56 protein-coding genes, 6 tRNA genes and 1 riboswitch (2 of these 63 cut by a window edge) are annotated in these 57,671 nt (G+C 42.8%); of the genes, 25 read left to right on the forward strand and 37 right to left on the reverse strand.

Going from position 1 to position 57,671, the window contains the following annotated elements:
• From lptC to mntP, 11 genes are all read left to right on the forward strand, one after another.
• Window positions 1-95, forward strand: the 3' portion of a protein-coding gene (gene lptC / locus VJY63_RS06120) for an LPS export ABC transporter periplasmic protein LptC (protein WP_324049062.1). The gene continues 493 nt to the left of window position 1, outside the view; the window shows 95 of its 588 coding nt (coding positions 494-588); its start codon lies beyond the left edge, outside the window; its stop codon occupies window positions 93-95.
• Window positions 92-625 carry a lipopolysaccharide transport periplasmic protein LptA gene (lptA, locus tag VJY63_RS06125; protein ID WP_324049064.1) on the forward strand — a complete coding sequence of 178 codons (534 nt, stop codon included), beginning with the start codon at window positions 92-94 and terminating at the stop codon, window positions 623-625. The genes lptC and lptA overlap by 4 nt, the downstream gene beginning before the upstream one ends.
• Complete coding sequence (gene lptB, locus VJY63_RS06130) at window positions 618-1,361, forward strand: LPS export ABC transporter ATP-binding protein (RefSeq protein ID WP_324049066.1); 744 nt, start codon at window positions 618-620, stop codon at window positions 1,359-1,361. Before lptA ends, lptB begins: the two co-directional genes overlap by 8 nt.
• 55 nt (window positions 1,362-1,416) lie before the next feature.
• The gene (locus VJY63_RS06135) at window positions 1,417-2,916 is read left to right on the forward strand and encodes an RNA polymerase factor sigma-54 (protein WP_324049068.1); all 1,500 of its coding nucleotides are present in this window, start codon (window positions 1,417-1,419) and stop codon (window positions 2,914-2,916) included.
• 110 nt (window positions 2,917-3,026) lie between these two features.
• Entirely contained in the window at window positions 3,027-3,332 is a 306-nt protein-coding gene (gene hpf / locus VJY63_RS06140) for a ribosome hibernation promoting factor (protein ID WP_324049070.1), read from the forward strand.
• 19 nt (window positions 3,333-3,351) lie between these two features.
• Complete coding sequence (gene ptsN / locus VJY63_RS06145) at window positions 3,352-3,810, forward strand: PTS IIA-like nitrogen regulatory protein PtsN (RefSeq protein ID WP_324049072.1); 459 nt, start codon at window positions 3,352-3,354, stop codon at window positions 3,808-3,810.
• A gap of 24 nt (window positions 3,811-3,834) precedes the next feature.
• Complete coding sequence (gene rapZ / locus VJY63_RS06150; RefSeq protein ID WP_324049074.1) at window positions 3,835-4,701, forward strand: RNase adapter RapZ; 867 nt, start codon at window positions 3,835-3,837, stop codon at window positions 4,699-4,701.
• Entirely contained in the window at window positions 4,702-4,971 is a 270-nt protein-coding gene (locus tag VJY63_RS06155) for an HPr family phosphocarrier protein (RefSeq protein WP_324049076.1), read from the forward strand. It abuts the gene before it with no gap.
• A 3-nt stretch (window positions 4,972-4,974) separates the two neighbouring features.
• A complete protein-coding gene (gene yjgA / locus VJY63_RS06160; RefSeq protein ID WP_324049078.1) occupies window positions 4,975-5,484 on the forward strand; it encodes a ribosome biogenesis factor YjgA in 510 nt (169 codons plus the stop codon).
• Window positions 5,485-5,630: 146 nt separating this feature from the next.
• The gene (locus tag VJY63_RS06165; RefSeq protein ID WP_324049080.1) at window positions 5,631-7,229 is read left to right on the forward strand and encodes a methyl-accepting chemotaxis protein; all 1,599 of its coding nucleotides are present in this window, start codon (window positions 5,631-5,633) and stop codon (window positions 7,227-7,229) included.
• A gap of 109 nt (window positions 7,230-7,338) precedes the next feature.
• A riboswitch (yybP-ykoY riboswitch) is annotated at window positions 7,339-7,477 on the forward strand.
• Between the two features lie 33 nt (window positions 7,478-7,510).
• A complete protein-coding gene (mntP, locus tag VJY63_RS06170; RefSeq protein WP_324049082.1) occupies window positions 7,511-8,083 on the forward strand; it encodes a manganese efflux pump MntP in 573 nt (190 codons plus the stop codon).
• 147 nt (window positions 8,084-8,230) lie between these two features.
• Here mntP and prpF read toward each other — a convergent pair whose 3' ends face one another.
• The 5 genes from prpF to VJY63_RS06195 all read right to left on the reverse strand — a co-directional run bounded on the left by prpF (window position 8,231) and on the right by VJY63_RS06195 (window position 14,952).
• A complete protein-coding gene (prpF, locus tag VJY63_RS06175; RefSeq protein ID WP_324049084.1) occupies window positions 8,231-9,439 on the reverse strand; it encodes a 2-methylaconitate cis-trans isomerase PrpF in 1,209 nt (402 codons plus the stop codon).
• A gap of 85 nt (window positions 9,440-9,524) precedes the next feature.
• The gene (gene acnD / locus VJY63_RS06180; RefSeq protein ID WP_324049309.1) at window positions 9,525-12,110 is read right to left on the reverse strand and encodes a Fe/S-dependent 2-methylisocitrate dehydratase AcnD; all 2,586 of its coding nucleotides are present in this window, start codon (window positions 12,108-12,110) and stop codon (window positions 9,525-9,527) included.
• A 79-nt stretch (window positions 12,111-12,189) separates the two neighbouring features.
• Entirely contained in the window at window positions 12,190-13,320 is a 1,131-nt protein-coding gene (gene prpC / locus VJY63_RS06185; protein WP_324049086.1) for a bifunctional 2-methylcitrate synthase/citrate synthase, read from the reverse strand.
• A gap of 30 nt (window positions 13,321-13,350) precedes the next feature.
• Entirely contained in the window at window positions 13,351-14,244 is an 894-nt protein-coding gene (gene prpB / locus VJY63_RS06190; protein ID WP_324049088.1) for a methylisocitrate lyase, read from the reverse strand.
• An 18-nt stretch (window positions 14,245-14,262) separates the two neighbouring features.
• Window positions 14,263-14,952 (reverse strand): GntR family transcriptional regulator, encoded by a 690-nt coding sequence (locus VJY63_RS06195; protein WP_324049310.1) that lies wholly within the window; start codon window positions 14,950-14,952, stop codon window positions 14,263-14,265.
• A 246-nt stretch (window positions 14,953-15,198) separates the two neighbouring features.
• Between VJY63_RS06195 and pabB the strand changes: the two genes are divergently transcribed.
• Window positions 15,199-16,572 (forward strand): aminodeoxychorismate synthase component I, encoded by a 1,374-nt coding sequence (gene pabB, locus VJY63_RS06200; protein ID WP_324049090.1) that lies wholly within the window; start codon window positions 15,199-15,201, stop codon window positions 16,570-16,572.
• 42 nt (window positions 16,573-16,614) lie between these two features.
• Here pabB and VJY63_RS06205 read toward each other — a convergent pair whose 3' ends face one another.
• From VJY63_RS06205 to ppc, 7 genes are all read right to left on the reverse strand, one after another.
• A complete protein-coding gene (locus VJY63_RS06205) occupies window positions 16,615-19,488 on the reverse strand; it encodes a response regulator (protein WP_324049092.1) in 2,874 nt (957 codons plus the stop codon).
• A 21-nt stretch (window positions 19,489-19,509) separates the two neighbouring features.
• Window positions 19,510-20,412, reverse strand: coding sequence for a nucleoside triphosphate pyrophosphohydrolase (mazG, locus tag VJY63_RS06210; RefSeq protein WP_324049094.1), 903 nt, complete (start codon window positions 20,410-20,412; stop codon window positions 19,510-19,512).
• 35 nt (window positions 20,413-20,447) lie between these two features.
• Window positions 20,448-22,706 carry a GTP diphosphokinase gene (gene relA, locus VJY63_RS06215; protein WP_324049096.1) on the reverse strand — a complete coding sequence of 753 codons (2,259 nt, stop codon included), beginning with the start codon at window positions 22,704-22,706 and terminating at the stop codon, window positions 20,448-20,450.
• 48 nt (window positions 22,707-22,754) lie between these two features.
• Complete coding sequence (gene cysM / locus VJY63_RS06220) at window positions 22,755-23,702, reverse strand: cysteine synthase CysM (protein ID WP_324049098.1); 948 nt, start codon at window positions 23,700-23,702, stop codon at window positions 22,755-22,757.
• Window positions 23,703-23,732: 30 nt separating this feature from the next.
• Complete coding sequence (locus VJY63_RS06225; protein WP_324049100.1) at window positions 23,733-24,197, reverse strand: YaaR family protein; 465 nt, start codon at window positions 24,195-24,197, stop codon at window positions 23,733-23,735.
• 2 nt (window positions 24,198-24,199) lie between these two features.
• Window positions 24,200-24,730 (reverse strand): DUF2489 domain-containing protein, encoded by a 531-nt coding sequence (locus VJY63_RS06230; protein ID WP_324049102.1) that lies wholly within the window; start codon window positions 24,728-24,730, stop codon window positions 24,200-24,202.
• Window positions 24,731-24,804: 74 nt separating this feature from the next.
• Window positions 24,805-27,453: a phosphoenolpyruvate carboxylase gene (gene ppc / locus VJY63_RS06235; RefSeq protein ID WP_324049104.1), complete on the reverse strand. Its 2,649-nt coding sequence runs from the start codon at window positions 27,451-27,453 to the stop codon at window positions 24,805-24,807.
• Between the two features lie 171 nt (window positions 27,454-27,624).
• Between ppc and VJY63_RS06240 the strand changes: the two genes are divergently transcribed.
• From VJY63_RS06240 to VJY63_RS06250, 3 genes are all read left to right on the forward strand, one after another.
• Window positions 27,625-27,701: transfer RNA gene (locus VJY63_RS06240), tRNA-Met, on the forward strand.
• Window positions 27,702-27,814: 113 nt separating this feature from the next.
• Window positions 27,815-27,890, forward strand: a tRNA-Asn gene (locus VJY63_RS06245).
• 38 nt (window positions 27,891-27,928) lie between these two features.
• Window positions 27,929-28,004 (forward strand) — tRNA-Asn (locus VJY63_RS06250).
• A 156-nt stretch (window positions 28,005-28,160) separates the two neighbouring features.
• Here VJY63_RS06250 and VJY63_RS06255 read toward each other — a convergent pair.
• Genes VJY63_RS06255 through VJY63_RS06280 form a run of 6 tightly spaced genes read right to left on the reverse strand, consistent with a single transcriptional unit; the run spans window position 28,161 to window position 31,557 of the window.
• Complete coding sequence (locus tag VJY63_RS06255; RefSeq protein ID WP_324049105.1) at window positions 28,161-28,634, reverse strand: peroxiredoxin; 474 nt, start codon at window positions 28,632-28,634, stop codon at window positions 28,161-28,163.
• A 48-nt stretch (window positions 28,635-28,682) separates the two neighbouring features.
• Entirely contained in the window at window positions 28,683-29,369 is a 687-nt protein-coding gene (locus VJY63_RS06260; protein ID WP_324049107.1) for a GNA1162 family protein, read from the reverse strand.
• Window positions 29,366-29,758 carry a DUF4810 domain-containing protein gene (locus VJY63_RS06265; protein WP_324049109.1) on the reverse strand — a complete coding sequence of 131 codons (393 nt, stop codon included), beginning with the start codon at window positions 29,756-29,758 and terminating at the stop codon, window positions 29,366-29,368. The genes VJY63_RS06260 and VJY63_RS06265 overlap by 4 nt, the downstream gene beginning before the upstream one ends.
• On the reverse strand, window positions 29,751-30,071 hold the full coding sequence (locus VJY63_RS06270) for a hypothetical protein (RefSeq protein WP_324049111.1): 321 nt from the start codon (window positions 30,069-30,071) through the stop codon (window positions 29,751-29,753). Before VJY63_RS06270 ends, VJY63_RS06265 begins: the two co-directional genes overlap by 8 nt.
• Complete coding sequence (locus tag VJY63_RS06275; protein WP_324049113.1) at window positions 30,071-31,036, reverse strand: CsgG/HfaB family protein; 966 nt, start codon at window positions 31,034-31,036, stop codon at window positions 30,071-30,073. Before VJY63_RS06275 ends, VJY63_RS06270 begins: the two co-directional genes overlap by 1 nt.
• A gap of 44 nt (window positions 31,037-31,080) precedes the next feature.
• Complete coding sequence (locus VJY63_RS06280; protein ID WP_324049312.1) at window positions 31,081-31,557, reverse strand: NYN domain-containing protein; 477 nt, start codon at window positions 31,555-31,557, stop codon at window positions 31,081-31,083.
• A gap of 127 nt (window positions 31,558-31,684) precedes the next feature.
• Between VJY63_RS06280 and VJY63_RS06285 the strand changes: the two genes are divergently transcribed.
• From VJY63_RS06285 to corA, 3 genes are all read left to right on the forward strand, one after another.
• The gene (locus tag VJY63_RS06285) at window positions 31,685-31,987 is read left to right on the forward strand and encodes a DUF6482 family protein (RefSeq protein WP_324049115.1); all 303 of its coding nucleotides are present in this window, start codon (window positions 31,685-31,687) and stop codon (window positions 31,985-31,987) included.
• Between the two features lie 125 nt (window positions 31,988-32,112).
• The gene (gene hemH / locus VJY63_RS06290; protein WP_324049117.1) at window positions 32,113-33,111 is read left to right on the forward strand and encodes a ferrochelatase; all 999 of its coding nucleotides are present in this window, start codon (window positions 32,113-32,115) and stop codon (window positions 33,109-33,111) included.
• Window positions 33,112-33,144: 33 nt separating this feature from the next.
• Window positions 33,145-34,290: a magnesium/cobalt transporter CorA gene (gene corA, locus VJY63_RS06295; RefSeq protein ID WP_324049119.1), complete on the forward strand. Its 1,146-nt coding sequence runs from the start codon at window positions 33,145-33,147 to the stop codon at window positions 34,288-34,290.
• An 8-nt stretch (window positions 34,291-34,298) separates the two neighbouring features.
• Here corA and VJY63_RS06300 read toward each other — a convergent pair whose 3' ends face one another.
• The 8 genes from VJY63_RS06300 to VJY63_RS06335 all read right to left on the reverse strand — a co-directional run bounded on the left by VJY63_RS06300 (window position 34,299) and on the right by VJY63_RS06335 (window position 41,403).
• The gene (locus tag VJY63_RS06300) at window positions 34,299-34,676 is read right to left on the reverse strand and encodes a Na+/H+ antiporter subunit G (RefSeq protein WP_324049121.1); all 378 of its coding nucleotides are present in this window, start codon (window positions 34,674-34,676) and stop codon (window positions 34,299-34,301) included.
• Between the two features lie 8 nt (window positions 34,677-34,684).
• Window positions 34,685-34,954: a K+/H+ antiporter subunit F gene (locus VJY63_RS06305; protein WP_324049123.1), complete on the reverse strand. Its 270-nt coding sequence runs from the start codon at window positions 34,952-34,954 to the stop codon at window positions 34,685-34,687.
• Complete coding sequence (locus tag VJY63_RS06310) at window positions 34,948-35,439, reverse strand: Na+/H+ antiporter subunit E (RefSeq protein WP_324049126.1); 492 nt, start codon at window positions 35,437-35,439, stop codon at window positions 34,948-34,950. The genes VJY63_RS06305 and VJY63_RS06310 overlap by 7 nt, the downstream gene beginning before the upstream one ends.
• Window positions 35,439-36,962, reverse strand: a complete 1,524-nt coding sequence (locus VJY63_RS06315; RefSeq protein ID WP_414674821.1) for a monovalent cation/H+ antiporter subunit D — start codon at window positions 36,960-36,962, stop codon at window positions 35,439-35,441. Before VJY63_RS06315 ends, VJY63_RS06310 begins: the two co-directional genes overlap by 1 nt.
• Window positions 36,962-37,309, reverse strand: coding sequence for a Na+/H+ antiporter subunit C (locus VJY63_RS06320; RefSeq protein WP_324049130.1), 348 nt, complete (start codon window positions 37,307-37,309; stop codon window positions 36,962-36,964). Before VJY63_RS06320 ends, VJY63_RS06315 begins: the two co-directional genes overlap by 1 nt.
• Window positions 37,309-40,104 carry a monovalent cation/H+ antiporter subunit A gene (locus VJY63_RS06325; RefSeq protein ID WP_324049131.1) on the reverse strand — a complete coding sequence of 932 codons (2,796 nt, stop codon included), beginning with the start codon at window positions 40,102-40,104 and terminating at the stop codon, window positions 37,309-37,311. The genes VJY63_RS06320 and VJY63_RS06325 overlap by 1 nt, the downstream gene beginning before the upstream one ends.
• Before the next feature lie 138 nt (window positions 40,105-40,242).
• The gene (locus tag VJY63_RS06330) at window positions 40,243-40,950 is read right to left on the reverse strand and encodes a 16S rRNA (uracil(1498)-N(3))-methyltransferase (protein WP_324049134.1); all 708 of its coding nucleotides are present in this window, start codon (window positions 40,948-40,950) and stop codon (window positions 40,243-40,245) included.
• A gap of 9 nt (window positions 40,951-40,959) precedes the next feature.
• Window positions 40,960-41,403 carry a hypothetical protein gene (locus tag VJY63_RS06335; RefSeq protein WP_324049136.1) on the reverse strand — a complete coding sequence of 148 codons (444 nt, stop codon included), beginning with the start codon at window positions 41,401-41,403 and terminating at the stop codon, window positions 40,960-40,962.
• A 202-nt stretch (window positions 41,404-41,605) separates the two neighbouring features.
• Between VJY63_RS06335 and VJY63_RS06340 the strand changes: the two genes are divergently transcribed.
• Window positions 41,606-42,412, forward strand: coding sequence for a hypothetical protein (locus VJY63_RS06340; RefSeq protein ID WP_324049138.1), 807 nt, complete (start codon window positions 41,606-41,608; stop codon window positions 42,410-42,412).
• Between the two features lie 14 nt (window positions 42,413-42,426).
• Here VJY63_RS06340 and VJY63_RS06345 read toward each other — a convergent pair whose 3' ends face one another.
• A complete protein-coding gene (locus VJY63_RS06345; protein WP_324049140.1) occupies window positions 42,427-42,795 on the reverse strand; it encodes a hypothetical protein in 369 nt (122 codons plus the stop codon).
• Window positions 42,796-42,950: 155 nt separating this feature from the next.
• Here VJY63_RS06345 and phaR point away from each other — a divergent pair, with 155 nt between their 5' ends.
• Window positions 42,951-43,475: a polyhydroxyalkanoate synthesis repressor PhaR gene (phaR, locus tag VJY63_RS06350; RefSeq protein ID WP_324049142.1), complete on the forward strand. Its 525-nt coding sequence runs from the start codon at window positions 42,951-42,953 to the stop codon at window positions 43,473-43,475.
• Window positions 43,476-43,568: 93 nt separating this feature from the next.
• Here phaR and VJY63_RS06355 read toward each other — a convergent pair whose 3' ends face one another.
• On the reverse strand, window positions 43,569-43,943 hold the full coding sequence (locus VJY63_RS06355) for a phasin family protein (protein ID WP_324049144.1): 375 nt from the start codon (window positions 43,941-43,943) through the stop codon (window positions 43,569-43,571).
• 345 nt (window positions 43,944-44,288) lie between these two features.
• Here VJY63_RS06355 and purD point away from each other — a divergent pair, with 345 nt between their 5' ends.
• From purD to VJY63_RS06370, 3 genes are all read left to right on the forward strand, one after another.
• Window positions 44,289-45,581, forward strand: a complete 1,293-nt coding sequence (gene purD / locus VJY63_RS06360; RefSeq protein WP_324049146.1) for a phosphoribosylamine--glycine ligase — start codon at window positions 44,289-44,291, stop codon at window positions 45,579-45,581.
• A 79-nt stretch (window positions 45,582-45,660) separates the two neighbouring features.
• Window positions 45,661-46,101: an acyl-CoA thioesterase gene (locus VJY63_RS06365; protein ID WP_324049148.1), complete on the forward strand. Its 441-nt coding sequence runs from the start codon at window positions 45,661-45,663 to the stop codon at window positions 46,099-46,101.
• Window position 46,102: 1 nt separating this feature from the next.
• Window positions 46,103-46,975, forward strand: coding sequence for a phosphoribulokinase (locus VJY63_RS06370; RefSeq protein ID WP_324049149.1), 873 nt, complete (start codon window positions 46,103-46,105; stop codon window positions 46,973-46,975).
• Window positions 46,976-47,070: 95 nt separating this feature from the next.
• Here VJY63_RS06370 and VJY63_RS06375 read toward each other — a convergent pair.
• From VJY63_RS06375 to VJY63_RS06415, 9 genes are all read right to left on the reverse strand, one after another.
• Window positions 47,071-47,147 (reverse strand) — tRNA-Arg (locus VJY63_RS06375).
• A 40-nt stretch (window positions 47,148-47,187) separates the two neighbouring features.
• Window positions 47,188-47,264 (reverse strand) — tRNA-Arg (locus VJY63_RS06380).
• 11 nt (window positions 47,265-47,275) lie between these two features.
• Window positions 47,276-47,365: transfer RNA gene (locus tag VJY63_RS06385), tRNA-Ser, on the reverse strand.
• Window positions 47,366-47,545: 180 nt separating this feature from the next.
• Window positions 47,546-47,749: a carbon storage regulator CsrA gene (csrA, locus tag VJY63_RS06390; protein ID WP_324049151.1), complete on the reverse strand. Its 204-nt coding sequence runs from the start codon at window positions 47,747-47,749 to the stop codon at window positions 47,546-47,548.
• 276 nt (window positions 47,750-48,025) lie between these two features.
• The gene (locus VJY63_RS06395) at window positions 48,026-49,264 is read right to left on the reverse strand and encodes an aspartate kinase (RefSeq protein WP_324049153.1); all 1,239 of its coding nucleotides are present in this window, start codon (window positions 49,262-49,264) and stop codon (window positions 48,026-48,028) included.
• 44 nt (window positions 49,265-49,308) lie between these two features.
• Entirely contained in the window at window positions 49,309-51,963 is a 2,655-nt protein-coding gene (gene alaS, locus VJY63_RS06400; protein WP_349254593.1) for an alanine--tRNA ligase, read from the reverse strand.
• Between the two features lie 112 nt (window positions 51,964-52,075).
• Window positions 52,076-52,609, reverse strand: a complete 534-nt coding sequence (locus tag VJY63_RS06405) for a regulatory protein RecX (protein ID WP_324049155.1) — start codon at window positions 52,607-52,609, stop codon at window positions 52,076-52,078.
• 18 nt (window positions 52,610-52,627) lie between these two features.
• Entirely contained in the window at window positions 52,628-53,731 is a 1,104-nt protein-coding gene (gene recA, locus VJY63_RS06410; protein ID WP_324049156.1) for a recombinase RecA, read from the reverse strand.
• Window positions 53,732-53,838: 107 nt separating this feature from the next.
• On the reverse strand, window positions 53,839-54,327 hold the full coding sequence (locus VJY63_RS06415; RefSeq protein ID WP_324049158.1) for a CinA family protein: 489 nt from the start codon (window positions 54,325-54,327) through the stop codon (window positions 53,839-53,841).
• 92 nt (window positions 54,328-54,419) lie between these two features.
• Between VJY63_RS06415 and VJY63_RS06420 the strand changes: the two genes are divergently transcribed.
• Both VJY63_RS06420 and mutS read left to right on the forward strand, forming a co-directional pair.
• The gene (locus tag VJY63_RS06420) at window positions 54,420-55,412 is read left to right on the forward strand and encodes a bile acid:sodium symporter family protein (RefSeq protein WP_324049160.1); all 993 of its coding nucleotides are present in this window, start codon (window positions 54,420-54,422) and stop codon (window positions 55,410-55,412) included.
• Window positions 55,413-55,531: 119 nt separating this feature from the next.
• Window positions 55,532-57,671: the 5' portion of a DNA mismatch repair protein MutS gene (mutS, locus tag VJY63_RS06425; RefSeq protein ID WP_324049316.1), read on the forward strand. Its footprint extends 485 nt past the window's final position; only the first 2,140 of its 2,625 coding nucleotides appear in the window; the start codon lies at window positions 55,532-55,534; the stop codon falls past the right edge of the window.

Genomic DNA, 57,671 nt, shown 5'->3' on the forward strand with positions numbered 1-57,671 from the left:
TACAATTAAATACCGGTCTAGCTCACATTTTACAAACAGTGCAAGGTAACTATTTACCACCTAAAGTAAAAGCAATACAGGATAACCAACCATGACCCAACCTGCCTTTTTTTTTAAGCAGCTAGCCTCTGCCTTGTTGCTGTTAGTTTTTAGTAGTCAGGTTTTTTCATTACCAAAAGACCGTGAGCTACCTTTATCAGTTGCCGCACAACAGATGCAATGGAACAACCAACAGCAGCGAGCGATTTACCAAGGTCAAGTTGAGCTTCATCAAGGTGAACTGCTGCTTAAATCAGCGCAGCTTGAAATACAACGCAACGCTGCCGGTGAATTAGAACAAGCCATTGCCACCCAACCCCAAGGTCAAGCCTATCTGCGAGACTTGCCCGACACTGCTAAACCGGAAATTGAAGCTTGGGGTGAAAGCATTGATTACCTACCAGCAAAAAACTTAGTCATTCTAACCGGCAAAGCGCGTTTAACGCAGGGTAACGACAGTTTTACTGGGCATAAGCTAACCTACAACTTAGTCACGCAAGACATTCAAGCTGAACAAAAATCCAGCAGCGATGCCCGTATTGAAATCATTTTAACGCCTGCAACGTCAGGAAAGAAAAATGACTAAATGCTTACAAGTCAAGTCTTTACAAGCCAATCACTTACAAAAAAGTTATAAGGGTCGCCAAGTCGTTAAAGGCATTAGCATCACTATCAATCAAGGTGAGATTGTTGGTTTACTTGGCCCTAACGGTGCAGGAAAAACGACTTCCTTTTACATGGTTGTCGGCTTAGTTAAAGCCGATGCCGGCAGTATTTTTTTAGATGGCCAAGACATCACCCAATTGCCCATGCACGGCCGTGCTAGGGCAGGTTTGGGTTATTTACCACAAGAAGCCTCCATATTTAGAAAACTAAGTGTTGAAGATAACTTATTAGCCATTTTAGAACTGCGCAAAGAGTTGAATAAAGCCCAACGCAATGCCCTGCTTGAAGGACTGTTAAATGAGTTTTCGATTACTCATATTCGTAAAAGCAAAGGCATGAGCTTATCAGGCGGTGAAAGACGACGTGTAGAAATTGCTCGCGCTTTGGCAACCGAACCTGACTTTATATTACTTGACGAACCTTTTGCCGGCGTTGACCCAATTTCTGTGGCTGAAATCATGGGCATTATTCGGCAATTACAAAGTAAACATATTGGTGTATTAATTACCGACCACAACGTCCGTGAAACACTAGAGATTTGTGAAAGGGCTTACATTGTTAGCGAAGGTGCTATTATCGCCCAAGGCAATGCGGAACAAATTTTAAACAACGCTGACGTTAGAAGGGTTTACCTTGGCGAACAATTTAAAATTTAAAATTCACTTTTTAAAAGTCTACTTTTTTTAAAAAGTCTCAATGGGCTAAATTTTTATGGCGATGAAACCCAGCCTTGGGCTGAATATCTCACAAGGTCTAGTGATTACACCTCAGCTACAGCAGGCTATTTACCTGCTCCAGCTTTCTACACTTGATCTACAACAAGAAATAAAGCAAGCCCTAGAGGCCAACCCTTTGCTTGAGCTGGAAGACGATGAGCAACCACTGATTACTGCTGACCCGTTTGATACGTCTACCCGTGAAGCAAAAAAAGCAGAAGAACAACAAGAAGCAGCACCCACCGAAATGAACCAGTGGGAAGAGCAAAATATTCCTGAAGAATTAGCCGTTGATACAGTTTGGGACGATATTTACAGTCAAGATTACAGCACTAGCTTAGGCAGTAGCAGCCATTCAGACGAATACGAAGACTATGCACGTGATACGCCCATTAGCACCTTGTCTGACCACCTCTTGTGGCAACTCAACTTAAATATTCATAACACCACCGATCGGTTAATTGGCGAAACCCTAATCGACAGCATCAATGCAGAAGGTTATTTACGTGATGATTTGGATGCGATTACTGAAGGTTTACAAAGGCAAAATCCTGAATTCATCGAACTAACCACCGCTGAAGTGCATACCGTTCTTAAATTAATCCAGCGTTTTGATCCGCCCGGTGTAGGTGCTAGAGACTTAAAAGAATGCCTTGCCTTGCAGCTAGAACAGTTGCCTGCTGACACACCTTATTTAAGCCAAACGATAAAACTGGTCGATCTTTACTTAGAAATATTAGCCGCCCGTGATTACCGTTTTTTAATACGCCGTTTAAAACTAACCGGTGAAGATCAGTTGCATGAAGTCATTAGCTTAATTCAACAATTAAATCCACGCCCTGGCAATAGCATTGAAAGCGAAGCTTCAAGTTACATCACACCCGACCTATTACTGACCCGCACCGAACACGGCTGGCAAGTTGAACTTAACCCTGAAACTCAGCCCAAGCTGCGCGTGCAATCTAACTACAACGACTTAATTAATCGTGCCGATTCAACCGCAACCAAAGACTATTTAAAAAGCCACCACCGCGACGCACAATGGCTAATTAAAAGCCTACAAAGTCGCAGCGAAACCCTTTTAAAAGTCGGTAGTAAAATTGTTGAACGCCAGCAAGCTTTTTTAGAAAAAGGTGATGAGTTCATGGTGCCAATGGTATTGGCTGACATTGCCGATGCCATTGAAATGCACGAATCAACCATTTCACGCGCCACCACACAAAAATACATTCACACGCCACGCGGTATTTATGAATTAAAATACTTTTTTTCTAGCCACGTTGGTACCAGTACAGGCGGCGAAGCATCTTCAACAGCCATCCGCGCCATGCTTAAAAAACTGATTGCGGATGAACCACCTAGAAAACCGCTTTCAGACAGTAAACTTGCTGACTTACTGGCTAAAACAGGCATACAGATTGCAAGGCGCACTGTTGCTAAGTACCGTGAAGCAATGAACATTTCAGCATCCAGTGAAAGAAAGCGCTTGCGCTAAGCATTAAATGTCAAGTGTTATTTTGCTACAAACAGCAAGCATCAGGGGTTTGCTTTATGACGAAAAGCGTTACAATGAAAATGTAATAATTAAATTCCAAGGAGCGCAACATGCAAATAAATATTACTGGTCATCACGTTGAATTAACGCCAGCATTACGTGAGTTTGTAGAAAATAAATTTTCTAAGTTAGAACGTTTTTTTGACCAAATTACAAGTGTTCAAGTGACTTTGACGGTTGATAAACTGCGTCAAATTGCTGAATCAGATATTAAAGTTGCTGGTGGTGAAGTTCACGCTTCATCTGAAAGCGAAGATATGTATGCCTCTATTGACCAGCTGATCGACAAATTAGAACGCCAGCTCGTTAAACATAAAGAAAAAGCTCAGGCTCGCCAACAGGGCGCCACCCACTAAACGGTCATACCTGTCCAATATGCAGATTAACGAAATCCTGACCCTTGAGCGCACCTTATTTGGTGTGCCTGGGGGCAGCAAAAAACGTGTACTAGAGTACTTCAGTAAATTCATTACCCAACAAAATCCTCAGCTTGATGCTGAAGAGATTTTTTCTAGACTGATTGCTAGGGAACGTTTGGGTAGTACGGGTATTGGTGATGGGGTTGCTTTACCTCATTGCCGTATTAGCAACTGCACTGAAGCTGTAGGTACTTTTATACGCCTTAGGGATAAAATCGACTTTGATGCCATTGACGGACAACCCGTAGATCTAATTTTTTTGCTTCTGGTACCAGAAGAAGCCAATGAAGTCCATTTGCAAACCCTAGCCTTGCTTGCAGAACGCTTTTCAAGTGAAGAGCTACGCAAGGAGCTACGCAAAACAGACCAACCAGAACAGTTTTATCAGCTTATCTGTACACCAACTAGCGCTTAATTAAGCTAAATTAAAGAGGCCTGTATGCAACTTGTCATTATTAGTGGTCGCTCAGGATCTGGGAAAAGTGCTGCACTGCATGCACTGGAGGATCTAGGCTATTACGCCATAGACAATTTGCCTGCAGGCTTACTTATTCCGCTGACTAAGCAATCGGGAGTACAAGATAATCTTAGCCGTGTTGCGGTTAGTATTGATGCACGTAACCTGTCACAAGACTTAAACAACTTCCCTAGTATTATGCAAGCACTCATCGCCGAAGGTGTGGAAGTCTTGGTGGTTTACTTAAATGCCAGCGCTAAAACGTTAATGGAGCGCTTTTCTGCTACGCGCCGCCGTCACCCTTTAGCGCGTGATGGTCAGTTATCCCTAAGCGAAGCCATTGAACATGAACAGCAATTGCTTGACCCGCTGGCTAGTCTAGCGCAGCTTAACCTAGACACCACACGCCTTTCTGTACATGAACTGCGTAATACCATTGCTGAACAAGTTGCCCGTAAACCTCAACAAGCACCAACATTACTGTTTCAATCCTTTGGTTTTAAAAAGGGCGTACCCTTGGATGCGGATTTAATTTACGATGTGCGCTGCTTACCCAACCCTTTTTGGGATATTTCTTTACGAGAAAAAACGGGGCAAGACTCAGCGGTGGTTAATTTTTTAAACCAGCACCCACTGCCAAAACAAATGTTTGAAGATATCAGTCGCTTTGTCGAAAATTGGCTGCCACATTACATAGAAAGTAACCGTAGCTACATTACTGTTGCGATAGGTTGTACCGGCGGCCAACACCGTTCGGTATTTCTTGCCGAACGCTTAGGTCAACACTTTTCGCAACAACAGCCCGATGTACAAATTCGCCATCGAGACTTAAATGCTGGAAAAGCTTGAATGCTGGAAAAAACAGTTACTTTAACCAATAAACGTGGTCTACACGTTCGTGCTGCAACGCGTGTAGTACAAACGTGCCAGCAGTATCAAGCCTTAACTGAAATTTGCCTGAATGAGCGAACTGCTAACGCCCGCAATATTATGCAGCTATTAATGTTGGCTGCACCTTGCGGAACAGCGCTAATGTTACGCACTGAAGGCGAAGATGAACACCAAGCCATGGCCGCCTTAGAAGCCTTGGTACTTAACCGTTTTGATGAAGAAGACTAATTAATGTACGACTACGATGCAGAAGAAGAGCAAGACTTTGGACCCAGTAAAAGCGAATTAAAGCGCCAAATGTTAGCTTTGCAAGAAATAGGTAAAAAGCTTTTAGATTTAACCGCAACGCAACTAAAAACGTTAAAGCTAGACGAAGAACTATTGGATGCTTTGGCTGAGCATAAGCGCATTAAATCCCACGAAGCGCGTCGTCGTCAGTTACAACGTATCGGTAAATTAATGCGTAGCCGTGATAGCGATAACATCAAAGCGGCAATGGATATTTATGACTCCAGCTCAGCTGCCCACAATCAGCATTTTCAAAATCTAGAATACTGGCGTGATAAATTGATTGCTGAAGATGCGGCTTTAGCTGAATTTGTAACACTTTGGCCAGACTGTGAAATACAGTTATTACGCCAACTTATTCGCAATACACGTCAAGAAGCAGCGGCAGAAAAACCACCGGCTAGCTCACGTAAACTCTTTCGTTATTTGCGTAAACTCGCTGATCCTAAATAACACCAACCGCTCTCCCGCATGAAAAAGCCTAACTACTGCTTTGTCATTAGCTAGGCTTTAATCTTCATTTACCATAAAGTCTAAGTATACTCTTGCTAACAGCTAAGCTAAAGTAATAGAAATTACAAAAAAGGAGTTAGTTAATTATGGATTTTATTGCCAATACAATACAATTAATATTGCGTAGCTTAGGTATAAAAAGTTTAAACAAGCAGTTTCTTTTTTCTTATCTTTTAATAACTGCTTTAGTTAGCATTATTTTAATTCAACTTTTTAGTACCTTTAACAGCAATGCTACGGTTATTAATGTTGCTGCTGCTCAACGTATGTTAAGCCAGAAAATGGCTAAAGAGGCATTATTAATAAGTCAAGGCTCATCAGACATTGACCGTCTTAACACTACGCTAAACCAATTTGAATCTAGTCATAATGCATTATTAAAAGGTGATGTCAGTCGCAAAATAGCAGCAGCCAAAGATGCACAAATTATTTATCAGTTAGAATTAGTCCAAGAATTATGGCCAAATTATAAAAATAGTTTATTAGCTTTAACTAAAAACCCTCAAGATACTAATGCCAGAGAATTTATAGCCAAGCAATCTTTGGAAGTTTTAAAAGAAATGAATACTGGCGTTGGCTTAATGGAGGAGTTAAGCAATAAAGAAAGCCGTAATCAAACCATATTCTCAATGTCAGCAACTTTAGCTATTTTTATAATTATATCATTAGGAAGAATATTTGGTATTAATGTACTTATGCATCAAATTGATAGATTAAGGGATCATTTAAGTTACGTTGGTAAAGGTGATTTTTCACGTACTTTAAGAATTGAAACCAATGATAATGAAATAGGTCAAATGTTTATTACTTATAACATAATGGTTAAAGAAACGTGCAAAATTGCATCAGGTGTAATTAATAGTAGCAGCGAAGTGAGTGCTACACTAAATAGCGTTACTAGCTTATTACAAACAACACTTAAAGGCATTAAAGAACAACACACAGAATTAGATCAAGTAGCTACTGCTATGAATCAAATGGTTTCTACAGTACATGAGGTCTCAAAAAATACAACGCTAACCAGCGATTCTGCTTATCAAGCTAGTGATGAGGCGCTTAATGGTCAAAAAATCGTTGGACAAACGATAGCTAGCATTAATAATTTAGCCAAAGAAATTGAAGTATCCGTCGAAGCGATGAATACCTTACAAAAAGATAGTCAAGAAGTTAGCCAAGTTATGAATGTTATTAGTGAGATTGCTGAACAAACTAACTTATTGGCGTTAAATGCTGCTATAGAAGCAGCTAGAGCGGGTGAGCAAGGACGTGGATTTGCTGTTGTAGCCGATGAAGTTCGTAGCTTAGCTCAACGCAGTCAAAGCTCTACCGATGAAATTAGAAGTATTATTGACAGACTACAGAGTCAATCTAAACGCGCAGCTGAAATAATGAATGCTAGCCAAGTGCAAGCAAAAAAGACTGTAGCAACGGCAGAAACAGCAGGCATTGCTTTGAACACAATAGTTGGTGCGGTAGAAACGATTACTAATATGAGTAATCAAATCGCTTCAGCGGCCGAAGAACAAGCCCAAGTAGCTTCAGAAATTGACTCATCTATTATCAATATAACGGGCATTGCAGAAAAAACATCCATAGCAGCGACTAAGACAACCCATAGTTCTAAGGAAATACATGAGAAGATGCAAGAGCTACATCAACTAGTGGCTCACTTTAAAGTGAGTTAATAACCACTTTAATCCATCAAAATAATTCAAAAAAATATCCACCTAAAACTTGACTTACTTTAACTTTAAAAAGACTTGTAGCCGCTCGAAGCTATTGCTAAAGTAGCGGCCTCTTTGGGGAGTAGCCTGCTTCCATTGTTTGGAAGCGTTCGTATCAACATACTTGGCCTTATGCCATGGTGCGAACACCTATCGGTTGGCGAGACCATTGATCTATTCATGCCTTTAGTCGGGCGTGTGGATAGATCATGGACTCAATCTGCCCGACCGGAGTTATTAGTATGAATCCTATCGCACTTATTCTATTGGCTTTTGCCATGTCAACCGATGCCTTTGCCGCAGCGATTGGTAAAGGAGCCAGTCTAAAAAAACCTCAGTTTTCAGAAGCCCTAAGAACAGGGTTAATTTTTGGCAGCATTGAAGCAATAACGCCTTTAATTGGCTGGTTAATAGGTAAATCAGCAGCAGCTTATGTGCAAGCTTGGGCGCATTGGATTGCTTTTTTATTACTACTGGCTTTGGGTTTACATATGATTTATGAGGGGTTAAGGCCTCATTCAGACGAAATAGAGAAGCCTGCTAGACACTCTTTTATTACAATTTCTTTAACTGCCTTGGGTACTAGCATTGATTCAATGGCCGTCGGTATAGGCTTAGCATTTATCAATGTAAATATCTGGATTGCTGCGAGTCTGATTGGTTTAGCAACAACGTTGATGGTAACGCTAGGTGTTATGATCGGCGGAACAGTGAATGCTTTATTGGGGCATCGAGCTGAAGTTTTTGGTGGTCTTACCCTTATAGCCGTTGGTATCTGGATTTTATCAGGTCATATTGCTATCAAATACGTTTAAATTTCTAACGCTATAAATATTCCTAGTCAAAGTACAGTGGCCTAGTGGCTAGTAATAAATACACTGCTGCCATCCTTGGCGGTAGCTGTACCTGCAACGACCGGATGAACAGCCACTAGGCAATATCAAAATTTCAAAAGCTTACAGCTAGAAAGTATCACCAGGAATGCGAACCATGCCTTCCATAATCACACGGGCGCTACGGCTCATCACTGCTTTGGTTGCTGTCCACTGTCCATCGACCAGTGCTGCTGCTGCACCTACGCGCAAGGTGCCTGACGGATGCCCAAAAGTCACGGCATCACGCTCGCCACCACCAGCGGCTAGGTTGACTAATGAACCTGTCACTGCTGCTGCTGTAGCAATGGCAACCGAAGCCGTTCCCATCATTGCATGGTGCAGTTTGCCCATAGAAACCGCTCTTACGCACACATCAATATCACTCGCTGAAATCTGCTTGCCGCTAGATGCTGTGTAGTCTGTGGGTGCAGCTACAAATGCAATTTTAGGCGTGTGCTGACGCGCTGCTGCTTCTGAGATATCCTTGATTAAACCCATCTTTACCGCGCCATAGGCACGTATAGTTTCTAAGCGTTCTAGCGTTGCGGCATCAGTGTTAACGTCTCTTTGTAATTCCGTACCTTTAAAGCCTAAGTCTGCGGCATTAAAAAACATCGTTGGTATACCAGCATTAATCATGGTCACTTTAAACGTCCCAATGTTTGGCACGTCTAGCGTGTCCACAACATTGCCTGTTGGGAACATAGAACCTTCACCATCGGCTGGATCCATGAATTCAATCACAACTTCAGCCGCAGGAAACGTCACACCATCTAATTCAAAATCACCCGTTTCTTGCACTTCACCATTAGTAATTGGCACATGGGCAATAATGGTTTTTTTGATATTTTTCTGCCAAATGCGTACGACACAAATGCCATTTTCTGGCACACGCGCTACATCGACCAAACCTTTGCTAATCGCAAAAGCACCCACCGCAGCGGTTAAGTTGCCGCAATTACCCGACCAATCTACAAAAGCTTTATCAATCGCCACTTGACCAAACAAATAATCAACATCGTGATTTGGCTGTTCGCTTTTAGACAGAATAACCGTTTTAGAGGTGCTAGACGTTGCACCACCCATACCATCTATCTGTTGACCGTAAGGATCGGGGCTACCAATCACACGTTGTAAAATTTTATCGCGTGCTTCACCCGCTACTTGAGCGGCTTCTGGTAAATCAGTTAGGTTAAAAAATACACCTTTACTGGTACCACCACGAATGTAAGTGGCTGGAATTTTAATTTGTGGAACTTTATTGTTGGACACTGGATTGTTAGCAGATTGACTCATAAATCACCTCAAAAGAAACTGGCTTAGAAATAAAAAAGGCAGGCATTAAGCCTGCCTTTATCGACATTAATGAACTAACTAGCTATTAAGCTTTGCCAGCCAAAAAGTCTTGTGCAAAACGCTGTAGAACACCACCGGCTTGGTAAACACTCACTTCAGTCGCCGTGTCTAAACGGCATAGCATAGGTACTTTTACCTGCTCGCCATTTTTACGGTTAATGACTAAAGTCATCTGACCACGCGCTTTTAGATCACCTTCAACGTCGTAGGTTTCAGTACCGTCTAGGCCTAAAGTTTTGCGTGTAGTACCTTCTGCAAACTGTAAAGGTAAAACACCCATACCAATGAGGTTAGTACGGTGAATACGTTCAAAGCCTTCAGCAGCAAGCACTTCAACACCGGCTAGGCGAACACCTTTAGCAGCCCAGTCACGTGAAGAACCTTGACCATAATCAGCGCCAGCCACAATAATTAGCGGCTGCTTGCGATTCATGTAGGTTTCAATCGCTTCCCACATACGCATCACTTTGCCTTCTGGCTCTACACGCGCAAGCGAACCTTGCTTAACTTTGCCATCTACCACAGCCATTTCATTAATTAGCTTAGGATTAGCAAAAGTAGCACGTTGGGCTGTTAGGTGATCGCCACGGTGGGTTGCATAAGAGTTAAAGTCAACTTCAGGCAAGCCCATCTTGTGCAGGTATTCACCCGCTGCTGAGTCCATCATAATCGCGTTAGAAGGCGATAAGTGGTCAGTGGTGATGTTGTCTGGTAGAAGCGCTAAAGGACGCATGCCCTTCATGGTGCGCTCGCCTGCCAAAGCACCTTCCCAATAAGGGGGACGACGAATGTAAGTCGACTTAGGACGCCAGTCGTATAGTGGGCTAATTGCCGCCACGCCTTTGTCTAGGTCAAACATCGGAATGTAAACCTCATTAAACTGCTCAGGCTTAACACTCGATTTAACCAGCGCATCAATCTCTTCATCTGAAGGCCAGATGTCTTTTAGGGTAATCGGATTGCCATCTTTGTCATTACCCAGTGAATCTTTTTCGATATCAAAACGAATCGTACCGGCAATCGCATAAGCAACCACTAGCGGTGGCGAAGCTAGGAAAGCTTGCTTAGCGTAGGGGTGAATACGGCCATCAAAGTTACGGTTACCCGAAAGCACAGCGGTAGCATAAAGGTCACGGTCAATAATTTCTTGCTGAATAACTGGATCTAACGCGCCAGACATACCGTTACAAGTGGTACAAGCATAACCTACGATACCAAAGCCTAGCTGCTCTAGTTCAGGCAAAAGATTGGCTTCTTCTAGGTACAAACGTGCCACTTTAGAACCCGGTGCAAACGAAGTTTTTACCCAAGGCTTACGGGTTAAACCTAGCTCGTTGGCTTTTTTAGCAATTAAGCCAGCCGCTACTACGTTGCGTGGGTTAGAGGTATTAGTACAGCTAGTAATCGCCGCAATAATCACTGCACCATCCGGCATTAGGCCATCTTCTTTAATCCACTCGCCAGCAATGCCTTTGGCGGTTAAATCAGAAGTAGACACACGAGCGTGAGGGTTAGAAGGGCCTGCCATAGTACGAACAACACTGGAAAGGTCAAACTTTAATACGCGTGGGTATTCCGCTTTTTTCAAGCTGTCAGCCCAAAGGCCGGTTGCTTTAGCGTAATTCTCAACCAAAGCCACTTGCTCAGGCTCACGACCGGTTAGCTTTAGGTAATCAATGGTTTGGTCATCAATGTAGAACATACCCGCTGTCGCGCCATATTCTGGTGTCATATTAGAGATAGTGGCACGGTCACCAATAGTTAAACTATCAGCACCTTCACCAAAAAATTCTAAGTAAGCGCCGACTACCCGCTCTTTACGCAAGAATTCAGTAATGGCTAAAACGATATCCGTTGCAGTAATGCCCGGCTGACGTTTGCCTACTAGCTCAACACCAATAATGTCAGGCAGGCGCATCATAGAAGGCAAGCCTAGCATGACGGTTTCAGCTTCCAAACCACCCACACCTATGGCTAAAACACCTAGCGCATCAACGTGAGGCGTGTGCGAGTCAGTACCCACACAGGTGTCAGGGAAAGCAACACCATCACGCGCCTGAATAACCGGCGACATTTTTTCTAGGTTAATCTGGTGCATGATGCCGTTACCGGCAGGAATCACATCAACGTTTTCAAAGGCAGTTTTGGTCCACTCAATAAAGTGGAAACGGTCTTCGTTACGACGGTCTTCAATGGCACGGTTCTTTTCAAAGGCATCAGGATCAAAACCCGGTGCTTCAACCGCCAAAGAGTGGTCAACAATGAGCTGAGTAGGAACCACAGGGTTAACCTTGGCAGGGTCGCCGCCCATATCAGCAATGGCATCACGCAAACCAGCCAAGTCAACCAAAGCCGTTTGACCAAGAATATCGTGACACACCACACGGGCTGGGTACCAAGGAAAGTCTAAATCTTGCTTACGCTCAATTAGCTGTGCTAAAGAAGCGGTCAATTCTTCGGGTTCACAACGGCGCACTAGCTGTTCCGCTAAAATGCGTGATGTGTAAGGCAGGGTTGCATAAGCACCTGGCTTAATCGCTTCAACCGCTGCTTGGGTATCAAAATAATCTAGTTTTGTACCTGGCAGATTTTTACGGTATTCAGTATTCATCATCTAAGTCACACTCGATAGGTCGCTTAAAAAGAATGAAGTCAGCCACAAAGGGCTGACTTAATAAAAGCAAGACTAATTAGTCACGCTCGCTGATGGGTGTTACTGCACGTGGTTCTGGACCGTTATAATCCGCACTAGGGCGAATAATACGGTTATTTGCACGTTGCTCAAATACGTGAGCAGCCCAACCCGTTAGGCGCGAACAAACAAAAATCGGCGTAAATAACTTAGTGGGAATACCCATAAAGTGATACGCACTGGCATGGAAGAAATCAGCATTACAGAATAATTTCTTCTCGCGCCACATAACTGCTTCAACACGTTCAGAAACAGCGTAAAGAACCGTGTCGCCAATGTCGTTAGCTAGCTTGTCAGACCATTCTTTAATAATCGCGTTACGTGGGTCAGAGGTGCTGTAGATGGCGTGACCAAAGCCCATAATTTTATCTTTACGTTCTAGCATACCCATGATTTCGCTTTCAGCTTCGTCTGCTGATTTCCAGTTCTCGATCATGTCCATAGCCGCTTCATTAGCGCCACCATGCAAAGGACCACGTAAAGAACCGATAGCGCCGGTAATGCAGCTGTGTAAATCAGAAAGCGTAGAAGCACACACACGCGCAGTAAAGGTAGAAGCGTTAAACTCATGCTCAGCATAAAGAATTAACGAAACGTTCATAACCTTGCTGTGTAATTCACTGGGCTTTTCACCACGTAGCAGGTGCAAGAAATGAGCGCCAATAGAATCATCATCGGTTTCAGTTTCAATACGCACACCATCGTGAGTAAAACGGTACCAATAGCAAATAATCGAAGGGAAAGCCGCTAACAAACGGTCGGTTGCATCTTGCTGATCAGCAAAAGAAGCTTCTGTTTCAAGGTTACCCAACATAGAACAACCCGTACGCATAACATCCATAGGATGAGCGTCTTTAGGAATTTGCTCTAACACTGTTTTAAGTGCTGCTGGTAAACCACGCAAAGTTTTTAGCTTAGCAATGTAAGCATCTAGCTCGGCTTGGTTAGGTAATTTACCTTTTAATAGTAGGTAAGCAACCTCTTCAAAAGTGGCATTTTCAGATAAATCTTTAACGTCATAACCACGGTAGGTTAAGCCTGAACCAGACTGGCCTACAGTACAAAGTTCTGTTACACCGGCAGACTGACCACGCAGACCAGCACCGGTTAATTTTTTAGCTTCAGCCATATTCTTTTTCTCCTCAATCAAAAAAAGTGCTTACTTGTTTTTACCTTCAGCAAATAGCTGATCTAGCTTCTGCTCAAAATCATGGTAGTTAAGGAAGTCGTATAATTCCATACGTGTCTGCATGGTATCAACCACTGCTTTCTGGTCGCCATCATCTAAAAGGTGCTGGTAAACATTCAATGCAGCCTTGTTAGCGGCACGGAAAGCAGATAAAGGATAAAGAACCATGGTTGCGCCATTGGCTGCTAGTTCTTTAGTGTTGAATAAAGGTGTTGCACCGAATTCAGTAATGTTAGCGAGCAAATGCTTGCCACCAATACCATCAGAGAAGGCTTTGTAATCGTCTAGTGTGTGTACTGCTTCAGCAAAAATACCGTCAGCACCGGCTTCTAAACAGGCTTGAGCACGCTCAACAGCTGAGTTCAAACCTTCCATTTGGAAAGCATCGGTACGCGCCATAATGAAAAAGTCTTCGTCAGTACGCGCATCAACGGCTGCTTTAACACGGTCAGCCATTTCTTGAAGTGAAACAATTTCTTTGTTAGGACGGTGGCCACAACGCTTCTGGGCAACTTGGTCTTCTAAGTGAACCGCGCCAGCACCGGCTTTAATCATTTCCTTAACCGCACGACCAATGTTGAATGCACCACCCCAACCTGTGTCGATATCCACTAGCAAAGGAATTTCAACAGCACTGGTAATACGGCGCACATCTTCTAACACGTCATTCATGCTGGTCATGCCTAAGTCAGGTAGACCATAAGAAGCATTAGCAACACCACCACCGGACAAGTAAACAGCCTGGTGACCGACACGCTCAGCCATCATGGCGTGGTAAGCATTGACTGCACCAACAATTTGCAAAGGATTGTTAGCGGCTAGTGCTTGGCGAAAACGACCGCCTGCAGTTAGTTTTTTAGTCATTTGGGTTTTCCTCGGTTATCAATCTTGGGGGGTTAAAGTAATAGTTTTTTTAGCTTCGGCTTCTTGAAAGCGTTGCTCAACATTATTTCTTGAAGCCCTAATGTGCCGACGCATCAACATCTCGGCAAGTTCTTCATCACGCTGCTCGATGGCATCAACAATGCGATGATGTTCAGTAAAAGCACGTTGTGGGCGACCGCTGGTGGCGCTAAAACGGTAGCGATACATACGCACCAAGTAATACAGCTCACCACACAGCAATTCCATTAATTTCTTATTACCGCTCCCTAACACAAGACGGTAATGAAAATCTAAATCGCCTTCTTTTTGGTAATAAGCAATATTTTCTTGTAACTCGGCCTGCTCTTCATGTTTTTTAAGCAAGGCTTTTAAACTGTCTATTTCATTTTGGGGCATACGCCTTGCAGCTAAACGGCAGGCCATACCTTCCATTGCTTCACGCACCTCATAAAGCTCTAACAGTTCGGCAATGGTTAAAGAAACCACTCGCGCACCCACATGAGGAATGCGTGTAACTAAGTGACGGCCTTCTAAACGGCGCATGGCTTCTCTTAAAGGGCCACGCGAAATACCGTATTGTTTAGCCAAGCCTGGCTCAGTAATTTTAGTACCCGGTGCAATATTGCCAGTAACAATGGCTTCTTGAATGTCTTCAAAGACACGATCAGCCAGTGTTTGCCCATCCATTGACTCAACAGTCCAGCGCTGCTCATTTTCGGCAGAATCGTTTATGATTAGCGGTTGCGGATTTAGGCTCATAAATAAGATTGTCAACAATGTGTAAATTAAACAATACTGTAGACAACTGTTACTAACGGGTCAATTAAAACCTTAGTCTAAAACACTAAGAAAAATACAACTAACTGAATTTAAAGTTTTTTTTAAAAAAAAGCCAATCGACTTATTTTATAATTTTTACAAGGTGTCAACAACTTGAGTTTATTACAGGCTCGCCAACTGCCTTTCTCGAACGGAACACGACTGCTTTTAGCCATTAAACACTGGAATTGGCCTATATTATTGGACAGTGACAGCGCTTTAAATGGCCTGACTGCTACAAAAATAACGGGTCGCTTTTCTATCGCAGCAGCAGCACCCAGTAAAAAGCTAAAAATTTATAATCAACAATCAAAAACCGAGTTATTCGCACTTAGGCAAATGAATAAAACCCTAGTCTTAGACGACGCATTAAATCATCTACCCTTTATAGGCGGCTGGTTAGGTTATTGGAGTTACGATGCAGGCAAGCTCTTTGAAACACTGCCGCAGCAGGCTAAACAAGACTTAGACTTGCCGTTAATTTGCATGGGCTATTACGACTGGGCGCTAGTCACCGATCATCAGCTAGAACAAACTTGGCTGGTTGGTGAATTTACAGAACAATTGGCGACTGAATTAATAGAACGCCTTAGCCAAGCTTACAAACAAGTTAATGCAAACACACCAGCAAATTTTAAGCTTACCCAACCCTTTATTAGCAATTTAAGCTATAACGATTACCAGCAGCGTTTTAACCAAGTACAAGCCTTGCTAAGTAGCGGTGATGTTTATCAAGTGAATTTAGCCCAGCGTTTTTCTGCCCATTATCAAGGTGATCTTTACCAAGCTTGGCAATGGTTACGTGAACAAATTGCTGCGCCTTTTGCTGCTTTTATAGATTTTGATGAAGCCACTATTTTATCTTTATCACCTGAACGTTTTTTACAAGCCACTGCAGCTGGTCTGGTTGAAACCAAGCCCATTAAAGGCACGCGCCCGCGGGGAAAAAATCCACAAGAAGACCAGCAGCTTGCCAATGCATTGTTAAACAGCAACAAAGACCGCGCTGAAAATTTAATGATTGTGGATTTATTAAGAAACGATTTAGGGCGCGTCTGCCAAACAGGTAGCATTCAAGTACCTGATTTATTCACCCTAGAAAGTTTTACCAATGTTCACCATTTAGTCAGCCGAATTATTGGACAGCTAGCAGCAGGCAAAGATAATTTAGATTTATTAACCGCTAGCTTTCCTGGTGGCTCTATTACCGGCGCACCTAAGCTTCGAGCAATGCAAATTATTGATGAACTAGAGCCGCACCAGCGCAGTGTTTATTGTGGATCAATCGGCTATTTAGATAGACGGGGCGGCATGGACTTTAACATTGCCATACGCACTTTTATTGCACATAAAAATCAGCTGCACATTTCAGCCGGAGGTGGCTTAGTCGCTGATTCAAATGGCAAAGAAGAATATCAAGAAACACTGCACAAAGTAGCGCGGCTGATTCGCTGTTTACAACCCAACTTTAGCGGTGATACAAGCTAAGCTGCTGTTAATAAGTTTTGTTGTTAATAATCTTTTAAGCGTTTAACTAAAGGCTCTTTGCTGGTGCCAATCAGGCGTATAGTCTCGGTCATACCAATCTTGCAGCCGATCTATTTCATAAAAAAGCTGCTCTAAACTACTGGCCACCCGCTGCTGTTGACCCGACTTTAATTGGGTTTCTAGCGCTTCAGTGGTTTGGGCTAAATCAGGTACACCACAATAACGGCTCGCACCATGCAAACGATGCACCGCATCCAGCAAAGCTGGATCGTTTTGGTTTTTTAGCGCCAGCTCTATCGCATCACGGCTTTCGTTTAAACTGTCTAAAAGTAAACTTAATAATTCATCCGCCACCGCCGCTTTACCTATCGCTAACTTAACCCCCATTTCATGGTCGACAGGGCAACTTTGCCAAGACTCTTCACTGTGGTTAACGTTCAATAAAGGTGCGCTGGTCAATTCAAGGGTAAAGCGCTCACCTAACCAGCGGTGTAGTAAATCCGTTAGTAGCTTTTCATTAATTGGTTTTATTAAAATATCGTTAATGCCCGCTTGTAACCAGCTTGAACGCTCTTCAACAGCTGCATGAGCAGTGCAAGCAATAATGGGTAAGGTACGGTATTGATGACCCAGCGCACGAATTTTTTTCGTGGCTTCAATGCCTGAAATAACCGGCATTTGAATGTCCATCATAATCAAATCAATTGGATGCTCAGCAACACAATGCACTGCTTGTTCACCATTTATGGCTTGCAAAGTCTCAAACCCCATTTGCTCCAATAAAGTCACCAGCAGCAAAAGGTTAGAAGGCGTATCATCGACCGCTAAAATAACAGCAGGCTTAGTTTTAGGTAATAAGGTCTTACTGGTTTGCCTAACAGTGCTGGGGTCTAATAAACCTTGCAGGGCTTGCTTTAAACGTGGCATGGCTAAAGGCTTGGTTAATAATTGCCCTGCACTTTGACGACGTAAAAATGTATGCGTGTCAGGTTCAGAAGTATTCACCAGCAACATATTAGGTAACTTAGCAACGCGCAACTGGCTTAAACAATCCAGCCAAGACTTTTCCTTAACTTGCCACGCATCCATACCCACCAACACGGCTGTAACATCTTTTAAACACAGTTTATCAGGCATTTTTTCTGGCGAATCCCAAGATTCAACCTGTGCGCCCCAACGTCGTAATTGATGCGACCAAGCTTGGTTCGTTAAGCGGTGGCTTTCTAGCACCCCAAACGTTTGTCCCACCAACCAAGGCGTAGCTTCAGGCGCGGCATTTAAAACCATTAAAGGCAGACTAAACCAAAAAGTAGACCCTTCACCTTCTACGCTTTCTAAATCGATTAACCCACCCATTTGCTGTACTAACTGCTTACAAATAGCCAAGCCTAAGCCCGTACCACCAAATTGGCGTGTTTGTGTGGTGTCGGCTTGCGTAAAAGCACGAAACAGTTTTTGACGCTGATTTTCGCTTAACCCTACGCCAGTATCAGTAACCGCAAATTTAATGTAACTCACTTGCCCTGACTGGGGTGCAATTAGCGCAGCAGAATCAGTTAAATCATCACGATCATCTAACATAATACGCAACACCACATCCCCTTTTAGGGTGCATTTAAGCGCATTACTTAATAAATTAGTGATTAATTGCTTTAACCTTAACGGATCAATGCTGACCTTTAAAGGCACATCGTCATATACTATGCCCAATAAACTAATATTTTGCCGATGACTAATGGGCGCAAACATAGATAAGCAATCATCCAAATGTTGGCGTAAATCCAAGGGCATTTCTTCTAAAACCATCATGCCTGCTTCAATTTTAGAAAAATCTAAAATGTCGTTAATAATGCCTAGCATGGTTTCTGAGGTGCTTAGAATATGATTAATGTATTCTTTTTGGCGCTGATCCATTGAGGTACGTGACAAAAGATTAGAAAAGCCAACAATGCCATTCAATGGCGTGCGAATTTCATGGCTCATATTCGCTAAAAACTCAGACTTAATTCGGCTAGCCTGCAAAGCATCTTTTCGCGCTTGGTCTAGCTCAATATTTTTAATCTCAATCGTTTCTAAGCTACGCAGCGAATCCTCATGCACTTCGTCAATGGATTGTTGATAACTTTCATCCCTTTCTGCCAACTGCTTAGTCATTGCAACCAAACTTTCTTGAAGTCTTTCTAGCTCTAACACACTTGAGTAGCGATAAGTGGATGAATAAGACGATAAAGTAGCATGGGTATATTTACCTTCAGCAACAGCCAATAATAAAGTACGTGCCTGCTCTAAATGCATTTGTAAATAACTAACAAGGTAATGCGTTAATAATAAACTCAGCAAAAACAACCCTGTGATTAAACCACCACTTAATAAGGCTAAACGGTATTTATATAACAACAAAGGCGTAAGGCTAAGCTCTAATTCTGCCCAACCCAGTAGTTGCTGACTACCCAGCAACCGTTGACGGCTAAGGTCTCTTTCGTGACTTAATAATTCAAAAATAGGTTGCACAAAGCGCAGCGTTTCTTCTTCTTTAGCGACTTGTGCTTGTAATTGCCAACGTAAATTAGGATAAAACTGCAAAGGGCGCATACTTGGCCCAGCGTGTAAAAGACTGATTTGGCTTGAATCGTACAGCGAAAAAGCACGTACATCTTGATTCTCCAGCAACTGCTCAGCTAAAAACTTAACATCGTTCAAAGATTCTAGCTTGTTAAGACTTAATGCCAGCCTAGAACTAAGGTTTTTTAGCATTAGCTGACCACGTTCTAATAGCTGCTCATCCAAGGCTTTAAAATGGGTATTTAACAACCAGCCACCCGTTGCTAGCGTTAATAACCACAAGGGCAAAAAACAACCAAAAATAATCCAGTTTTTTAAAGAAAAACGCATCCCTTGCTTTTTATTTTCACCCATGAGCTTATTTTTTCTTATCGCTTAATTGTTTTTTGGTTGGCAGTTACTTTCTTTTAACTGGCTTTCTTTTAACTTGGCAGCTTCCCAATAAACATCTAGCTGTTCTAACGAAAAGCGCTGTTTAGCATCGGCTTGGTTAGCAACCGTTAACGGTTTACCTGTGTCTAAACACAAGGTTTCAATCATTTTAAAACGCTGTTCAAACTTACGGTTAGTGCTGCGTACAGCACTTTCTGGGTCTACTTTTAAATGCCGCGCTAAATTAACGGAGGCAAATATAAAATCCCCCATTTCGGCGGCTACTTCATCTTGATTGCCAGCGGCTAAAGCTTCTCGAATTTCAGCCAGCTCTTCTTCCATTTTGTCCAACACTAATAAAGGGTCGTCCCAATCAAAACCAACCTTAGCGGCTTTCTTTTGTAGTTTCACCGCGCGTGTCATCGCCGGTAAATTAAGTGGCACACCATCTAACAAGGATTCGGCTGGCAACTCGCCTTTTAATTCACGCTCAGCCGCTTTCACCTTTTGCCATAATTGGCTGACTTCTTCAGGCGTTTGTGGCTGTTCACTCACAATACCCGTAGCAACGCCTGAACCGTATAACTCACCATCAGGGAAGATATGTGGATGGCGCGTCACCAGCTTATTAGTCAATACATCCACAATGTCGGCAAAATTGTAGCGCTGCTCTTCGTTAGCAAGCTGGGCATAAAAAATCACTTGCAGCAGCAAATCACCCAGCTCTTCTTTTAGGTGCTCAACGTCATTGGCTTCAATGCATTCCACCACTTCATACACTTCTTCTAATGTGTGAGGTACTAAAGATTGGCGCGTTTGTTTTAAATCCCAAGGACAACCCGTTTCTGGGTCACGCAATCGAGCCATTAAATTCAGCAAATCGTCTAATGCATAAGGTCTTTGCACAATTCATCTCTTTTAATTAATGCTTATTTCAGGCTTTAGCCATTAGGTTTTTGACGAAAGCGCTGTACATCTACCACATTGGGTAGCTGATTAATTTTATTCAACACTTGCCCTAGCGCTTCTAATCCCAACACCTCTAAAGTCACTAAAATATTGGCAAGGTTTTCTTTTTTATTCGTCAAGGTATTTACCGATAAAACATTCGCCTTTTCATTGGCTAAAACCACGATAATATCCCTCAGCAAGCCGGTACGATCCCAAGCTTTAATACGAATATCCACCGGATGCATTTGTAGTTTATTACTGCCCCATTCTACATTCACTAAACGGCGGGGATCTTCAGCACGCAACTGGGTAATGTTAGCGCAATCTTGACGGTGAATTGTGACGCCTCTACCTAGCGTGATGTAACCAATAATATCATCGTCAGGCAAAGGCTGGCAGCACTTAGCCATTTGGGTCATTAAATTGCCAACACCCAAAATGGTAATATCATCTTTGCTGGATGCTTTGCGACTGGAAGGACGTGTTAGTAGTCGGTCGAGTTGGTCAATGTCTTCCGTTTCACCAAACAACTGCTGCGCCATTGATAAAACTTGACCTGAACGTAAATCGCCTGCACCTAAAGCTGCATACAAATCCTCTTCGTTCTGTAGATTGTGTGCTTTAGCTAACGCCGCCATATCTAAACCTTCAAGGCTTAAACGCTTAAACTCTTTTTCAATTAATTGGCGACCACCTTCAACATTTTTATCGCGGTCTTGTAGCTTAAACCAGTTCTGAATTTTAGCTCTGCAACGGGTACTTTGCACATAACCCAAAGCAGGGTTTAACCAATCGCGGCTGGGCGAACCTTCGCCTGCTGCCGTTAGAATTTCGATCTGCTCGCCGGTTTTAAGGGTGTAGTTCAGCGGTACAATGCGCCCACCCACTTTAGCGCCTCGGCAACGATGGCCTATTTCAGTATGAACACGGTAAGCAAAATCGATGGGCGTTGCACCTTGCGGCAAGTCAATAACATGACCGTCAGGGGTAAAAACATAAATACGGTCTTGAGCAATATCACCTTGCAACTCATCACGCAGGCCAGTTAAATCACCAATTTCTTCTTGCCAATCCAATACCTGTCGCAGCCAAGCAATTTTTTCTTCGTAAGCATTACTTTTATTAGCAGCATCTGTGCCTTTATAAAGCCAATGCGCGCACACCCCTAACTCAGCTTCTTCATGCATAGCAAAGGTGCGAATTTGGACCTCTAAGACTTTGCCGCCATCCGTAATAACCGCCGTGTGTAATGAGCGATAACCGTTATCTTTAGGCGTAGCAATGTAATCATCAAACTCATTAGGAATGTGTTTATACATAGAATGCACTATGCCCAACACCGCATAACAATCCCGCACTTCTGGCACTAACACCCTAACAGCACGAATATCGTACACTTGCGAAAAGTCGATTTTCTTATTTTTCATCTTGCGCCAAATCGAATAAATATGTTTGGCACGGCCTTGTAAATCAGCACCTTCAATGCCTTGATCTTTAATCGCAACGCTTAATTCTTGTAACGTTTTTTGAATGTATTCAGCACGGTCCATGCGCTTTTCAGCCAGCAACCTAGCAATGTACTTATAGCTGTCTTCTTCTAAATAACGAAATGATAGGTCTTCTAATTCCCACTTAATGTGCCCAATACCCAAACGGTGGGCTAAAGGGGCGTAAATATCAAACACTTCACGCGCTACTTTTAAGCGTTTTTCATTGGTCGCTGTTTTAATTTGCCGTAAAGCGCAAGTACGCTCGGCTAATTTAATGAGTGCAACTCGCACATCATCAACCATAGCAACCAACATTTTACGCAGTTTTTCTAAAGGGTTTTGCTGTTGACCAAAAGCAGGCGCATCGCTGGTTTTAGTTTGGCTAATACTGGCCATTTGATGCACACCATTCACCAGCCCCGCGACGGTACTGCCAAACTGTTTTTCTATTGCCGTTAAGCTCACCAGCTCTTCACGCACCCCACGGTACAAAATAGCAGCAACTAAGGTGTCATCATCCATGCGTAATTCACCCAGAATATCAGCCATTTCTAAGCCGGTTCTAAGGTTGCTTGCGCCTTCATACCACTGCCTTTTTTCTGTTTCTGCACGTTTTTCTAGTGTTGCAGCCAAATCAGCAGCAGCCCTTATTCGTGCCGGATTAGCTAACGTAACATCCAGTTGTAAGTGATCCAGCCAGCGATCTAAATTAACACTGCCATCTGAATTCAGTGGTTGGTCGTCTCTTACCTTTACCATAGCTTTATCGCCCTAGTGTTTTTCCGCTATCAATGCTGCCTGTTATTGCTAATCAGCGCTAGCCAAGGCGTTGTTAGCAAACACGCCAGTAGAAAGGTAACGATCCCCACGGTCACAAATAATCGCAACCAGTATGGCATTTTCTAATTCAGCCGCCAGCTTCAGCGCACCAGCCACCGCACCACCGGAAGAAACGCCCGCAAAAATGCCTTCTTCAAGTGCTAAACGCCGCATGGTCACTTCAGCTTCTTGCTGGCCAATATCCAACACCTTGTCTACACCTTTGGCATCATAAATGCTGGGCAGGTATTCAATTGGCCAACGGCGAATACCGGGAATATTGGCATTTTCAGCAGGCTGTAAACCAACAATTTGCACTTGAGGATTTTGTGCTTTTAAGTAGCGTCCTGTGCCCATAATTGTGCCAGTCGTGCCCATCGAACTAATAAAATGCGTTACTTGGCCCGCTGTTTGCTGCCAAATCTCTGGGCCAGTGGTCTGGTAATGAGCCAAAGGATTATCCAAGTTACCAAATTGGTTTAATACCTTACCTTTACCCTGCTGCTGCATAGCTAACGCTAGGTCGCGTGCGCCTTCCATACCTTTTTCTTTACTCACTAAAATTAACTCAGCACCATAAGCCTGCATTGCCCATTTACGTTCATCCGATGCCGTTGCTGGCATAATCAAAATCATTTTATAACCCATCACCGCAGCAGCCATAGCAAGAGCAATGCCAGTATTGCCCGACGTTGCTTCAATCAACGTATCACCTTGCTTAATTTCGCCACGCAACTGTGCCTGCTGCAGCATTGAAAAAGCCGGACGGTCTTTAACAGAACCCGCCGGATTATTACCTTCAAGCTTTACCAACAAAGTATTATTCTTACCGGCATTTAAACGCTGCAAACGCACTAATGGCGTATTACCAACTAGATCAGCAATGCTAGGCCAAGCGGATGAAGAACCGTTAGAAACACTTGATATTTTATTCATAATTTTTATGACCTTCTCGTTACCATCTTTTTAAGACACCAGATCAATGACTAAACCTTTAATGCTAACAAGCCTTCTAGCAATCGCAACACGGTCTTTTTGTTCACTCATAATTAAGTTCATTAAATCTTCTGCTTCTTCATCTATGCGACGCACAATTTGGTGTCTATCAGCGGGATGCCAACCAGGACCTACGTTTTCTACTTGGAAACCACCTTTCACCACCTTACCAACAAGATTAGACAGCAGCACTTTAAAAACTTCCAAATTACCAATACTGGGATTACGTTCTAATTCATCACCGGCTTGACCAATTAATTCTTGTAGCTGATTTAATTCTTCTTTAAAGGCAGCACGACCACCCGAGGCAACTTGGTGCATTAGCTGGTCATTAAAGCTTAATGCGTTCTTACTTGCCGTACCGTCAGTTTTAGCTGATCGCGCTTTTTGACGATCGGAACGCAAGTTTTTAAGCATAGTATTAATGGGTAACATTATTATTTACCATCAGCGGTGTTAACAGCAGCAGCATTAACAAAAAGGGGTTCGCCGGTAAACTTACCTTGCTGCTCGCTAAAAAGACGCAGTTGTGTTGCGGCTTTTTGTAGCTCAGCTCGGTATTGTTCTTCAAGGGCAAGGCGAGTTTTATCTTGCTCAACTTTTTCTGTTGAAGAAAGGTTGGTATATTCTTTATGCGTTGCTAGATTTTTGGTTTGTTGATAAAAAGTATCGAACACCACCAAGTCGGCACGTTGCACATAAATACCTTCGTCTAATAAATCTAAAAATACCCGCACCCGTAAGCAACCTTCCGTTAAGCTAACCTGTTGCTCTTCAAGTGCTTTTGCTAATAAAAATAGATTTTCTAAAACATTTTCACGTGCTTTTAAACGCTCTTGTTCATGGGTTTGTTGGGCTAAAGCAACTTGACGTTTAGCTTCATAGTGCAGGTGCGCCGCATAACCGGCGAGGGGGATAATAAGGGCGATAGCCGCAGCTAAAAAAATTGTCGCGTCTTGGGCGCTCATACACAGTTACTCTTGCTGAATAATAGCGCCCAAGGATAGCAGAAAACAAACGTTTAGCGCACTAGCCTGTGTTACTAACCCGTGTTACGCAAACCTGCTGCAATGCCTGCCATAGTTACCATTAACGCCCGTTCAAGCATCTCAGGTTGAGTGCTGCAAATTTGCGCTTGCTCACACGCCCTAACCCTTGCCAATAGCTCCGACTGCAACTGATGTAAGGGAATAATGTAAGGATTACGCACACTAATCGCCTGCTGAGTTAAAGGTACACGCTCTAGCAATTGCGTTTGCTCACGCAAAATTAACAAGCGCTCTACTAGCTGTTTTTCACGCACACGCAATGTTTTACCTAATGGCTTTAAATCATCTTCTACAAGTAAACTCTCATAATCTTCCACCGTTGCTAAATCAACTTTAGCCAAGACCATTTCTAGCATATTCATATTACTAGCAAAAAAAGGCCACCCATCAATCATCTCACGCAATGCTTGTGTTTCGCCGCGCTCGATTGCTTTATCTAAAGCAACATCGCTGCCTAACCAAGCCGGCAGCATTAAACGCACTTGTGTCCAAGCAAAAATCCACGGAATGGCTCTTAGGCTTTCAATGCCACCACCGCCTTTGCGTTTAGCCGGACGACTGCCTAAAGGTAATTTAGACAACTCTTGTTCCGGTGTTAGCTGACGAAAATAACGCACAAAATCGGGGTGATCTTTTACCAAAGCGCGATAACCTTCCACGGCATCATTGGCAATGTTATCCATCAACAAACGCCATTCATCTTTAGGGGCTGGCGGTGGCGCAAGCGTGGCTTCCAATACAGCGCAGGTGTAAACTTCGAGCGCCCGTTCTGCTAAGGCTGGCAAACCAAATTTAAAGCGAATCATTTCACCTTGCTCGGTCACTTTTAAACGCCCCTGCACCGAACCTGGCGGTTGTGCCAAAATAGCCGCTTGCGTAGGGCCGCCACCACGCCCCACCGTACCACCACGACCATGAAACAAGGTAAGGTGAACTTTACGCGCTGCACACACACGAGTCACCGCTTCTTGCGCCCGATATTGCGCCCAACTCGCCGCTAATTGCCCAGCATCTTTTGCAGAGTCAGAATAGCCAATCATCACTTCTTGGCGACCACTGGTATACTGCTGATACCAAGGCAAAGATAATAAGCCATCAATCACTTTAGGTGCCCGTTCTAAATCAGCCAGCGTTTCAAATAACGGTGCTATACGCATGGTGCGCTCTAAGCCTGCTGTTTTTAACAACAAAGCAACGGCTAATACGTCCGATGGCTGCGCTGCCATTGAAATGACGTAAGCACCCAAAGCATCGGCGCGTTCACGCGCAATCACCTTACACGTATCTAATACTTCACGGGTTTCATCGCTGCAAGGCCAATGTTCTGGCAATAAAGGGCGCGGGTTGGTGAGTTCATGCAACAAAAAATCAACCTTGCGCTGCTCATCCCATTCAGCATAATCACCCAAACCTAAATAATTCGCGGCTTCAGCAATCGCCTGTGCATGACGCGGTGCTTCTTGGCGCACATCAAGGCGTAGCAGATTCATACCAAAAGTGGCTAGACGGCGCAGAATATCCAGCAACAAACCATCGGCAATCACTTTCATGCCTTGTTCGCACAAAGACTCATAACACAGCACCAGCGGCTCACGCAGCCCTGCAACTTCAAATAAAATACGCTCATCATCGTAAGGCTTGCCGTCTAACTGTGCCTTTAGCCAATCAAGCGTAGCGCGTAATCTGTCACGCACCTGCCCCAAAATAACACGGTAAGGTTCACGCACTGGGCCAACCCGTTCGGTTAGCGCAGCGCTGGCTTGGTACATAGAAAGCTCGGCACGTAGCTGGTCGATGTCACGGTAATAAAGATCAGCGGCCATCCAACGTGATAACCACAAAACCTCTTGAGTAATACGCGCCGTAACACGTGGATTACCATCACGATCACCGCCCATCCAAGATGCAAAACGAATGGGTGCAGCATCCAGCGGTAAAGATTGACCTGTTAACGTGATGAGCTGCTCATCTAATTGCCGGTAATAAGCAGGCACAGCTTGCCATAACGAGTTTTCAATGACCGCAAAACCCCAACGCGCTTCATCAACTGGCGTTGGGCGCTGGGCACGAATTTCATCGGTATGCCAAGCTTGGGCAATTAACTGTTCAAGGCGATGCAAGACATCTTGACGTGCTTTATCGTTAGGACAGGTTTCGTAATCAGTAAGGCAATCATCTAATAAATCGTATTTTTGAATCAATGTGCGGCGGCTAATTTCGGTAGGATGCGCCGTAAAAACTAACTCAACCCGCTGCTCAGTTAACGACTTATAAATAACTTGAGGTGCTAAACCTGAGTTTTTAAGTTTATCCAACAACAAGGTTAAACCGGGCTGCTCACCTGCACGGTAATCTTCAACCACGCGCTCACGCGCTCGATAATGTTGTTCTGCAGCATTGGCAAGGTTTAAAAACTGATTAAAAGCCCGCGCAACCGGCAAGAGCATTTCATCGTCTAAATCATTCAGCATTTGACTAAGGCATTGCGGCGTTGCTTCGCCTTGATGCACTTGTTTAGAAAGATTACGAATGGATTCAACCAATGCTAAAAATTCTTCGCCGCGTGCTGCACTCATGGTGCGACCCAACCCTTCACCTAAAATACGTACCTGTTCCCTAAGCGATGCATCTAAATTAGTCATTTTGCACTCCTTTAAACAAAGTTAGACATTGCCTCAGCATCAAGAATGGCACGCCTTAGCAAGTGCAACAAGCCGAAAAACCTTAAAAACCTCACTTTTTTACAGTTTTTTAGGATTTTTTAGGAAAAGGGCTTGCTAAAATAAAGTATCTGTATATAATTCGCACCCGTTGGCTATGTAGCTCAGCTGGTTAGAGCACATCACTCATAATGATGGGGTCCCCTGTTCAAATCAGGGCATAGCCACCAAAAAAAGCGTTGTTAAAGGCGAGTATTTAGCAAAAATTTGAAATAAGGCTTGACCTTATAATTATTTCTACTAGAATACAGCCCGTTGTTGAGTAAAGCCTTTTAGGTAACGTTCCCGAATAGCTCAGTCGGTAGAGCAGTAGACTGTTAATCTATTGGTCGTAGGTTCAAGTCCTACTTCGGGAGCCAACTCACTCAATAGCAAATTAGTAAAGAAATGCATACGTTCCCGAATAGCTCAGTCGGTAGAGCAGTAGACTGTTAATCTATTGGTCGTAGGTTCAAGTCCTACTTCGGGAGCCAAGCATTTTCTGCTAAACCCAATTTTAAAGTACTTTTTCTGCTTTAAAATATCCAAATAGAAATAAATTCAAAAATAAACTATTAACCTCAAGTGTTAATGGATTTTTTTGTTGTTTTAATTAAAACAGCAGCAACTGCTGCTGTTATCCAACCGATCTAAAGGCTAGCTAAAACGGCTTCTGCGGTACTGACTTTAAGTTCGTTAGGTGCTTCAACGTTCAGTTGCGTCACTATGCCATTGTCAATAATCATCGCGTAACGTTGCGAACGAATACCACCAAAAGCAGCGGTATCCATGTCTAAACCCAACGCCTTGGCAAAGCTAGCATCGCCATCGCTTAACAGGGTGATTTCTGAAGCATTTTGCGACTCAGCCCAAGCCTTCATAACAAAAGCATCGTTCACCGCCACACAAGCAATTAAGTCGACACCTTTGGCTTTTAATTGATCGGCAAGCACTATAAAACCAGGCAAGTGTGCATCAGAGCAAGCCGGTGTAAAAGCACCTGGTACAGCAAATAAAACCACTTTTTTATTGGCAAATAATTTGGCTGTTGCATGGTTAACCATGCCATCTTTGGTTAACTGACTTAACGTTGCTGCAGGTAAAGCTTGACCTTGCTGTATCATTTTAAGCATCCTCATTTTTTAAAAATTACGTCTTTAACAAAAATTGCATTACAAAACAGGCATAACCTGTTCGTAATACTCAGCATAATAAGGGTGATAAGGGCCTAAAGGAAAGCTTTGTCGATTGCCTTGCGGCGCTAAAAATGCCCGCTTATGCAACGATTGCGTCAAGGGAATGTAATTAGGAACCGAACGCTCAACCGCTGCTTGCACTGCATTGACGACCAAACCTGCCAATCCACCGCCACCATTATTATTGGGCGAATAAACCGCGTTAAGGCGTTGCTGCCACAACAGCGAACCATCCGCAGCCACTAATCTATATTCAAAATCCACCTCAGTGCTGGCAGCAAAAACAACATACTTAGAAGTCCACTGATGAATTGTTACATACAAAATAGCATCGGCTTTAAACAGATTAGCTAATTGCTCAGGCGGCGCAGCAAAGACTTCTGCGGCTTCATAATACCCTTCAAATTCTAATAATGTTTTTACAGTATTGACTGGAAAGACATAAAAACCTTTTTCAGCCAAATAATAAGGTAAAGTAGCTAACACCGATGTTGTAGCCTGCACATCAGTCACTTCATTTAAAGGCGGTACAATTAAAATTGAAGCAGGACGTACACCGTTAAAATTATCAGGAAACGCAACCGTTTGGGTAGCACAGCCAGTCACTAAAATAGTCAGCAGCAGCACTAAACTCATGGATAAAGTAGTTGCTAAGCGCTTCATAACCTAGCCTCTAAATTTTGAATCAACGCACCCAACATGGGGCGGCTTTCTGGCCAAAGTTCGTATTCCATTTTATAAAATACCAGCGCATTTTTATAATTGCCTTGTTCTAACATAAACGTACCTGCTTCAGCACACAGCCCAGGCGCTAACTGTTTTATAGTCTGATTATTTACGCGCTGGTTATTTAAAGCTTGTTGTTGGTTAATAAAGTTGATGTATTGTTGAATGGCTTGTTCTTTATATTCAGGATCATGGTAAACAGTAAACAAAGTTTGTTCGTATTTTCCCCAGTTATACAAGCGTGTGTCGGTTGCACAACCCGTGGTTAAAATAACAATTAGAGCTAGCCCTAATCGTTTTTTATTAGCCCAGTACAGGTTAATCATAATCACCCACTTTTATCATTTTATGAGTACCTGCACCTAGGTAAACTTTTTCGCTAAATACTTTTTTAGTGCCGCTAAATAATTCGAGTGTGTGCGAACCATCAACGATTCTTAAACGCTCTTTACCCGCTTGGTATTGGCTCACTTTGCCGTAAGAAACACCGTCAATTTTTAGTTCATAGGTTTTGGCTGCTGTTGATTGCAACTCAAAAGCAACACTTGGGCGGTCATCAACCACTTGAGTGCTGTGGGTTGGGCTTTGTACACAAGCGGTTAGCGTCAAAAAAAATAAAGCCATTAAAAAGAATCGCATTATTTTTGCTCCTTAATTTGTAGCTGATTAAGTTCATAGCCAACCACTGAACCCTTAGTTAAACTTGCCGCAGCGCCTTGATTCAAAATATCCTCGCCAAACAAGCTGATAACCTTTAACTCGCCTATTTTTTTACCCGGTAAGGTAATCGTTGCACCCGTTGTTTGAGATTTCACTTTATGGCCTTTGGTTTCAATATCAAACACCATACCAGTTTGAACGCCTTGGCTTTTACCGCCACTAATAAAAAGTAGCTCGCCTTCTTGCCCTAGAATATCGGCCGTCCAAGGCTTTTCCATAAATAAACGGGTCATTTTGTCAACGGCAGCGGTGACTGCGGCGGCAATGGCTTGATCGTTTAAACTACCGTCATAACTAGCAGCAGAACCAAAACCCATCGTTCTTGCGTGTTCGGTAGAAGCAATGCCAGAGCCAGTTACTGATTCAAAGGCGCGACCCGTTGTTACATCAACAAGGCGTAGATCAACCGTTGCACTGGCTTGCTGTTTTTTAGAAGACGAAAGAAAACCGCGCTCGCCCGTGGTTGCACGACCAAATTGCGTTAACGAACCAATCACCAGCGTGTCGACTCCAACAATATCCAGGGTTTGACCCGATAGCTCTGCTTCGTTCTTGAGCAAAACAAGGTCTGGGCGTTCAAACACTAAAAAGCGGTTGCTATTAGTTAGCGCCTGCAAAAACATATCGGTAACTTTGCCACCTAGCTGATCTTGTGCATTTTCACGCAGCAAGCTACGACCATAATTAGTTTCGTTAGACAAGCGACCCACCGCTATTTTGCGCTTTAAACGTAGCGATTCTTTTTCGGTCTGCTGCTGAGCTTTTAATTGTGCTTCGCGTTGCTGTGATTCAGTCACTTTAACGTCAGCATCCTTCATCGGGGGTGTTTGTGTCGCACAACCCGCCAGCGTCAGCGCTGCTATGAATGCAAAGGTCTTTTTCATTAGTTATTTCCTTTTACAATTTTAATGGCGTTTCAAAACATCAATCACTTTAACAACAGCGCTGCTGTTATTGGAAAAAACCGGCTAGCAGCTTGCTTGAGTGAATCAGCCGTCAGTGATTCAACACCATAAACCTCGACAGTAGCATTCTTTTTGGTTTTAATGCGGTCGGCTAATAAATCAAAATCACCGTCGCCTGAAACCAAAACAACCGTGTCACTCAATTCGGCATACTCCATCGCATCCAAAGCAATCCCCACATCCCAATCACCTTTAGCAGAACCATCTGAGCGTTGAATAAAAGGCTTTAACTTCACTTCAAAACCAATGGCTTTAAGAATGTTTTGAAACTGTTGTTGTTTTGGATCACCACGGTCAATAGCATAAGCAACGGCTTTAATCACCTGCCTATTTTGAGTCACCTTTGCCCAGAATTGGTTGTAATCAAAATTGCGACCAAACGCTTGTTTAGTCGTGTAATAAACATTTTGCACATCCACTAAAATGGCTATTTTTTGCATTTTAAACTCCGTCATAAATAACACCTTATATTTTTCTGGTAGTTCAATATTGAACTTTTTACCAAACATTGAGTCTTAGGCAGTAGAAAGTATTATTTTAATAACAACACGATAATCAAGGTAGTCTATGCAAATTAAAGAACTAAAAAAACAAATTAAATTAAGTCCAACGCTTCAAGTGTGTGTGATTAGTCATGCCTCCAGTGGTTTTTACCTAGTGCAAATTCGTAATGGTGAAAATATTGACTTATTAACTAACTGGCGTGGACAGCAGCGTGTTTTTCGCAGCCTAAGTGAAGCCACTAATGAATTAAAAAGTCAGGGCATTACACGAGCGGTATTGCTTAGCCATGTAGCCAACGATGAGATGATTGGTCGTCAAACTTATTACCAAGGCTTAAACCCAACGGCCCTAAACCTTAGCTTTTAAGCATCCGATTAATTAATCGCCTAATTAACTGATCCAAGCATTATACAAAACTTATACATAGAGTTGCAGCTTCTGATTTGGTAGGATGGTGTAAACTATCCTTTTGCTAATGATGAGGTTTGCCAGTGTCTTCAACAAAAAAGCCCCCTTTTGCAGTATTACTGGTGAATCTGGGAACGCCAGATGCACCAACACCTTCCGCTGTTAAAAAATACCTAGCTGAATTTTTATGGGACCAGCGTGTGGTGGATGTTGCGCGTCCACTTTGGTGGCTAATTTTGCATGGTATTATTTTACGTTTTCGCCCCAGCCGTGTTGCTAAAAATTATCAGCAAGTTTGGACAGACGACGGCTCGCCACTATTAGCCATTAGCAAGCAGCAACGTGCTGGACTAGAAGCCAAATTAGAAGAAAGCCTTGGTAAAAAAATCCCTGTTTTATTAGCCATGACTTACGGCTCGCCTTCAATGGAAGATGTTGGCCGTGAAATGCGTCAGCTAGGCGTGGAAAAATTGCTTGTACTGCCTATGTACCCACAGTTTTCATCGTCAACCACAGCAGCAGCTTTTGACCGTTTAGCCAGCAGTCTTAAAAAATGCCCACATTGGCCAGAGCTGCGCTTTATTCGTGACTATGCAACGCACCCTGCCTATATTCATGCTTTAGCACAATCGGTTCGCCAATCTTGGCAAGTTCAAGGCAAACAATCAGAACAGCTCATTATGTCTTTTCACGGCATCCCGCAGCGCTACACAAAAAAAGGCGATCCTTACGAAAGGCATTGTGGTGCTACTGCTAATGCACTGGCTAAAGCACTGGGCTTGCAAGAAGAACAATGGAAGTTAACCTTTCAATCACGCTTTGGACGTGAACCTTGGTTACAACCCTACACGGATGAAACCTTGAAAACTTTAGGTGCAAATAAAACTGAAAGTATTTCAGTGATTTGCCCCGGATTTAGTGCTGATTGTTTAGAAACGCTGGAAGAAATTGAAGGTGAAAACCGTGAGTATTACGAAGCAGCAGGTGGCAAAAACTTCACTTACATTCCTGCTCTTAACTCACGCCCTGAACACATTGAAATGATGGAAAAATTAGTTATACAGCACACGCAAGGTTGGTAAAACCTATTTTTTGCACATTAATCGGGGTATAACATGAGCTTAAATCAGCAGGATGAAAATCCTAACCTAGGTTTTCGTAGCTTATTTAATCGGCCTTCTACTGGTTCAGTGCAGCGTAAAAAACCTGGCCAACCACCGGGTACGCTATTACACACGGGTGAACAAAAACTAGATAAAATGCTGATGAAAGTGCATGACTATGATGCAAACCGTTACGATAGTTTTGCGATTGAAGCTTTAGACCCAGCCGCTGCTTATTTACGCCCAAGTAGTAAAACTTGGATTCAAATTCAAGGCTTGCACGACATCACTGAACTACGCAAAGTCATGGATTATTTTGAGCTACACCCGCTGGTTCAAGAAGACATTGTTAGCATTAACCAGCGCCCGAAAGTAGAGCCTTATGGTGAGATTATTTTTGTGGTAGCTCGGATGATTACTACCCGCCAAAAAGGTGAAGAAACAGAGCTTAAATCTGAGCAGGTTAGCTTGGTTTTAGGTAAAAACTTTGTATTGTCTTTTCAAGAAAGTGACGACCCTTTATTTGATCCGGTTATACGTCGTATGTTAGTGGCAAACACACGTTTGCGCCGTCACAGTATCGACTTTTTAGCCTATGCTTTATTAGATAACTTGGTTGACCATTACTTCACCGCATTAGATTTTATTAACGAAACCATTGAGGATATGGAAGAGCGTGTACTAGAAAACCCTGATCCTGCTGATCTACAAAGCATTCATGCTTTGCGCCGTGATTTGATATTTTTTAGAAAATCAGCTTGGTCATTACGTGATGGTGTTAATGGCTTAATTCGTGATGACTCGCCACTTATTAGCGCTGAAATTAAAATTTATTTACGTGACGTTTATGACCATCTAGTGCAAGTTATTGACAGCATAGAAAGCCAACGAGAACTGGTATTTAGTCTTTATGATATGTACACCTCATCGCTTAGTGACCGCATGAATGAAGTAATGAAAGTGCTGACGGTCATTTCTACGCTATTTATTCCGCTTACTTTTATTGTGGGTGTCTATGGAATGAATTTTAATCCAGATAGCAGCGCATGGAATATGCCAGAGCTTAACTGGGCATTTGGCTATCCAGCGGCTTGGGGTTTAATGCTAGTGATTACAGCATCCATGCTCTACTATTTTAAACGCAAAGGTTGGTTTTAAAAGACTGATTATTGATTAGCTAAATCTTTTTTAGGTTTGTTACTGCGCTTGGTCGCTGCTTTTTGAACACTAAAACCTTGAGTACGGGCAAGCGTTTTAGTATTTAAATGCAACGCAGCCTTAGCCATCATGTGGGCGCTTACCGGCGCAGTAATAAATAAGAAAATAGTAATCAGGACCTCATGGATACTAAACATAGAGTTTTTTAGGCTAAAAAAAATCATCGACGCAATCAATAAGCTGCCTACACCCAAAGTCGTTGCTTTAGTTGGTGCGTGTAGGCGCATATAAAAATCAGGCAAGCGAGCCACGCCAATCGAGCCGATCAGCATAAATAAACCACCTAATAACACAAAAAAACTTAAAATTAATTCAATCCAATTCATGGTATTTTCTACTCAATAATATCGCCACGTAGCAAGTATTTACACAATGCAGCGGTACTTACAAAACCGAGCAGTGCAATCAATAACGCAGCTTCAAAATAAAGGGGCGACCCCATGTACATACCTAAAATAATAATTAAAGCAATACTATTAATGTATAAAGTATCCAGCGCCAAAATTCGATCAGCAATGCTAGTACCTCGAATTAATCGCCACAAACTCAATAAAAGTGCCAAAGCGATCATGCCACTAACTAGGAATAGCGCTGTATTTAGCATCCAAAAATCTCCTTTAGCGGTGCTTCATAGCGGGTTTTAATCGAATCAATTAACGCTTGCTCACTGACTAAATTCAGGGCATGAATATACAGCCAACAGTGATCTTCAGAAATATCACAACTTACTGTACCGGGTGTTAAAGACACGGTGCTAGCCAGTAAAGTGATAGGGAGGTTGCCTTTAAGGTCTAATGGCACAGCCACAAACCCTGGGTTCATTTTTCTCAATGGTCCCAAAATAAGTACAGCCACCTGCATATTCGCCATAAAAATATCCATCAACACCAATAAAAAATAACGCACCGCTAAAAAAGGCCGGCGTATAGTCGGTTGTGGGTGTTGTAGGCAATTCACCAATAAAGGAATAACAACAGCAAAAACAGTGGCTAAAAAAATATGACCCGCTGCGATTGTATTGTTCATTAACAACCACACAACAAACAGTAGCGCACTTTGCACAGGCATAGGCAATAAACGGGAGCGCATTATTTATCCCCTTGTTGCAGTATTAAATCTAAAGTTGTTTGAATATCAAATAATTGTTCAGCCGCTAATTGGGTGTATTCAGTAATGCTACCCGCAAAAATAACCATCAACGGTGAACAAGCCAGTAAAAACCAAATACCAGAAAGTTTAAGTAATGGCAGCGGCTTTACTTCTGCTGATATATTGCCTCGATTATTGACTCGCCAAAAAAGGCTAGTGCCTGCTCGGGATAGCGCAATAATTGCAGCAAGGCTACTAATCAAAATGGCAGGCCAAACCCAGCTAGCGATTAGTGATGTCTGACCAGCCGCTTGTAACAACATAAGCTTGCCAATAAAACCAGAGAAAGGCGGCATTCCTGCTACGCTTAACGCGGCAACAAAAAAAGCGGTACCCAATAAAATCGGTTGCTGCACACGGCGTGCTGCCACAAAACGATCACCCGGTTTACCCCGTTGCTCACCAATTGCATCGGCTAATAAAAACAATGCCGCAGCAACCAAAGTGGAATGAACTAAGTAATAAAGCGCGGCACCAATGGCTTGAGGTGTAGCAATGGCAGCAGCAATCAGCAAAGTACCGACTGAAATAATCACCAAATTAGCCGCCAGCATTCTTAAACTGGGGCTGGCTAAAGCACCAACAGCACCAATAGCCAGTGTCAATAAAGACAAAGGCCATAACCAAGGCTGGATTAAGTTAGCTAATTCACCAGCTTCTGGGCCAAAAATAAGCGTATGTACACGTAAAATACTGTAAATACCTACTTTGGTCATAATTGCAAACAAAGCAGCAACGGGTGCGCTAGCAGCAGAATAAGTACGCGGCAACCAGAACTGTAGCGGCAATAAGGCAGATTTTAAGCCAAATACTACCAGCAATAATAAACCACCTGTTTTTACAAGCGCCAACTCATCTGGATTAAGGTGATGAACCCTAGCCGCCATGTCTGCCATATTTAGCGTGCCAAGCGTACCGTACAAGATACCCAAGGCGAACAAAAAGAATGCTGAACCAACCAAGTTAAGCACAACATAATGCATAGCCGCCTGTGTCCGCTGCTTACCACCGCCGTGAATCAGCAATGAATAAGAAGCCATAAGTAGCACTTCAAAGAACACAAAGAGATTAAACAAATCACCGGTTAAAAAAGCACCGTTAACACCTGCCACTTGAAACATAAACAGTGGATAAAAATGCATCCCCGTATTGTCATCACCACCCGTGGCATAAAGCAAAGCACCCAAGGTCAACAAGCTAGTTAACAGCACCATTAATGCTGACGTTCGATCCAATACCAGCAAAATACCAAAAGGCGGTTTCCAATCACCTAAAAAGTAAAGTTGTATACCTTCTAAATGAGCAACTTGAATCATCCAAATGCCCAGCGCAATAATCACTAAGCTAGCCAACAAGGTGACGCTACGCTGCCGCATTAAACTGTTAGCAATCGGTGGCAATAAAAGCAAAGTACCAATGATTAATGGAAAAATAACGGGCAGTAGCGGTAAGTGTTGCTGCATCATTTTTTCTTTTCCTCAGGCTCTATGGGCAAACGGCCATCTACATGGTCGTTGCCTAAATCGGCACGAGAGCGCATGGCAAGAATTAATAAAAACGCGGTCATCGCAAAACCAATAACAATAGCAGTTAATACCAGCGCTTGAGGCACTGGATCGGTATACACTTCAGAAGCACCTAATACAGCAGCGCCATTGATCGTTAATCGACCACTAGAAAAAAGAAACAAGTTCACAGCATAAGAAAGCAGGGTGATTCCTACAGCAACTGGAAAAGTGCGCCCACGTAAGGTAAGAAAAACACCCGAAGCCGTCAGCAAGCCAATACTAAACGCAAACAAGGCCTCCATTAACTATTCTCCTTTATTGCAGGGCTGTGACTGGTGGTTAATTTACCTAAATTCGCCAAAATCATAAGTGTTGCACCAATAACAGTCAGGTAAACGCCTAGATCAAACAACATAGCACTGGCTAATTCAAACTTGCCAAAAATAGGCAAACTAAAATAATCAAACCAAGACGTTAAGAAAGGACGGTCAAAAAACCAACTGCCCATGCCTGTTAAAGTAGCCGTTAATATACCGCAAGCAATTAACCACTGATAATTAATCCGTAGACGGTCTTTTATCCAATCCACACCATGCGCAATGTATTGCTGAATAATAGCAACGGCGGTAATTAAGCCAGCAATAAAGCCACCACCAGGCATATTATGACCGCGTAGAAAAATATAAATAGACACTAATAAGGCAAGGGGTAATAGATTTTGTGAAACGACGCTCAACATCATAGGGTAGCGACCCGTTGCCCAAGGCCGTCCTGTCGAATCACTACTGGGCATATATAAACGCATCCGTACAATCAGCTTAAAAATACCTAAGGCAGCAATACCGAGTACAGAAATCTCACCTAAAGTATCTAGGCCGCGAAAATCAACCAAAATGACGTTGACAACGTTAGTACCACCACCACCAATTTTACTGTTTTCAAGGTAAAACCAAGAAATACTTTCTAGTGGCCGCGTAATCATTGCATAGTTAATCGTACCAATAACGCCACCAACAATGCCCGCCAAACCTAAATCTCTAACCAGGCGACGTGGATGTGATTCTTTAGGCGTATTTTGTGGCAAAAAGAACAGCGCCAGCAACATTAGAATCATCGTAACGACTTCAACTGATAGCTGAGTGAGTGCCAAGTCAGGCGCTGAAAAGCGTGCAAATGCCAAAGAAACAATTAATCCAACTACGGATAAACAAATTAAAGAAACCAGTCTTTTACGATTAAATAAAACTGTCGCAATGGCTGCTATAGCAAGAATAATGGCACCTATTAATGTTAAAGCATCAATAGGAATTTGTGATTTGTGCCCTTCTGTTGTATGAAGGTCAATCATTGGCCCTGCCATTAAGATCATGGATAAAAAGATCAACAAATAAACATAACGCTGCAGCGCATTATTTTCCAGCGTTTGCATGATGTTATGACAGCTATTAACTAAGCGCTGCATCAACCACTCAAAAATTAACTTAGCATCGGGCTCTGGAAATTGGGCTTGAAAACGAAATAAATATTTACGGTTGTAGTAAATAACTAAACCACCCAACATGGCTAAAAAGCTCATTAATAGCGGTAAATTAAAACCATGCCAAATAGCTAAGTTGTACTCTGGCAGCGCCGTACCTAACGTAGCACCTGAAGCTGTTGCTAATAATGGGCCAACAATAAAACTAGGGAAAATACCTACCAACAAACAAAGCGCAACCAATACTTCAACGGGAATACGCATAAAGCGTGGTGCTTCATGTGGCGTTTTTGGTAGGTTGATCGGCTCGCCGTTAAAAAATACGTCATGAATAAAACGCGCCGAATAAGCAACCGAAAAGACCGTACCCAGCGTTGCTAAAACAGGCACCATCCAAGATAAAGAACCTAACGTTACTTGGTGAAGGGTTTCTGCAAAAAACATTTCTTTAGATAAAAAACCATTAAACAAAGGCACGCCCGCCATCGAAGCAGCACCAACCATCGCTAAAGTGGCTGTGTGCGGCATATATTTCCACAAACCATTTAATTGCCGCATATCACGCGTGCCGGTTTCATGGTCAATAATACCTGCCGCCATAAACAATGAAGCCTTAAATACGGCGTGGTTCATAATGTGAAAAATAGCAGCAACCGTAGAAAGCTGGGTATTCATGCCTAATAAAAGCGTAATTAAACCCAAATGGCTGATTGTTGAATAAGCCAGTAACCCTTTAATATCATGCTTAAATAAAGCAACGTAAGCACCTAGCAGTAAAGTAGCCAGACCCGTCATGCTAACGATTAAAAACCACAACTCTGTACCAGACAGCACTGGATAAAAACGCGCCATCAAGAAAATACCGGCCTTGACCATTGTTGCCGAGTGAAGATAGGCACTCACTGGCGTAGGAGCAGACATGGCCTGAGGTAGCCAAAAATGAAAAGGAAATTGAGCAGACTTAGTAAACGCACCCAGTAAAATTAAAACCAATGCAACAGGATAAGCAGCGTGTTCACGAATTAAATCACCGCTGGCAAGTACCAGGCTTAAATCATAACTACCAACAATATCGCCCACTAAAAGCAAACCAGCTAATAAAGCTAATCCTCCGGCACCTGTCACGGTAAGCGCCATACGAGCGCCTTTGCGTGCTTCGGTTTTATGCGACCAAAAGCCAATTAGCAAGAATGAACTAATACTGGTTAATTCCCAAAAAAACCATAATTGAATAATATTGCCAGATAATACAATACCCAGCATGGCCGTCATAAAAAGAATAAGGTAGGAATAAAACAGCGGCATATTGTCTTTTTCAGACAGATAATAACGCGCATAAAGAATGATTAATTGCCCAATGCCTAAAATAAGCAACGCAAATAACCAAGCCAAGCCATCCAACCTAAAAGCGACTTCAAGACCTGCTAAGGGTATCCATTCAAAGCTTGTTGTTAATACTTCACCACTGAAAACAGCAGGTGCTTGTTGAAACAGTAAAAACAATGCTATTGCAGGAAGTAACGCGGTAAAAAAAGCAATGCTGCTGCGGCTAAAACGCGCTACCAGCAAGGGCACTAGGGTGCCAAGCATCGGCAGCAGTGGAATCCATAACAAGCCCATAATAGGTTTGGCTCCAAGAGTGGATAAAGTAACTGTTAGGTTAGCTAGTTGCTAATATATAAAAAATTATATCAGGTTATACCTTGTGAATAAAAAAAGGTCTACTTTTTAGGTATTTTAAAACTGGGACTTTTTGTCTCAGAAAAGGCGTGCAAGCAAAGCAGTTACTGCGGTTTCAACCCGCAAAATACGCTCACCCATTTGTACCGGCTGAAACCCTTGTGCTTCTAATAGCTTAATTTCAAAATCGACAAAACCACCTTCAGGGCCTATTGCAAGAGTCAATTGCTCGCTAATACCGCGCGGACAAGCCGGATAATCGCCCGGATGTGCCACCAATTTAAGTGAGTTAATCGCTAAAGCAGACAGCTCATCTTCAACAAAAGGCTTGAAAAGCTGCTTACAAACCACTTCAGGCAAAAGCGTATCTTTAGCTTGCTCTAAACCAAGCATTAGGTGCTGATGAATTTTTTCAAGTTTTAATTCTGGCGATTGCCAGTAACTTTTCTCAACACGCGCAGTTTGCAATAAAATAATTTTTTTAACACCAAGGGTTGCTAGGTGTTCTAAGCTTCTGGCTAACATTCTAGGACGAGGCAGCGCCAATAATAGTGTGACAGGCAATGCAGCAGGTGGCTTGCGATACAGATTTAATTTAATGCGCGTAGCATTGGCTTGCTGCTCAATAATTTCTGCTTCGCCACACAAACCATTCAATACACCCGCTTGCAAAGTTGCACCTAAACTTAAACGGTGTATGTCTATTATGTGTTGATGGCGGCGATCAGTCAGCAACACACAACCTTGGTCATCAATTTCTTGCGGATTAACTAACAGTAAGTTCATACGCTCAGACTAACTAAACATACTAGCGGTAGGCACATTTTTTCTTATTGCCGTCAGTAAAAATGCTTCTAATTTTTCAAGTTGGCTTTCACTTAACTCAGTAATACGAAAAGTAACATTAAAGCCTTGCTGTGAATAACGACGGCAACCCAACACTTGCAATTTGGCATCGATATCAAAATCTTTGTCTAGCTGCAAACTTGCTGAGTGAATAATTTTTTCATTTGGACTATGGTGAGCGGTTCTAGGAACGAGCAAAGGAATATCACCAGCAGGGCAGATAATACGCAATTCTTCGTGAGAAATCTCGATTGCTTCAGCGTGAAACTCACCTGTTGCTAGCTGAAATGTAACTGAATAATCTAAGCTAAGCTTAGGAAAGCGATTACGTTTAGCGTTTGAATTAAAGTTTCTATCAATAATCTTTGGAGTAACAATCATAGGTTGTAGCATGCTGATCCCTGTTATTTTCTACATCATCACTAAGTTTGATCCATTTTAGAGCTAAAGTTAAGTTAACTTCTACCCACAAACAGCACAAGGGTGTAACAGCGTTAAGTTAAATTGCAAGTAAGCTTAACAATGAATGACTTGTAGCCATTAAGTTTCAATATTAAATTATTTAGCGTCTAATTAATCCTTTTAGGAGTTAATAATGCACTTCTTACCTAAACATCGAAACGGTTTGTTGCAACATAGCTCGTTAAAAAATAGCTTGCTTACCCTAGCACTTTTACTAATGCTGCAGTGCATTGTACCTCAAGCCGTTGCAGATGACGCGCATAAAATTCAGCTAATCGAACTACAACACCGCTCAGCCATTGAAGTCCTTAAAGCAGTTAAGCCGCATTTAATGGAAGGAACAGTTGCCAGCCAAAACGATCAAAAACTAATCATCAGCGGCAAAACAACAGACCTAGAACAATTAGCGCTATTAATTCATGCATTGGATCAGCCCGTGCAAGGCTGGCGAGTATTTTTTGCACAAGGGCACGTTAATTTACAAGACCTACAACTAAAAAACACTCGACATTATTCTACCGCACGCGCTGAAGTGTTTGAGGTTCTGGTTAGAGAGGGAGCGTCTGCTAGATTAGAACGTGGTTTTTGGATACCTGTGCAAACAGGCCGTGGCAACAACCGTGAAACAGGGTATGAATGGCTTGCTAGTGGCTTTTGGGTTACCGTGCAGCCAGTTGGTAATCAGCTAATACTGAATTTAAGTACTCAGCAAGCCCAACCTAATCAAAAAAACTTAGGTCAATCGCCATCACCCAATTTTTTAGGTCGCCAGTTTGAAGGGGAAGTTGCTTTACAGCTAGGGCAGTGGACAACTTTAGGCAGTGAAGCGCAACTAGCCGCTCAAATACCTAACACTGCCCGCCGTTATATGGGCGGGAGTAGCAATGAATATTACAGTATTTGTATTGAGTCCAGCCGCTTAGCGAGCTGCCCTAGGTAACTTACTCGAACACATTAATCATTATTAAGAATATTACCATTCAACGCTTGGCGCAGCGCAAGGTATTCTTGAATACTTTCTGGTGGGTAATAAAGTGTATAAAAACGGCGTTCATGGATACGGCGCTCTTTGTTTTTATTGTCAGGGTAAGAAGCAAAAGTAGGTGCCATAGTAAAATGTATAACCTTAGTTTCTGCTAAAAGGCGTACTGGCTTACCATCTAAACTTAATTTTTCTGTGTCTGATTTTAGCGTGTAATGAGACAGTTCAGTAATTTGTTGCAAATTTAGGTAAATATGGCTACTTAAATTTATTAGTCGATCTTTTGGTGTATCGTTAGTTTTGAAGTAAATCACACTACTTTTGCGGATTTTTATTAACATAAAATGCTCCTAATATTTTTTCTTAGTTAGACTAAGTGCTACAAAGTGACGAGCGATAAACAGCTTGAGTAAGTCATTAAACCTTTAGACTGTTACAATAAGTAGAACATTAACAAGCAAATGTATTTTAGCAAGCTTTCTATAAGGAGTTAACTTTGCGAGTCATTCGTAAATATGCCAACCGACGCCTCTATGATACCTCAGAAAGTCGTTATGTGACGTTAGAAGACATTCGAAAACTTATCATTGATGGCGAAAACTTTTATGTTGAGGATTCAAAAAGTGGTGAAGATCTAACCCGTAATATTCTTTTACAAATCATTACTGAGCAAGAAAATCAAGGTGATGATAAGTCGGGCAGCCCAATGTTTAGCAATCAAGTTTTGCAACAATTAATTCGTTTTTATGGTGACTCGATGCAAGGTTCTATGAGTGGTTATTTAGAGCAAAGTATCAGTACTTTTATGGAGCAACAAAAACTATTACGTGAACAAATGCAACAGGTAATTAAAGCAAATCCTATGCAAGCGGCAAATCCTATGGAGGTAGTAAGAAAGGTTGCTGAACAAAACTTATTATTATGGAAAAGTTTAGCTAGAGGTAGTTTTGCACGTTCAGCTTTAGATAAAGACATTAACCTTGTCGATGACGACTCTGATAATAAAAATCAAGACCAATAAAAAACCCGACCAAGGTCGGGTAAAAATAACAGCACGCTTAATCAGGCAGAGGGAGTTTGCTGAAGTACGGCTGCTAAACTTTTTTAAAAAAACTTAGGCTTTAACTTTAGCCTGAGTTTTTAAAGCATCAACTTCAGAAGTAGCGCTTTCGCGTGCTTCAGTAATGATGTCCATATTAGTTTTGAACAAACGGCTAACACGGCTTTGCATATCTTGAGCAAAATTTAACTGAGCTTCTTTCATTTTAGCTGCATCAGTGACTTTAGTGCCGCTTTCTAGCTGCTTAGATACAACTTCTACACATTCAGTGTAAAAACGTGCCTGTTCGCTACCTAGCTTTTCTAACGTTTTAGCTTGAATAAGCATTAGGTTAGTGATTGGCTGAAACTTCATACCATTCATACCGTTCATACCTTCTTGGTAAGGCTTCATCATCGCTTGCATATCTGTCATCATTTTCTCGAACATGGTGTGCTCCTTTAATTTTAATTTAAAATATTTTTTAATTAGGCAGCTGCAGTCATTTAACGATGTTGCGGTGCAGCAAGTTCACTTAATATACTGCACTGCACAATAAGCGTCAAATACCAAATACAAAAAAGATAAAAAATATGTTTTAGTACCCTTTTTTAGACTAAACACTGGTTTAATCGCCTGAAGAAACATTTTCATGCTGTTATTAGCCAATAAACACAAGGGTAAGTAGGTAATAGAGCCGCAATAGAATGCCTCGCCAAAAAATCTGTATAATGCAAAAAAATTATTCTCAGCTAAACTTTTCAGCTAAATATTAAATAATAGGAAATAAAATCCATGAAATTATTAGTGGTCGGCAGTGGTGGACGTGAGCACGCGCTTGCTTGGAAAGCAGCACAATCAGCAGACGTATCTGAAGTGCTAGTTGCACCAGGCAATGCCGGTACTGCGCTAGAACCAAAAATTAGAAATGTAGCATTAGATGTTTTAGATTTTGCAGGATTAGCGGCCTTAGCTAAAGCAGAAAAAGTAGTGTTAACGCTGATTGGTCCTGAAGTCCCTTTAGTAGAAGGCATTGTGGACTATTTTGAAAACGAAGGTTTAGCCGTATTTGGTCCTTCTAAAGGCGCAGCGCAGCTGGAAGGTTCTAAAGCTTTTACTAAAGACTTTTTAGCGCGTCATAATATTCCTACGGCTTTTTATGGCGTATTTACCGAGCAAGATAAAGCCCTAGCTTATGTACGTGAAAAAGGCGCACCAATTGTGGTTAAAGCCGACGGATTAGCCGCTGGCAAAGGCGTTATTGTTGCAATGACATTAGAAGAAGCCGAAGCCGCCATTGTGGATATGCTATCCGGCAATACTTTTGGTGAAGCCGGTTCACGCGTGGTTATCGAAGAGTTTTTAGAAGGCGAAGAAGCCAGTTTTATTGTGATGGTTGATGGTAAAAATGTATTACCTATGGCAACCAGCCAAGATCACAAACGGGTTGGCGATGGTGATACTGGCCCAAATACAGGCGGTATGGGTGCTTATTCACCTGCACCGGTTGTTACTGATGCTGTTTATCAACGCGTGATGGATGAAGTCATTCATCCAACAGTCAAGGGTATGGCAGCAGAAGGTAATACCTATGTCGGCTTTTTATATGCTGGGCTAATGATTGATGCCAGTGGCACACCTAAAGTTATTGAATACAACTGCCGTTTTGGTGATCCTGAAACTCAACCCATTCTACTGCGCTTAAAATCTGATTTAGTTAAACTTTGCCAAGCTGCATTAGACAAAAAACTCGATCAAATAACCGCTGAATGGGATGAGCGTCCAGCAATTGGCGTGGTCATGGCAGCTGGTGGTTATCCCAATGATTACGCTAAAGGTTGTGTTATTGCTGGCTTACCACAAGAAGAGCAAGCAGCAATCAAGGTATTTCATGCAGGTACCAGTATGCAAGGCGATCAAGTGGTCACTAACGGTGGACGGGTACTTTGCGTAACAGCAATGGGTAAAACTGTGGCCGAAGCACAAGTGCAGGCTTATCAGCAATTAGACAAAATTAGCTGGGAAGGGTGCTTTAGTCGCCGCGATATTGGCTACCGTGCTATTGCTCGTGAACAAGGCAATAGCTAAGCTATTTTTACACTGCGTATTTTTTTTATAATTAAAGCCCAGTTTACTAACTGGGCTTTTTTCCTAAGGAACTCATTTTATGTCCAGAAATAATTTAGCCTTTCCAGCACCGACCATTTACAGCCATCCTCTGCGTTTACGTATTGATGATATTAATTACGGGCAGCACCTAGGCCATGACACGCTGGTTTCATTACTCCATGATGCACGTTGTGGCTGGTTAGCAACGCACGGCTTAACCGAGTTAACAGTGGATGGCAAATCTTTAGGTTGGGTGGTGGCTGATTTAACGGTAAATTACCGTGCTGAAGCTTTTTATGCTGACGAGCTTTTAATAGAGCTTTCTATAGGTGCTATCGGTACTAAAAATGCGGAAATTTTTCATCGTGTAGTACGTAGTGACGGTGTTGAAATAGCTATGGCTAAAGTAACCGTGGTATTTTTTAATTACGTAACACGTAAAGCAGCTGCCGTACCAGAAAACTTTATCGACTTAATAAAACCAATAAAAAGGACTTAATATGGCGCGGGAATACCCCATTATTGCAGTAACTGGTTCGTCAGGCGCAGGCACAACCACCATTAAAGACGCTTTCGCACGTATGTTTGCTAGGCAAGAGGTTAATGCCGCTTTTGTGCATGGTGATAGCTTTCATCGCTATACGCGTAATCAGTTAGAAAAGTTATTAGCAGCCCACCCAGACCAACGCCAATCTTTATCTCACTTTGCACTTCAAGCCAATTTGCTAGACCGCCTAGAACAGCTATTTCAAGACTATTCCACCACAGGAACAGGCAGTTACCGACAATATATCCATGCTGAAGACAAAGAACAGGTAGAAGCAGGCTTTCAGATAGGTACTTTTACACCTTGGGAAGCGCTACCCGAAGGAACGGACTTGCTACTATATGAAGGTTTACACGGCGGCTTGGTGACAGAAGATTTTAATATCGCTCAGTACGTTGATTTACTGATTGGCGTAGCACCTTCGATAAATTTAGAGTGGATTCAAAAAATTGACAGAGACACTAAACTTCGTGGTTATTCGCAAGAAGCAGTCATTGACACAATACATTCCAGAATGGAAGATTATTTACGTTATATTTTGCCACAGTTTTCACGAACGCATATTAACTTTCAGCGTGTGCCTGTGGTTGATACATCCAATCCTTTCGAGTCTAGCAGCGTTCCAACAGCGGATGAAAGCTTTTTCGTCATACACTTTCGCGGCCCACAGAAAATCGACTTCCCTTATTTACTAGCAATGATTAAAGACAGCTTTATGTCACGTCCGCATACACTGGTAGTACCCGGTGCAAAAATGCCTTTAGCGCTGGAATTAATTATGCTGCCACGCATTCAAGATATTCTTGAAGGACGACGATTTAAATAAAAAAAATAACAGCAAGGATGCCGTTAATTAAATTGCAATGAGGGTGCTATTACTGGAAGGGGTTATTGATTTTGATTTTCTTGCAGGTATTTAGTTGGCGCGCTCTGGAGGATTCGAACCTCCGACCGCCTGGTTCGTAGCCAGGTACTCTATCCAGCTGAGCTAAGAGCGCGTGTCGCTAGTGTATTACTTTTACATGATGCTTTTAGATTTGGCGCGCTCTGGAGGATTCGAACCTCCGACCGCCTGGTTCGTAGCCAGGTACTCTATCCAGCTGAGCTAAGAGCGCGTATCTAATAATGGTGGAGAGAGAGGGATTCGAACCCTCGATGAGATTTCTCCCATACACCCTTAGCAGGGGCGCGCCTTCAGCCACTCGGCCACCTCTCCAACACGACGCGTATAATAACACCTATTATTTTTTTGTCTAGCCCTTAAATGAAAAAAAGTGCTTTATTTTACTATTATTTAGAAATTAGGCCGTGTTTAGCGCAAAGAAAAGCCGTAACTTAGGCCAGCAAATAGCTGGTAAGTTACGGCTTAACTGATTCAGCGATCAAAAAATAGGATTTAGAAATTACCTAGATTGCCTTGATTAGCACCCTCTTCTTTTTCACGCTGAATACGCTGATAAATTTCTTCGCGGTGTACTGCAATTTCTTTAGGTGCATTAACACCAATCCGAACTTGATTACCTTTAACACCTAGCACAGTGACTGTAACTTCATCACCAACCATCAAAGTTTCACCAACACGGCGAGTAAGAATTAACATAGTGGAATCTCCATATCAGATAGTCCAGATAAATACATCTCAACAGGCGTAGGAATAAACAAAAAAAGTGCTATTCCAGTAAGTCCTAATAAACACTAATCATCTCCGATGATTTTTTGCTTGTTTATTAAAACGTTACGATTATCCGTCAATAAAATATAAATGTTAAATGATTTTTTGCTATTTGTTAAATGGATTTTATTTATGGGTGATTTGTAAAGACAGAAACCATCCTTGGTTTACTGTTTTATACCGCTAAGAAGTACTTAAAAAAGCTTACTCTGGTTTATCAAGACCAAAAGCAGTATGCAGTGTTCTAACGGCTAATTCAGTGAACTTCTCATCAATCACCACTGAAATTTTAATTTCAGAAGTTGATACCATGCGAATATTGATACTGTTTTCAGCTAAAGTTTTAAACATTTTACTGGCAACACCGGCGTGTGAACGCATACCCACACCAACCAATGACACTTTCGCCATAGTGGTGTCACCAAGAATTTTACCCGCGCCCATTTCAGCCACACAGGCTTCTACTAGGCTGTAAGCTTTTTTGTAATCGCCACGCCCAACAGTAAAAGAGAAGTCGGTTGATTTGCCGTCTGGCGACACGTTTTGCACAATCATATCGACTTCAATATTCGCATCACTAATTGGTCCCAAAATTTTTGCAGCAACACCAGGGATATCAGGCGCACCCAAAATCGTTATTTTTGCTTCGTTAGTATGGTGGGCAATGCCAGAAATGAGTGGATCTTCCATCGCGTTGTGCTCCTCGCTGTCTGCAACAATTAATGTACCTAGGCCTTCACTGCCTTCAAAACTTGAAAGCACACGTAAAGGAACTTGATATTTGCCTGCAAATTCGACTGAACGAATTTGTAATATTTTAGAACCAAGACTGGCTAGCTCTAACATTTCTTCAACCGTTATCTTATCCAGGCGACGTGCTTTTGAACAAATGCGTGGATCAGCGGTATAAACACCATCAACGTCAGTATAAATTTGGCACTCATCGGCTTTAAGCGCTGCAGCCAATGCGACTGCTGTCGTATCTGAACCGCCACGACCCAACGTAGTAATGTTGCCTTGTTCATCCACGCCTTGAAAACCTGCAACCACAACGATACGACCTAATTTAAGGTCGCCACGAATGGCTTCAGTATCAATCTTTTTAATCCGAGCCTTGTTATAAGCTTTATCGGTAAGAATTTTTACCTGTGCACCGGTATAAGAAGTGGCAGGAATGCCTTGCTGTTCAATCGCCATCGCTAACAGGGCAATAGTGACCTGTTCGCCCGTTGAAATCAGCATATCTAATTCGCGTGGTGAAGGGTCTTCATTAATGTTTTTCGCCAAATCTAACAAGCGGTTAGTTTCACCACTCATGGCAGAAAGCACAACAACGACATCATGCCCATCCTGATGGAAACGACTCACACGCTCCGCTACTTTTTTAATACGCTCAACGCTACCAACAGAGGTACCGCCAAACTTTTGTACATAAAGTGCCATAGGTATCCTTTTAGGTTATGTAAGGAAATGAATCCTGCCTCGCCCTACCCCAGTTGCGCTGTAACCCAAGCTTTAACTGAAGCCAGCGCTGTAGGTAGGTTGGATGGGTTAGTGCCGCCAGCTTGTGCCATATCTGGTCGTCCACCACCCTTGCCACCCACTTGCAGGGCAACATGATTAACTAACTTTCCAGCATGGAGCTGATCTTTAGCAGCGCCAGAAACACCGGCAATCAAACTCACTTTATCGCCTTCAACAGCCGCCAAAACAACCGCAGCAGGGGCTAATTTTTGCTTCATTTGATCCATCAATTCGCGCAGCGTTTGTACATCAGCACCATCAATTACAGTTGCAAGTACTTTAACGCCTGCGACTTCTTCAACTTGGCTAGCTAAATCAGCACCACCGCCTGAAGCCAATTTTTTCTTTAACTGCTGTAAATCTTTTTCAAGCTGACGCGTGCGTTCTTGGTTGTTTTCTAAACGCTCCAGTAACTGATCTGGCTTTACTTTTAACTGACTAGCTGCTTTTAATAATTGCTGCTCACGGGCTTGTAAAAAGCTAAGTGCTGCTGTGCCAGTTAAACCTTCGATACGGCGCACACCCGCAGCAACACCCGATTCAGAAGTAATGTGAAACAACCCAATATCGCCAGTACGAAGAACGTGTAAACCACCACATAATTCAATTGAAAAGCTTTGTTCGCCTTGCTGATTGGCTGTTTTAACGGGTGTACCCATGCTTAACACACGCACTTCATCGGTATATTTCTCACCAAATAAGGCCATCGCGCCGCGCTGTTTAGCAGTTTCTAAATCCAGCAACTCTGTAGTTGCAGCAGTATTGGCTAGAATTTGCTCATTAACAAGGCGTGACACTTCCTGCAATTGCTCAGCAGTCACCGCTTCGTTGTGGCTAAAATCAAAACGCAAACGTTCAGCATCAACTAACGAGCCTTTTTGCTGCACACTTTCACCTAACACTTGGCGCAAAGCCGCGTGCATTAAATGCGTGGCAGAGTGATTGCGACGCGTGCGTTCACGAATAGCTGTTTCAACTTGGGCCGTTAGTTTATCGCCAACGTTTAAACAGCCTTCAGCCAACACGCCGTGATGAGCAAATGCTTCACCGGCTTTAGTCGTGTCTTGCACATCAAAGCGCTGCGCTGCGCCAAGTAACTGACCACAATCACCGACTTGACCGCCCGATTCAGCATAAAAAGGTGTGGTGTCTAAAATCACTAAACCCTGCTGACCTTCCGTTAAACAATCAACCGGCTTACCTTCACAATAAAGTGCAATCACTTCAGCTGCACCACTAGCCGCTGTATAACCCGTAAATTCTGTAGCGCGATCAATATTAATAATGCTGTTGTAATCTAAGCCAAAATTGCTGGCAGAACGCGCCCTTTCACGCTGCGCCTGCATTTGTTGGTCAAAACCCGTTTCATCAATGGTTAGGTTTCTTTCACGCGCAATATCAGCCGTTAAATCTAACGGAAAGCCAAAGGTATCATAAAGTTTAAACGCCACATCACCCGAAATTACCGTGCCTTTTAGTTCAGCTAAATCTTGTTCAAGAATTTTCATGCCTTGGTCAAGGGTTTTAGCAAACTGTTCTTCTTCTAACTTTAACGCTTTTTCAATCGATGCTTGCTGGGCTTTTAATTCTGGAAAAGCAATGCCCATTTCTGCAACTAAAGCGCCAACAATTTTATAAAAGAAACTACCTTCAGCACCCAGCTTGTGACCATGACGGCAAGCACGGCGAATAATACGGCGCAGCACATAACCACGCCCTTCGTTGGAAGGTAAAACACCATCAGCAATTAAAAAGCTGCACGAGCGAATATGATCGGCTACCACACGTAATGAAGGCTGGTCAGAATTTTCACAACCAATCGCTGCTGCTGCTGCGCTTAATAAGTTTTGGAAAAGGTCAATTTCATAGTTAGCATGAACGCTTTGCATAACCGCAGAAACACGTTCTAAACCCATGCCAGTATCAACCGAAGGTGCAGGTAGTGGGTGCATTTGACCATCAGCAGTACGGTTAAACTGCATAAATACCACGTTCCAGATTTCTATAAAACGGTCACCATCTTCTTCGAGAGAACCAGGAAGGCCACCCCAAATGTGTTCGCCGTGGTCATAAAAAATTTCCGTACAAGGCCCACAAGGTCCAGTATCGCCCATCGCCCAAAAGTTATCTGAAGCATAACGAATACTGCCTTTATCGCCAATACGAATAATGCGTTCAGCCGGAACACCCACAGATTTATTCCAAATATCAAAAGCTTCATCATCGGTGTGATACACCGTAATCCATAGCTTTTCAGCGGGCAATTTAAGTACGCCGGTTAAAAACTCCCAAGCATAGCTAATGGCATCTTGTTTGAAATAATCGCCAAAACTAAAATTACCCAGCATTTCAAAAAAAGTATGGTGACGCGCTGTGTAGCCAACGTTTTCTAAATCGTTATGTTTACCGCCCGCCCGCACACATTTTTGAGACGAGGTGGCGCGAGTATAGCCACGGTGCTCGTGACCAAGAAAACAATCTTTAAACTGATTCATACCTGCGTTGGTAAACAGCAGCGTAGGATCATCCTGTGGAACTAGGGAACTGGAAGGAACAACAGTGTGGCCTTTGGACTGAAAATACTTCAGGAAAGCCGCGCGAATGTCAGCACTTTTCATCAGTTAGCGTCTCTGTATACGAATTAATTTGCCGGGTTGGGCTGGTCAACTATTATACGGAGTTCGTGGCAAAATGATAATCTTGCGCTTTTTTATCGCTAACTTAAAAAATCTAGCTTAAAAAAATAGCTTGGTGAATTTGATTAGGCGTAAAGCCACGTTGAGCTAAAAAACGTTGCATTTGACCCACTTCGCGCTGATCGATAGGCCGCTGATCGCCAAAACGCTTTTCTCTAACGCGCATAATTTGTGGATACCAAAGGTCTTCTAGGTTTTGTAAATGCAAATTCACTAGCGCAGCATCTAAACGGTGTTGGCGATAAACCTGCTGTAAAGCAATCGGCCCTTTGCCTTGGCGTAATAGCTTATTCGCCATGCCTTCAATAAACCGTTGGTCACTTTGTAAATCCAGTTCCAGCAGCCATGCAATCAGTTGCTCGATAAGTTCAGCACAAATCGCACTTGCAGGTATTTTACTTGGGTCAGCCATTTCTGCTGCGGTGGGTTTAAACAGTTTTTCGCGCAGTTCATGCAGGCTTTGTTCACGCACCGCCAAAAGGCGAAAAGCCCGCTCGCGGCGGGCTTTAATCCATGTTTCAGCAACGCTCTGTTTAATAATGGCATCTTTAATCATTAAATTTTGCATCGGTAAAAACAACCTAGATTAGTCGTCTAGTGGCGGTAATTTATCAATCAGAGCATCTTTAGCACCTTTTTTAGAGGCCGTAGATTTTTCATCTTTAGATGCTGCTGCATCGTCTTTTTTATCATCAAACTTGGCAAGTAATTGGTCGCGTACACCGGCTTCAATTTCTTCCATAATCGCTAAATTATCTTCTAAGTATTGAGCAGCATTGGCTTTACCCTGACCGATTTTAGTGCCTTGATAACTGTACCAAGCGCCAGCTTTTTCAACCAGTTTGCACTGCACACCCAAATCAACCACTTCACCGGCATGGTAAATACCTTTGCCATAAAGAATTTGAAATTCAGCCTGACGAAATGGCGGTGCAACTTTGTTTTTAACGACTTTAACGCGCGTTTCGTTACCCGTCACTTCATCGCCTTGCTTAACAGAACCAATGCGGCGAATATCTAAACGGACTGAAGAATAAAATTTTAGCGCATTACCACCAGTAGTCGTTTCTGGCGAACCAAACATTACACCAATTTTCATACGAATTTGGTTAATAAAAATAACTAAACAATTGGCATTTTTAATATTGCCCGTAATTTTACGCAGCGCTTGCGACATTAAACGCGCCTGTAAACCAACGTGCGTATCACCCATTTCACCTTCAATTTCAGCGCGTGGCGTTAGTGCTGCAACCGAATCAATCACGATGACATCCACCGCACCTGAACGGACTAAAGAATCGGTGATTTCTAACGCTTGTTCACCATTATCGGGCTGAGAAACCAGCATATCGTCTAAATTAATGCCTAGTTTTTCTGCGTAGATAGGATCTAGTGCGTGCTCGGCATCAATAAAGGCACAAGTTTTACCCATTTTTTGGGCTTGCGCGATAACCGACAAGGTTAGCGTTGTTTTACCCGAAGATTCTGGACCATAAATTTCAACGACACGACCAAAAGGTAAACCGCCAATACCAAGGGCAATGTCTAAACCTAAAGAGCCTGTTGAAACGGATGGAATCGCAGCACGCGGCTGATCGCCCATCAACATGATTGCGCCTTTACCAAACTGCTTTTCAATTTGACCTAGCGCAGCGCTAAGGGCTTTTTGGCGATTTTCATCATTAGCCATAAGTCATGATCCTTTCTTAATTACAAGCTATTTATAAGGTCTTACAAGCGATTAACTGTAAATTACTGTATAGGTTATCAGTATTTTTCTGTAAGGCAAGAATTCATTTAATGCGAACTTTCAAGCCATTCTAGCAAGCCTTGTAAAGCTTTATCTATACTGGCTTCACGTACATCCCTACGGTCGCCTATCAACTGTAAAACCTGTGTTTTTTGTTCAAAACTTGTACCCCAAGCAAACCAAATAGTACCGACAGGTTTTTCTGGGCTACCACCGCTAGGGCCTGCCACACCGCTAATGGCAACGGCTAGATTAGCCAAGCCTTTTTTACAAGCGCCTTTTACCATTGCCTTAACCACTGGCTCACTCACCGCACCATAGGTTTCTAAGCTAGTAGCAGAAACGTCTAAAAGCTGCTGTTTAGCTAGATTAGAATAGGTAACTAACCCACAGGTGAACCAAGCCGAACTACCCGCCACTTCGGTTAAAGCTTTAGCCACACCACCACCCGTACACGATTCAGCGGTGGCTAATTGAAGGTTAGCTGCTGTAGCTAATTCTGCAATTTTATTAATCATTGTAAGACGTGTCGGCATAATGACTCTCCCGTATACTTGCAGCTTAATTCTACAGCTTAGCTGCTGTTCTTAAAAATAACGAGTAACAATGACACCAAGGAAACCTTGTTATGTGGCAAGCCTTCAGGCGCATTTTTGATAATTACACGCTTTTATTATTAACCATGGTGCTCTTGGCAACCTTTGTTCCAGCGCAAGGCCAAGGTGAATTTATAATGACTTGGCTAACACGTTTTGCGGTTGGATTATTATTTTTCTTACACGGGGCGCGCTTATCTCGTCAGGCTATTTTGGCCGGTATCATGCACTGGCGGCTGCACGGCTTAGTATTTAGCTTTACTTTTCTAGCATTTCCACTATTAGGTTGGCTGTTGCAGCCTGTATTACGCCCCTTATTAGGCAACGAGTTGGCTATGGGAATGCTGTATTTGTGTGCTTTACCCGGCACGGTGCAATCAGCGATTGCCTTTACCGCCTTGGCAAGAGGGAACTTAGCGGCGGCAGTATGCAGTGCCTCAGCTTCTAGCCTTATCGGTATTTTAGTAACGCCCTTGTTAGTGTTAATTTTACTGAATTTAGATGCTACAGGCGCTGGATTCTCTTTTTTAGATACTTTAATTAGCATTAGCTTGCAGCTATTAGTGCCTTTTTTAGCAGGCCATTTATTGCGTCCTTGGATAGCCGACTGGATAGGCAAGCAGCGCAGCTGGTTAGGTAAGGTAGATCAAACCTCTATTTTACTGGTGGTTTATACCGCTTTCAGTGCTTCCGTAGTGGCTGGGTTATGGAAGGATGTGCCACTTGATAAGCTTTTATGGCTAACCTTGGCGTGCTGTGTGCTTTTAGCTTTGGTCTTATTTTTAACGACTTGGCTGGCACGCAGGTTTAGTTTTAATAAAGAAGATGAAATTACCATCGTATTTTGTGCCTCGAAAAAAAGCATGGCAACGGGCGTGCCCATGGCGCAAGTTTTATTCAGCGGCGCACTATTAGGGCCTATGTTATTGCCCCTGATGATCTTTCACCAAATACAGCTGATGGCCTGCGCTCAATTAGCCGCCCACTACGCCAAGCGCACAGCAGAAACCCTGTCAGAAAAATAGAAGAAAAAGCCTGAGCCTGTATTCGAACCCTTGGCTCGGGTATCATATTGACGCATTGGCTTTCTAGTAAACGGGAGTTTTAAGGCTTGAGTGACACAGACTTTTCTAACCATACGCCCATGATGCGGCAGTTTCTGACCATTAAGCGCGATTACCCTGACACGCTGTTGTTTTACCGCATGGGGGACTTTTACGAACTCTTTTTTGACGATGCCAAAGAAGGTGCGCGCCTGCTAGACATAACTTTAACGCAGCGGGGTGCTTCTGATGGTAAGCCCATTCCTATGGCCGGTATTCCCTACCATGCAGCAGAAGGTTATTTAGCCCGTTTAGTGAAAGCGGGTTTGTCGGTAGCCATTTGTGAGCAGGTCGGGCAAGCCGGTGAAGGTAAAGGGCCGGTTGAACGAAAAGTGGTTAGAGTTATAACACCTGGCACCTTAACTGATGAAGCCTTATTAGATGAACACCGTGATAATTTACTGGTGGCTATTTATCCATACGCAACAACAGCAGATCCAACACAGCTAATGTGGGGCGTTGCCAGTTTAGACCTTGCCAGCGGCCGTTTTGTGGTGGCAGAAATGATCGGCTATACACAATTAGAAACCACATTGGCACGTTTAGCACCGTCTGAATTATTGGTTGATGAACTTAGCTTATTCCCCGAACAATGGGCAAGCAGCGAATGGGCAAAGCTGCGTGGTTTACGCCGTTTACCGCCGTGGCAGTTCGACAAAAAAACGGCTGTACGTAAATTATGCGAACAATTTAGCGTAAAAGATTTGCGTGGCTTTGGTTGCGAAGCATTAAACCCAGCGTTAGCCGCCGCTGGTGCGCTGTTGCAATATGTACAAGAAACCCAAAAATCAGCACTGCCCCATTTACGTTCGCTAACCTTAGAAAAAGAAGACGAAGCGCTGCATTTAGATGCTGCCAGTCGCCGTAATTTAGAGCTAGACACTAACCTTTCTGGTGGTCAAACCCATACGCTAATGGCCGTTTTAGACACCACTGCAACCGCAATGGGTTCACGTTTATTGCGCCGTTGGCTGCACCGTCCGCTGCGTCAACAGTCTTTATTACAAGCGCGTCAAATTGCCTTGCAAGCATTACAGGCACGGTTATTTGAATTAACTTTATTCGACAGCTTAAAAAACATTGGTGATTTAGAACGCATTTTATCGCGCGTGGCACTGCGTTCAGCACGCCCCAGAGACATTGCACGCATCAAAGATGCCTTACTTAACCTGCCGCAACTTAAACAACAGCTAGACACGGTGCAGTCACCGTTATTACAAAGCCTTAATCAGCAGCTTGAACCATTGCCTAAATTAGCCGAACAACTGTCACGGGCAATGATTGACAACCCGCCGGTTATTATTCGTGAAGGTGGGGTGATTGCTGCGGGTTATGATGCCGAATTAGATGAGCTGCGTGACTTGCGTGAAAATGCGGGTGCTTTTTTATTAAAACTAGAAGAACAGGAAAAAGCACGCACGGGCTTATCTACGTTAAAAGTGGGCTATAACCGTGTGCATGGTTATTTTATTGAAATTAGCCGCGCTCAATCCGACAAAGCGCCGCTTGAATATCAGCGTCGCCAAACGCTTAAAAATGCAGAACGCTTTATTACGCCAGCATTAAAAGTTTTTGAAGATAAAGCTTTATCCAGCCAAAGCCGTGCGCTAAGCCGTGAAAAACAACTGTATGAAGCATTACTTGATACATTAAATGACTATTTAGCCAGTTTGCAACAAACCGCTGCTACTCTAGCAACAATTGATGTATTGCAGTGTTTGGCTGAACGTGCAGAAACGTTAAATTGGTGCGTGCCTAAGTTAAGCCAGCAAGAAGGTATTCAAATTCAAGCCGGTCGTCATCCCGTTGTTGAGCAAGTAGTTAGCAATCCTTTTATCGCTAATGACTTAAACTTTAACCCAACAACACGAATGTTAATGATTACTGGACCTAATATGGGTGGTAAATCAACCTTTATGCGCCAAATTGCGCTTATTATTTTATTGGCACATATAGGTTCAGCTGTACCTGCAAGCGCTGCTAAAATCGGCCCAATTGACCGAATTTTTACCCGTATTGGTGCATCCGATGACCTAGCTTCAGGGCGTTCAACTTTTATGGTGGAAATGACTGAAACAGCCAATATTTTGCACAATGCCACCGCACAAAGCTTAGTATTAATGGATGAAGTAGGGCGCGGTACTAGCACTTTTGATGGTTTATCTTTAGCTTGGGCAAGTG

Origin of the sequence: Marinospirillum sp. (genome assembly GCF_035271045.1) — a bacterium.
Taxonomy (GTDB): domain Bacteria; phylum Pseudomonadota; class Gammaproteobacteria; order Pseudomonadales; family Halomonadaceae; genus Marinospirillum.

Excerpts from the sequence above, each read along its gene's own strand:
- lptA (WP_324049064.1), top strand. The coding sequence starts at position 92 with ATGACCCAACCTGCCTTTTTTTTTAAGCAGCTAGCCTCTGCCTTGTTG.
- lptB (WP_324049066.1), top strand. The coding sequence starts at position 618 with ATGACTAAATGCTTACAAGTCAAGTCTTTACAAGCCAATCACTTACAA.
- VJY63_RS06135 (WP_324049068.1), top strand. The coding sequence starts at position 1,417 with ATGGCGATGAAACCCAGCCTTGGGCTGAATATCTCACAAGGTCTAGTG.
- hpf (WP_324049070.1), top strand. The coding sequence starts at position 3,027 with ATGCAAATAAATATTACTGGTCATCACGTTGAATTAACGCCAGCATTA.
- ptsN (WP_324049072.1), top strand. The coding sequence starts at position 3,352 with ATGCAGATTAACGAAATCCTGACCCTTGAGCGCACCTTATTTGGTGTG.
- rapZ (WP_324049074.1), top strand. The coding sequence starts at position 3,835 with ATGCAACTTGTCATTATTAGTGGTCGCTCAGGATCTGGGAAAAGTGCT.
- VJY63_RS06155 (WP_324049076.1), top strand. The coding sequence starts at position 4,702 with ATGCTGGAAAAAACAGTTACTTTAACCAATAAACGTGGTCTACACGTT.
- yjgA (WP_324049078.1), top strand. The coding sequence starts at position 4,975 with ATGTACGACTACGATGCAGAAGAAGAGCAAGACTTTGGACCCAGTAAA.
- VJY63_RS06165 (WP_324049080.1), top strand. The coding sequence starts at position 5,631 with ATGGATTTTATTGCCAATACAATACAATTAATATTGCGTAGCTTAGGT.
- mntP (WP_324049082.1), top strand. The coding sequence starts at position 7,511 with ATGAATCCTATCGCACTTATTCTATTGGCTTTTGCCATGTCAACCGAT.
- prpF (WP_324049084.1), bottom strand. The coding sequence starts at position 9,439 with ATGAGTCAATCTGCTAACAATCCAGTGTCCAACAATAAAGTTCCACAA.
- acnD (WP_324049309.1), bottom strand. The coding sequence starts at position 12,110 with ATGAATACTGAATACCGTAAAAATCTGCCAGGTACAAAACTAGATTAT.
- prpC (WP_324049086.1), bottom strand. The coding sequence starts at position 13,320 with ATGGCTGAAGCTAAAAAATTAACCGGTGCTGGTCTGCGTGGTCAGTCT.
- prpB (WP_324049088.1), bottom strand. The coding sequence starts at position 14,244 with ATGACTAAAAAACTAACTGCAGGCGGTCGTTTTCGCCAAGCACTAGCC.
- VJY63_RS06195 (WP_324049310.1), bottom strand. The coding sequence starts at position 14,952 with ATGGATGGGCAAACACTGGCTGATCGTGTCTTTGAAGACATTCAAGAA.
- VJY63_RS06205 (WP_324049092.1), bottom strand. The coding sequence starts at position 19,488 with ATGGGTGAAAATAAAAAGCAAGGGATGCGTTTTTCTTTAAAAAACTGG.
- relA (WP_324049096.1), bottom strand. The coding sequence starts at position 22,706 with ATGGTAAAGGTAAGAGACGACCAACCACTGAATTCAGATGGCAGTGTT.
- cysM (WP_324049098.1), bottom strand. The coding sequence starts at position 23,702 with ATGAATAAAATATCAAGTGTTTCTAACGGTTCTTCATCCGCTTGGCCT.
- VJY63_RS06225 (WP_324049100.1), bottom strand. The coding sequence starts at position 24,197 with ATGTTACCCATTAATACTATGCTTAAAAACTTGCGTTCCGATCGTCAA.
- VJY63_RS06230 (WP_324049102.1), bottom strand. The coding sequence starts at position 24,730 with ATGAGCGCCCAAGACGCGACAATTTTTTTAGCTGCGGCTATCGCCCTT.
- ppc (WP_324049104.1), bottom strand. The coding sequence starts at position 27,453 with ATGACTAATTTAGATGCATCGCTTAGGGAACAGGTACGTATTTTAGGT.
- VJY63_RS06255 (WP_324049105.1), bottom strand. The coding sequence starts at position 28,634 with ATGATACAGCAAGGTCAAGCTTTACCTGCAGCAACGTTAAGTCAGTTA.
- VJY63_RS06260 (WP_324049107.1), bottom strand. The coding sequence starts at position 29,369 with ATGAAGCGCTTAGCAACTACTTTATCCATGAGTTTAGTGCTGCTGCTG.
- VJY63_RS06265 (WP_324049109.1), bottom strand. The coding sequence starts at position 29,758 with ATGATTAACCTGTACTGGGCTAATAAAAAACGATTAGGGCTAGCTCTA.
- VJY63_RS06270 (WP_324049111.1), bottom strand. The coding sequence starts at position 30,071 with ATGCGATTCTTTTTAATGGCTTTATTTTTTTTGACGCTAACCGCTTGT.
- VJY63_RS06275 (WP_324049113.1), bottom strand. The coding sequence starts at position 31,036 with ATGAAAAAGACCTTTGCATTCATAGCAGCGCTGACGCTGGCGGGTTGT.
- VJY63_RS06280 (WP_324049312.1), bottom strand. The coding sequence starts at position 31,557 with ATGCAAAAAATAGCCATTTTAGTGGATGTGCAAAATGTTTATTACACG.
- VJY63_RS06285 (WP_324049115.1), top strand. The coding sequence starts at position 31,685 with ATGCAAATTAAAGAACTAAAAAAACAAATTAAATTAAGTCCAACGCTT.
- corA (WP_324049119.1), top strand. The coding sequence starts at position 33,145 with ATGAGCTTAAATCAGCAGGATGAAAATCCTAACCTAGGTTTTCGTAGC.
- VJY63_RS06300 (WP_324049121.1), bottom strand. The coding sequence starts at position 34,676 with ATGAATTGGATTGAATTAATTTTAAGTTTTTTTGTGTTATTAGGTGGT.
- VJY63_RS06305 (WP_324049123.1), bottom strand. The coding sequence starts at position 34,954 with ATGCTAAATACAGCGCTATTCCTAGTTAGTGGCATGATCGCTTTGGCA.
- VJY63_RS06310 (WP_324049126.1), bottom strand. The coding sequence starts at position 35,439 with ATGCGCTCCCGTTTATTGCCTATGCCTGTGCAAAGTGCGCTACTGTTT.
- VJY63_RS06315 (WP_414674821.1), bottom strand. The coding sequence starts at position 36,962 with ATGCAGCAACACTTACCGCTACTGCCCGTTATTTTTCCATTAATCATT.
- VJY63_RS06320 (WP_324049130.1), bottom strand. The coding sequence starts at position 37,309 with ATGGAGGCCTTGTTTGCGTTTAGTATTGGCTTGCTGACGGCTTCGGGT.
- VJY63_RS06325 (WP_324049131.1), bottom strand. The coding sequence starts at position 40,104 with ATGGGCTTGTTATGGATTCCACTGCTGCCGATGCTTGGCACCCTAGTG.
- VJY63_RS06330 (WP_324049134.1), bottom strand. The coding sequence starts at position 40,950 with ATGAACTTACTGTTAGTTAATCCGCAAGAAATTGATGACCAAGGTTGT.
- VJY63_RS06335 (WP_324049136.1), bottom strand. The coding sequence starts at position 41,403 with ATGCTACAACCTATGATTGTTACTCCAAAGATTATTGATAGAAACTTT.
- VJY63_RS06340 (WP_324049138.1), top strand. The coding sequence starts at position 41,606 with ATGCACTTCTTACCTAAACATCGAAACGGTTTGTTGCAACATAGCTCG.
- VJY63_RS06345 (WP_324049140.1), bottom strand. The coding sequence starts at position 42,795 with ATGTTAATAAAAATCCGCAAAAGTAGTGTGATTTACTTCAAAACTAAC.
- VJY63_RS06355 (WP_324049144.1), bottom strand. The coding sequence starts at position 43,943 with ATGTTCGAGAAAATGATGACAGATATGCAAGCGATGATGAAGCCTTAC.
- purD (WP_324049146.1), top strand. The coding sequence starts at position 44,289 with ATGAAATTATTAGTGGTCGGCAGTGGTGGACGTGAGCACGCGCTTGCT.
- VJY63_RS06365 (WP_324049148.1), top strand. The coding sequence starts at position 45,661 with ATGTCCAGAAATAATTTAGCCTTTCCAGCACCGACCATTTACAGCCAT.
- VJY63_RS06370 (WP_324049149.1), top strand. The coding sequence starts at position 46,103 with ATGGCGCGGGAATACCCCATTATTGCAGTAACTGGTTCGTCAGGCGCA.
- csrA (WP_324049151.1), bottom strand. The coding sequence starts at position 47,749 with ATGTTAATTCTTACTCGCCGTGTTGGTGAAACTTTGATGGTTGGTGAT.
- VJY63_RS06395 (WP_324049153.1), bottom strand. The coding sequence starts at position 49,264 with ATGGCACTTTATGTACAAAAGTTTGGCGGTACCTCTGTTGGTAGCGTT.
- alaS (WP_349254593.1), bottom strand. The coding sequence starts at position 51,963 with ATGAAAAGTGCTGACATTCGCGCGGCTTTCCTGAAGTATTTTCAGTCC.
- VJY63_RS06405 (WP_324049155.1), bottom strand. The coding sequence starts at position 52,609 with ATGCAAAATTTAATGATTAAAGATGCCATTATTAAACAGAGCGTTGCT.
- recA (WP_324049156.1), bottom strand. The coding sequence starts at position 53,731 with ATGGCTAATGATGAAAATCGCCAAAAAGCCCTTAGCGCTGCGCTAGGT.
- VJY63_RS06415 (WP_324049158.1), bottom strand. The coding sequence starts at position 54,327 with ATGCCGACACGTCTTACAATGATTAATAAAATTGCAGAATTAGCTACA.
- VJY63_RS06420 (WP_324049160.1), top strand. The coding sequence starts at position 54,420 with ATGTGGCAAGCCTTCAGGCGCATTTTTGATAATTACACGCTTTTATTA.